Genomic DNA, 56,766 nt, shown 5'->3' on the forward strand with positions numbered 1-56,766 from the left:
GATGGCCGTGGCCGCGCTGTCGCCGACGATGCCGAGGTGGATCGGCCGGTGGGCACCCAGTGCGGCGGAGTCGAGATCGATTTGAACAACCGTCGTGTCTTTGCCGATCAGATGTCCCTGGCGCATGGTCCACATGTTGAGCGCGCATCCCCATCCGACAACAAGGTCGGCGCCGGCGATGAGTTCCGCTGATCGAGGGGACGAGAACCCGCCGGAGATGCCGAGGGAGAAGGGATCCGAGTGGAACAAGCCGTTGGCAACGGCAGATGTCGCAACCAACGCGCCGGTGTGGCGGGCAAGTTCCGCGATCTCAGGTCCGGCGTCACGAGCACCGCGTCCGGCCACGAAAACGGGGCGGTCGGCGGCGGCAAGTAGTTCGAGGAAATTCTCGAGTGCAGTCCCATCCGGTCGAATATGTTGGAGTGCAGGCGCATTGGGTGGCGTGTTTGCACTGGCCGCGATCTGGCTTTGCACATCGAGCGGAAGATTCAGTACGACGGTGCGGCGCTCGCGCCAAGCGGTAGTGAACGCTCGAACGGTATCCGCGACAGCAGAATCCGCGCTGTGTACCCGCTCGGCCACTGCGCCTACGCTCCGAGCGAGACCGTCCTGGTCGATCTTGAAGTTGGATTGCACTGCCGTGCCGGCGGTATCGGCGGTCAGCACGATGAGCGGGGTGCGACTCTTGGCGGCTTCGGTGATGCCGGTCAGAGCATTGGTCAAACCACATCCCTGATGGGTGGTGACCACGGCGACCGTTCCGGACATGCGCGCGTAGGCATCGGCCATGGTGGCAGCGCCGCCTTCGTGCCGGGCGGCGACAAACGGAACTCCGTGCCGCCGTAGCGCATTGGTGACGGTGAAGTTTCCGCTGCCGACTACCCCGAACGCATACCCGACGCCCAACTCTGCGAGGGTGCGTCCGACCAGGTCGGCAACGGTATTCACGAGCGTCACGAGCGCTCGACCAATGCAAAGACCCGGGCCGGACTGCCGGTTCCCCCGACGATCGGCAGGGGTGAGACCACGAGTACAGCGCCGAGTGTCGGCAGCTTGTCGACATTCAGCAACTGGGTGAGTCCGTATTTGTTGTTGCCCAACAGGTAGTAGTGCGCCGGAAACATCGGCTCGAAACCGCCTGCGGCGCCGGCATCGATTCCCACCGTCTCCACTCCGAAACCGCTGATCGGACTCGATTCGGCCAGCCACTTCGCTGCCGCTGCCGAGATACCCGGGGTGTGCGGGCCGTCGGCGTCGGCGTTGGCAAAGCGCTCCGGGTCGCCCACCCGCGAACCCCATCCGGTGCGCAGGATCAGCCACGCGCCCTCGGGAAGGGGCCCGTTCTCTGATTCCCAGGCTTCGATGTGCTCGGGTTCGAGCACGAAGTCCGCGTTCTTCTCGACCTCGGCGGTGACGTCGATGACGGCGATGGGGCCGATCAACCGGTTCGGCGGGATCTGATCGACGCTCAGGCCGTCGCGGCCGCTCACCCAGTGCGTCGGCGCATCGAGGTGGGTTCCGGTGTGCTCACCGGTGTGCAGATTGTTCCAGCTCCACATCGGTCCGGCGTCGTCGAAATTGCTGACGGGTTCGAGGCTGGCGGGGATGGTGTTGGCAAACGGCTCGGGCAGCGACAGGACCGGGGTGGTGGAACTCAAGGGGGCGGTGAGGTCGACGATCTCGATGGACTGTGAACCGATTTTTGTGAGCAGGTCGTTCAGTGTGGTCATGAGCCATCCTTCGATTCGAGCGCTGCGGGTGTATTCGCACACTATCGAGGGCATTCCAGGGGAGATACTGAAGGTAGGCGTTTTTCGGTTACGGAGGGCGATATGGACGGCGTGACTGCAGTTCCGATTCCGGCCAACGAGCCGGTTCATTCCTATGCGCCCGGCAGCCCCGAGCGGAAAAGGCTCCGATCGGCTTTGCGGACTGTATCCGACGAGCACCTCGAGATTCCGCATGTGATCGGTGGAGTGGAGGTGCGCGGCTCGGGTGCGTCGGTTGATGTTGTCGAACCGCACCGCCGCGCCCACGTCCTCGGCACTTTTCAGAACGGCACCGGTGAAGACGCTGCCCGGGCGATCGAGGCCGCGTCCGCAGCAGCGCCGGGTTGGCGCGAACTGTCGTTCGACGACCGAGCTGCCGTGCTTTTGAGAGCTGCCGACCTTCTGTCCGGGCCCTGGCGCGAGCGGATCGCGGCGGCAACGATGCTGGGTCAGTCGAAGTCGGTGCAGCAGGCCGAGATTGACGCTCCTTGCGAGTTGGTGGACTTCTGGCGATTCAACGTGCACTTCGCGCGTCAGATCCTGGAGGAACAGCCGCAGTCGTCGCCGGGCGTCTGGAATCGGATGGACTACCGGCCGCTCGAGGGGTTTGTCTACGCAGTCACGCCGTTCAATTTCACCGCGATTGCCGGCAATCTTCCGACCGCCCCGGCGCTGATGGGCAACACCGTTCTCTGGAAGCCGTCACCAACTCAGAGCGTGGCGGCGCATCTGACGCTGCAACTGCTCGAAGAAGCGGGTCTGCCTCCTGGCGTGATCAACTTGGTGACCGGCGACGGCCCGGACATTTCCGCAGTGGCACTGCAGGATCGACGTCTCGCGGGAATTCACTTCACAGGTTCGACCCGAACATTCAAGTCACTGTGGACGCAGGTAGGTGCGAACATCGACAAATATGCAGGTTATCCGCGTCTGGTCGGCGAGACCGGCGGCAAGGACTTTGTTGTTGCGCATTCCTCGGCAGACCCGGAGATCCTCACGACTGCGCTGATCCGAGGTGCCTACGAATACCAAGGTCAGAAGTGTTCGGCGGCTTCACGCGCCTACATCCCCCGAAGTCTGTGGACATCGATGCGGGACGGCTTTCTCGGGCAGGTCGACGCAATCAGCTACGGCGACGTCAACGATCTCGAGAACTTCGGCGGCGCCGTCATCGACCGTCGGGCGTTCGACAAGAGTGCGGCGGCAATCGAACGGGCGGGCGCCACCGCCGGTATCACGATCGCGGTCGGCGGCAAGTCCGACGACAGCGTCGGATACTTCGTGCGGCCGACGGTCCTGCTGGTGGACGATCCACGTGACCAGGCCATGACCGAGGAGTATTTCGGTCCGATCCTCTCGATTCACGTCTACGACGACGATTCCTTTGCCCAGATCCTGGAAGAGGTGGATGCTGCGACGCCATACGCGTTGACGGGATCGATTTTTGCCGCCGATCGAGCGGCAGTAGCTCAGGCAACCGCCGCACTGCGATTCACGGCCGGCAATTTCTACGTCAACGACAAGCCGAGCGGAGCGGTAGTGGGGCAACAACCTTTTGGTGGCGCCCGCGGATCCGGCACCAACGACAAGGCGGGTTCGCCCATCAACCTGTTGCGCTGGGTGTCGGCCCGTACGGTCAAGGAAACCTTTGTCGCTCCGACGGACTACCGATATCCGCACCAGGGGAACGAGACGTGAAACCGTCTGCTGTGCTTACCAATTCGCTACGCCCGGTCATCCTGGCGGCCGCTCGTTCTCCTCGATGCGAGCATGCGATTACCCGGGCGCCGCTCAGCCGTCAAGTGGTGAACCGGTTTGTCGCCGGCCGCGAGCGCAGTGACGCGATAGCGGTGGTGAGCCGATTACTCGACGACGGCCGGTACGTCTCCGTCGACTTCTTGGGAGAGAACGTCACGGACGCAGGGTCGGCGCGGGCAACCGTGCACGAATACCTGTCGCTGATCGAGGAATTGGGGAAGTTTTCCGGCACGCTTGCTCCGGTACCGCGGGTCGAGGTGTCGGTGAAACTGTCGTCGTTGGGCGCAGAGTTGAATACCGATGTAGCCGCCGAAAACGCTCGAACTATTTGCGCGGCAGCGCAGTCCGCCGGGGTGTGGGTGACCGTGGACGCAGAGGACCACACCACCACCGATGCGACGCTCGCGACCGTGCGATCGTTGCGCGCCGATTTCCCGTGGCTGGGCACTGTCCTGCAGGCCTACCTGCGGCGCACCGAATCGGATTGCCTCGCTTTCGATGATGCGCGGATCCGGCTGTGCAAGGGTGCGTACAACGAGCCCGAGGCGGTGGCCTATATCCGGCGCGAGGATGTGACGGCGTCGTACCTGCGGTGTCTCGATATCCTGTGCCGGGGAACGGGATACCCGATGGTGGCGTCGCATGATCCGGCGGTGATCGCGGCGGCGGCCCGGATGTTTTGTGGTGTCGAGCGATTCGAGTACCAGATGTTGTTCGGTATCCGGGAACCCGAGCAAGCACGGCTGGTTGCCGAGGGGCAGCATGTCCGGACATATGTTCCGTACGGCTCCGCGTGGTACCCGTATTTCATGCGCAGGCTCGCGGAACGTCCGGCGAATCTCGCGTTCTTCCTGCGCTCGGTCGTGGCCAGACAGTGATGCTGCGACGCAGTGGGATTTCTGCGTTGTGAGATGCTGTCAAAATGCTGCTTCGATCACTGAATCCCCTTGCCATCGCCCGCGGCGACGACGTCGACGACGCGATCACCATCGGGGATACGGTTCTCTCGCGCAGCCATATTCTCGGCGCTGCCACGTCGGTGGCAGAGCGGGTTGCGCAGGCCGAGCGTGTTGCGGTGCTGGCGACTCCCACGGCAAAGACCATCCTGGCGGTAGTCGGAGCGCTCATCGCAGGCGTCACTGTTGTGCCTGTGCCACCGGATTCGGGAACGGCCGAACGTGAACACATACTGAAGGACTCCGGCGCCCAGGCGTGGCTGGGGGAGACCGACGAATTGTGCGTCGGCCTGCCGGTGGTTCCGGTTCGCCTGCACGCCCGTTCGTGGCACAGCTACCCGGAACCGGCGCCGCAATCCACTGCATTTGTCCTCTACACCTCGGGAACGACCGGACCGCCGAAGGGTGTGCTGCTGAGTCGGCAGGCAATTGCCGCAGGTCTCGATGCCTTGGCGGAGGCCTGGCAGTGGACACACCGAGACACCGTTGTCCACGGATTGCCTCTCTTTCACGTCCACGGGCTGATCCTGGGCGTGCTCGGACCACTACGAGTGGGTAGCCGTCTGGTCCACACCGTCAAACCGACACCGCAGGCGTACGCGGACGCCGGCGGCTCCCTCTACTTCGGGGTGCCGACGGTGTGGTCGCGAATTGCCGACGACGAAGCGTCGGCGCGGGCGTTGGCTTCGGCCCGGCTGCTCGTCTCCGGTAGCGCACCGCTGCCCGTGCCGGTATTCGAGAAGCTGCGCGCCCTCACCGGCCACGCGCCTATCGAGCGGTACGGAATGAGCGAGACCATGCTGACCCTCAGCACCCGCGCGGACGGCGAGCGTCGGCCAGGCTGGGTGGGTTTACCGGTGCGCGGGGTCGAGACCCGGTTGCGCGACGAGGCCGGCAACGACGTGCCTCACGACGGCGAGAGCATCGGTGGACTTCAGGTTCGTGGACCCATGCTGTTCGACGGATACCTCAATCGCCCTGATGCCACTGCCGAATCGTGGACCGAGGACGGTTTCTTCAAGACCGGTGACGTCGCGGTCGTCGACGAGGGGGGATTCCACCGCATCGCGGGCCGTGAATCCATCGATCTGATCAAGACGGGTGGCTTCCGAGTGGGGGCCGGCGAGATCGAGACGGCCATCCTGGGGCATCCCGGTGTCGCTGAGGTCGCGGTTGTCGGCGTTCCCGATCCTGACCTCGGTCAGCGGATCGTGGCATGGGTTGTTCGGCGGCCCTCAACACCCGAGGTCACAGAACCGGACCTCGTGGATCTGGTGGGTGCGCAGTTGTCCGCGCACAAGCGTCCACGCGAAATTCGGTTTGTCGACACCCTACCGCGGAACGCGATGGGCAAGGTGCAAAAGCGCTTGTTACTGCCCGAATAATCTTGTTTGGTTGGTTTTTCTGTGTTTTTCGCTACACTACCCGCCGGTAAGACTTGCTCCAGTTGCGTGCGCAACTGGCATCGGAGGGACAGGTTTCATGGCGGGCGGACGGCATTCGAGCGCTGACAGCGGGCGATCATTCGGTTTTTACGCAGTCGGCGGGATGGTTGCGCTGGCGCTCGTTGCCACCGGAATTGTCGTCTTCAAGTCCGTGCAACCCGATACCTGCGACAGCGTCGAAGACTTCACCCTGGCAGCAGACCCGTCCATAGCGCCGTCGATATCCGAGGTGTTGGCCGGAACCACCCCGGAGCAGACGGACTGCATGCACGTCGTTGTCGAAGCAGCACTGCCAGGCGACGTGGTCGGACGATTGGGTAAGGGCGCCGATGCACCGGATCTGTGGATTCCGGACTCCACGTCGTGGATCAGCAAAGCAGCCCTCACCGCGGCCGGTCCGGTTGCCGCCGCCGGCGGTTCCATCGCGACGTCTCCAGTGGTGCTGGCATCCGGAGGTGAGGAGTTTGCCGACTGGCTGTCGGTGCTCCAAGTGCCCGATCTTGCCCTCGGCAATCCGCTGTCCACCGGAATCGCGTCCGCCCCGATCCAGGCTGCACTGGCCGAGAGCGGGAGCGGCGCGGATGCTGTTCGCACAGCTTTGGTGCCGCACGCCCAGGCCGAAAGTGTGCGCGCCGAGGACCAACCCGTCGGCGCGAAGATGCTGACCGAACTTGTCACTACCGGCAAGGTGGGGGTGTCGACCGAACAGCAGGTCACCCAGTTCGCAAACACCGCCATCAGCGCGACGGTACCGTCCACCGGAACTGTGCTGATGGACTATCCGTTGGTGGTAAGTGCCTCGGCGCCCGATCGTCATTACGCCGCGGCGCAGAAAGCAAAAGTCCTCGCGACGCTTTTCGAGAGCCCGGAGTCACAGGAAATACTGGCTCGCAACGGTTTTCGCGACCCGTCCGGCCAGGGACAGGTAGATGGGGGCGTCGGAGCTGTCCAGGCCTTGCCGGTGCCGGACCAAGCCGCACTCGACAAGACGCTCGGATCCTGGGCATTGTTGGCTAAACCGATCCGTACTCTCGTCGCGATCGACGTGTCGTCGTCGATGGACTTCCCGGCCGCCGGTGGGAAGACCCGCATGGACCTCACGACAGCTGCCGCGCTCACCGGCAACCAGGTGTTCCCGGACAGTGTCGCAGCCGGACTCTGGGCCTTTTCCCAGGGCATGAACGGAACCCAGGACTACCAGGAACTGGTTCCGATTCGCCGCTACGACACCATGGTTGGTGGATTAACGCAGCGAAGCCTCATGGCGGAGCAGACCAAGACCTTGACGAAACTCAAGCGCGGCGCAACGGGCCTCTACGACACCACACTCGCGGCGTTTCGGAAGGTTCAGGAATCGTACGACCCGCGCGCGGTCAACAGTGTGATCATCCTGACCGACGGTGCTAACGAGGATCCCGACAGCATCACGCGCGAGCAGTTGCTCGACGTGCTCGAACGGGAGCAGGACCCAGCGCGGCCGGTGATCATCGTGACCATCGGAATCACCGACGACGCCGATGCGGCTGCGCTGGCAGACATTTCACGGGTGACCGGAGGGTCCACCTACATCGCCCGTGATCCGTCGGAAATTTCCGGCGTATTTGTCAACGCATTGGCTCACCGCGGCGCTTAGCGCGTCAGGACGAGCGCATCACCGTCGGTGACGGCAATGGTGTGTTCGCTGTGCGCTGTGCGTGATCCGTCGGCCGAGCGGATAGTCCATCCGTCGTCGTCGAAGATGATCTTGTCGGTTGTGAGAGCGAACCAGGGTTCGATCGCGAGGGTCAGTCCGCGTCGAAGTTTCATGCCGCGACCTGCGCGTCCGATGTTGGGGATGTGCGGATCTTCGTGCATGGTGCGGCCGAGACCGTGGCCACCGAATTCGGTATTGACGGGGTAGCCGTAATCGGCTGCGACAGCGCCGATCGCAGCGGAGATGTCGCCGAGGCGATTGCCTGGCCGGGCGACTGCAATAGCTGCGGTGAGGGCACGTTCGGTGGCTTCGATGAGGCGTTGGTCCTCGGCGCGGGGAACGCCGACGATGAGACTGCGCGCCGAGTCTGCAACCCACCCGTCGATGGAGACCGCGATGTCCATGGTCAGCAGATCGCCGTCCTGTAGCACGTAGTCGTGTGGAAGTCCGTGCAGCACTGCGTCGTTGACGGAAAGGCAGATGACGTTGCGGAAGGGTCCACGTCCGAATGACGGTGAGTAGTCCCAGTAGCAGGACACGGCGCCGCGTTCTTCGATCAGGTGGCGGGCGCGGTGCTCGAGGTCGAGGAGATTGACTCCGGGCTTGGCGCGAGCAGCGAGATCGGCGAGTAGTTCGGCGATGAACGCGCCGGTGACGCGCATTGCTTCGATCTCGTTGGTTGTTTTCAGTTCCACCACAGGAATTTCCTTTCGGGCCGGTATTAAAATACCACCATACGGTACTCTGGTCGCATGGTGCGACTTCCGTTAACTCCGGCCCAGCTTGCTGTCGGTCAGCAGTTGGGCGCCTATCTGCGTCAGGCCCGCGGTGGTCGCACGCTTGTCGATGTGGCGGAGGCCGCCGCGATTTCGCCGGAAACACTGCGCAAGATCGAGACCGGGCGCATGCCGACGCCGGCGTTTGTCACGATTGCCGCACTCGCCGATGTGCTCTCGGTGCCACTCGATGAGCTTGCCCGGATCTGCCTCGCCCGCGTGACTGTTTAGGCGGCTTCGGGGCTGGCCCACGGTATCGGAAGTGGTGGAGCGACCGACGAATACCGGTGGCCGGTAGGCGTTGTGGTCGTGAAGGAGTGCCTGGTGCCGGGTGCGTGATCGTCGGTTTCGGCGTACCAGTCCAATCCCTGTTTGGCGTAATTGCATGCCGCGCACAGTCCTGCACCGTTGACTGCGCTGGTGGCGCCGCCTCTCTGGTGGTCGCGAATGTGGTCGCGATGACGAACGGGTGCGTCGCACCACGGTGTGCGGCAGCTTCGATCGCGGAGGTCGATCAACTGCGCCAGTCCCTTCGGGAAGATTCGGGACTTGGACTCCATAGCTGTCAGCTCTCCCGTGGAGGGGCAGGCATAGAGCCTTCGGATGTCTTTGCGGGACTGCGCAATCCACTCTCGGGCAATGCCGGCGGGGATAGGCCCGTAGCCGTTGACGTGTGCGGGGTCTGTGGCATCGCCGAAGAGTGTTTGGTCGGAAATCACAAGATTCACTGTGACGGGTGTGGGCGTTGCGCGCCCGATTCCGGTGACTCGCTCGACGAGGAGATCCGCCATGATCTGAGCGCGAGTGCGATCATCCCCGACAGCGAGGATGCAATCCGCATCCCGCATTAGTGTGGCGTGGACGGCAACCCCTTCCGAGACCGGGAGCAGAACACTGAGATAGCACATAGTGTCGGGCGCCGGCCGTGATGTCACCCGCCGGTCACCTACGGCTTTGCGGGCGCGCCGAACCATGCTTTCGGCATCTACCTCGGCGGTGCGTGCGCGGATTCTGGCGGTCAGTTGTTGGTCTCCGCAGCCAGCCAGGTTATCTGCGTCGCAGCAGAACTCGCGATCGAGTGCGGCGCGATCTTGGACTGTGAGGCAGGCGGTTTCGCGCATGAGAATGGTGGCCCGCTGCTCGTTGATGGCACCGTAGATCAGGAGCCTGAGTGTGTAGGGCATCTCGTCGTTCAATGCGCGGGCAAGGCTCAGGTGTTGAGTGCCTGACCAGACTGATTCGCGACGAGCGAGAGCAACTTGGGCGTTGATTCCGCGACCCTGATGTGCAACTGGAACGCCGCGCTCACCACGGTCTTTGCGAGTGGAAGCATCTAGATCAGCAGCTAGCAATGCTTGTGCGCCTGCACAACTGGCTTTCAGTTCCTCGAGTGCACGCAGCAAGTCAACTCGTGCTGCATTGTCGACGGAACGATCCATGTCGATGAGTACTGAACGAAACTGTTTAATTGTGTGGTCGGAAACTGCGGTCGTCATCATTGCCCCCCGGTAATGTCGAACGTGTATTCGATCTTACCGTCGAACATCCACCTGCGCAATAGCTTTGACCAGAAAGAAGGTCTTTGGCTCAAGGACATTGACGTGCGCCGCAGATTGGGACCGATACGGTGTCCTCATGCTCCGCCGATGGTTCGCAATCATGATCGTGGTACTCGCTGTCGCCGGCATCTGGCAGCTGACCACCCCTGACCGTTCTGTTGCCGTAATTGTCGACGCCGAGACTCTGGAGTGCGCGACCCCGTATCCCATCGGCCCACTCCAGGCGACACCAAGGGCGATTTCGGTCGGGCGGTGGAACTGCTGAACCGCTCGTCCTCGCACAGGACCGGGTTTCCCGGCTGCGGCGACAACTACAGCTTGGCCGTGCTGGAGGAATTCTGGTTGGTCGACGACCGAGGCCGCGCAGTACGGCCGGGGTATCCCTCCGACTCGTGTGGATCACCGAAACCCGGTGGCCTGGCCGCTGTCAAAGAATTGACGTCGGTCGGCAGTACCGAACATCGAATACTGTTGTCCGACGATCAGATCTACGAACTGTCGAATTGCCGGCCGACGTACCAACCTCCGACAACAGGTACCACGATGCCGACGTCGCTGTTGGCGGGCGGCGTTTTCTGTCGATTCTCCTCCACCGAATTTGTCGGTACATCGTCTACAACGGAGCGACAGGCATCGGACGACCTGTTGGAATCATTCCGGTAGGCCTGCGCGACCGCGAGTTTGCGTATCCGAGCGTGGCGATCACTGCAACAAGGAGCTCGAATGAATTCGTGGGATGTGGCTGCCGATGGAGTGATGCCGCTGCCGTCGGGGCGGCTGGTTCGGGGTAGGGGATTGCGCAATCTACTACCTGACGGGCCACTGCCCGATTTCGGGTTGTATGCACAAGCGCGTCAACCGTCTTCGTTTGAATGGGAAAGCCGATGGATACGCTGGCCCGACTTCTGGCTGCCAAGCGATCGCCCGGAGTTTCGGCGTGCCCTGGAGGAGCTCTTGCTGCGATCCGAAACCGAACGGGTGGAGATTGCGTGTGGCGGTGGGTTCGGTCGTACGGGAACAGCGTTGGCTTGTCTGACGGTGCTCGACGGTGTTGCCGCCGAGGGAGCGGTTGCCTACGTGCGCGAACACTATTCGCGACGAGCAGTGGAAACTCCGTGGCAGCGGCGGTTCGTTTCCAGATTCGCGTAACTCGGGAGTCCGCTAACTGTTTTCTGCGAGCGCCTTGGTCCTGCGCCACCGCGAGTTTGCGTATCCGAGCGCGGCGATCACCGCAAAAAGGACTGCCGTCGAGATCAACTGATCCCGGGCGTCTTCGTCGAACAGCATGAGGACAACAAACGCTCCGAGCATCGCCAGTGTGGCGTAACTCAGGTATGGGAACAGCCACATGCGGATGGTCAGTTTGCCTTCGGCTTCGAGTTGCTTCCGCAGTCGAAGGTGGGAGATCACGATGAAAATCCAGATGACGAGCAATGCGGCGCCGACTGCATTGAGCAGGATGCCGAGGAGGTCGTCTGGCAGAAGCCAGTTGAGCATGACGGAGACGAAGCCGAAGAACACGGACAGCAATACCGCATTGGTCGGAACTCCCGTGTTCGAGAGTTTGGCCATGAATGCGGGGCCGTCGCCGCGTCGTGACAGAGAGAAGGCCATGCGTGAGGTGCCGTAGATGTTGGCGTTGAAGGCCGACAGCAAGGCAACAACCACAACAAGTTCCATGAACCCGGCAACACCGGGGATGTTGGCCAGATTGAGGACGGAGACGAAGGGACTTGTCTCGAGATCGGGATCGTTCCACGGCAGAACCAACACCATGATCGAGATAGCGCCGATGTAGAAGACGCTGATACGCCAGACGACGCTGCGGACGGCGAGCGCGATGGAGCGTTCCGGATTCTCCGATTCCGCCGCGGCGATGGTGACGATTTCGATACCGCCGAAGGCGAAGGCAACAACAAGAAGGCCGGCAGCGACACCCGAGAACCCGTTGGGCATGAACCCGCCCTGGCCGAAGAGGTTCGAGGTTCCCACCGGGTCAGTATCGGGAAGCAGGCCGAACACCAGCAATACGCCGATGATCAGGAAGCCGATGATGACGGTGACTTTGATTGCCGCGAACCAGAATTCGAACTCGCCGAAGTTACTGACCTTGGCCAGGTTCACGATGGCAAAGAACACCACGAAGACGAGCGCGATCATCCATTGCGGTATCGACGGCAGCCATTCGTTAACGATGGCGGACGCCCCGGTGATCTCGGCGCCCAGAACCATGATGAGCATGAACCAGTAGAGCCAGCCCATCACAAAACCGGCCCACTCGCCGATCCCGAGGCGCGCGTAATGCGAGAACGAACCACTGGCGGGAATCGCAGCACCCATCTCGCCGAGCATTCGCATCACGAAGACGACTACGGCGCCCGCGATGATGTAGGACAGTAGGACCGCGGGACCGGCCGTCGCGATACCGACGCCCGTTCCGAGGAACAGGCCGGCTCCGATGGCGGAGCCCAGGCCCATCATCGTCAGATGGCGGACCTTGAGACCCTGGCCGAGAGCGGTGGTCGTTTCTTCGGGGGCGTCGGTATTACTCATCAGTCGTTGGCGTGAAGTGCGGCATTCAATTCGACGCCGGTGCCCTTCCACGGCACGACCTCGACGGCACCAGAAACGGAGTTGCGACGGAACAGCAGGTTGGACTTGCCGCTCAGAGCCAATGCCTTGACGACGGTTCCGTCGGGGCCGGTGACCTTGGTGCCTGCGGTGACGTACAGACCGGCTTCGAGGACGCAGTCGTCGCCGAGGGAGATGCCGAGTCCGGCGTTGGCGCCGAGGAGGCAACGCTTGCCGACGGAGATCGTTTCCTTGCCGCCACCGGACAGGGTGCCCATGATGGACGCGCCGCCACCCACATCGGAACCGTCGTCGACGACGACGCCTGCGGAGATGCGGCCTTCGACCATGGAGTTGCCGAGTGTGCCGGCGTTGAAGTTCACGAAGCCTTCATGCATGACAGTGGTGCCGGAGGCGAGGTGTGCGCCCAGGCGGACACGATCGGCGTCGGCGATACGGACGCCCGAGGGGACGACGTAGTCGACCATGCGGGGGAACTTGTCGACGCTGAAGACGGTGACAACGCCGCGGATGCGCAGACGCGAGCGGACCTGCTCGAAGCCTTCGACAGCGCAGGGCCCGAAGTTGGTCCACACAACGTTGGCGAGGAGGCCGAACTGGCCGTCGAGGTTGACGCCGTGCGGAGCGACGAGGCGGTGGGAAAGCAGGTGAAGGCGCAGGTAGACGTCGTACGCGTCGACGGGAGCCTTGGAGAGGTCAGCGATGGTGGTGCGGACGATGACCTGCGAAACCTCGCGTGCCTCGTCGGTTCCCGCCAGCAGTGCGAGATCGGAAGGAATGTCTGTTCCCTCGACGTTCTCGGTACCGGTCGTCTCGAATGTTCCCAGCTCCGGTGCGGGGAACCAGGTGTCGAGGACGGTACCGTCCGCGGTCACGTTGGCGATACCTACTGCTGATGCTCCGTGTGCGCTCACAGGACTAGAGATTACTGGGTGCGCTGGCTGCGGGCTTAGGCTGGTGGCCGTGAGCATCCTCGATCTTGCCTCCGACCCCATCGATCTGACGGCCGCTCTGGTCGACATTCCCAGCGTTTCCCACGACGAATCCGCTATCGCGGACGCCGTCGAGGTTGCGTTGCGCGAGCAGACCAGCGGCTTCGAGATCATTCGCAACGGCAACGCGGTTCTGGCTCGGACGTCGCGCGGATTGCCGAGTCGGGTGATGCTTGCCGGTCATCTCGACACAGTTCCGATTGCGGACAATGTTCCGTCTCGTCGTGAGGGTGACATTTTGCACGGGTGCGGCACCGTGGACATGAAATCCGGCGACGCCGTGTTCCTGCATCTCGCGGCGACGATCGAGAATTTGGCCCACGACCTGACGCTGGTGTTCTACGACTGCGAGGAAATCGCCGCCGCCTACAACGGCCTAGGACGGATCGAACGCGAGATCCCGCAATGGCTTGCGGCGGATGTCGCGATTCTGGGCGAGCCGACGGCCGGGTTCATTGAGGCCGGGTGTCAGGGAACGATGCGCGTGCGCTTGACCGCGTCAGGTACCAGGGCGCATTCGGCCCGGTCCTGGTTGGGGGACAACGCGATTCACAAGTTCGGTACTGCGTTGGAGCGGATGTCGGCCTATTCGCCGCGTTCGGTGGATATCGACGGTTGTGTCTACCGCGAGGGGCTCTCAGCCGTGCGGATCTCCGGCGGCGTCGCGGGGAACGTGGTGCCGGACGCAGCCGAGATGGACGTCAACTTTCGGTTCGCACCCGATCGCAGTGAGGCGCAGGCCGAGGCTCACGTGCGGGAAGTCTTCGACGGCTTGGATCTCGGATTCGAGATCACGGACTCGTCGCCCGGCGCTCTGCCTGGCCTGGCGAACCCGTCGGCGGCCGCGTTGATCGAGGCTGCGGGCGGACAGTTCCGGGCCAAGTACGGCTGGACCGATGTGTCCAGATTCTCGGCTCTCGGCATTCCCGCGGTGAATTACGGCCCCGGCGATCCGAACCTGGCGCACAAGCGTGACGAGCACGTCCCGGTGCAGCAGATCACCGACGTCGCGGCCGTGCTGAGGAAGTATTTGTCGGCCTGAGCGTTAGCCTTGCGTGCATGGCACCAGAGAAGAATTCAGCCTCCAAGAAGCACAGTTCGTCGATCAAGCACCGCGGTCCTGTTCAACTCCGACGCAAACGCAAGGATGAGAAAACCACCACGGACCAGCGTCTGCTCGACAAGCGCGGCCCCACCGACTGGGTCCATACCGATCCGTGGCGTGTGCTGCGCATCCAGAGCGAATTCATCGAAGGTTTCGGGGCGCTGGCCGAGGTCCCTCGTGCGGTTACCGTGTTCGGTTCGGCACGTACCGGCGTCGATCATCCCGAGTACCAGGCAGGCCGTGAGCTGGGAACAGCGTTGGCCGAAGCCGGGTACGCCGTCATCACTGGTGGTGGGCCGGGAGTCATGGAAGCCGCCAACCGCGGTTGCAGCGAGGCCGGTGGCTACTCGATCGGACTCGGCATCGAGTTGCCGTTCGAGCAGGGCCTCAACGAGTGGGTCGACCTCGGCATCAACTTCCGGTACTTCTTTGCCCGCAAGACGATGTTCGTGAAGTACTCGCAGGCTTTCATCTGCTTGCCTGGCGGCTTCGGAACGCTGGACGAATTGTTCGAAGCTCTTACTTTGGTGCAGACCCACAAGGTCACGCGCTTCCCGATTGTCCTGTTCGGCACGGAGTACTGGTCCGGATTGGTCGAGTGGATCCGGAACACACTCGAGCATGACGGAAAGATCTCCGAAGGTGATGTGAACCTGCTGCACGTCACCGACAGTGTGGAAGAAGCAGTCCGGATAGTCGCCGAAGCCAATCTAGGCGTCGACGAGGCCGCCGATCTGGGGAAAGAAGAAGAATGGTGACCGATTCCGACAAGAAGTACTCGATCTGCGTCTACTGTGCGTCGGGGCCGGTGGACGAGTCGTTCCTGGCTTTGGCCGCAGAGGTGGGCACCGCGATCGGTCGACGCGGGTGGCAGTTGGTTTCGGGCGGTGGCAACGTCTCGATGATGGGTGCTGTCGCGGAGTCGGCTCGGGCTGCGGGCGCGTGGACTATCGGCGTCATTCCGAAGGCGTTGGTGCACAAGGAAGTTGCGGACGTCGACGCGGACGAGTTGATCGTCACCGACACGATGCGTCAGCGCAAGCAGTTGATGGAAGACAACGCGGACGCGTTCATCACCTTGCCCGGCGGTATCGGGACGTTGGAGGAGTTGTTCGAAACGTGGACCGCCGGCTACCTCGGGATGCACAGCAAGCCTGTGGTCCTGCTTGATCCGGTGGGGCACTACACCGGACTGCTCGAATGGTTGGACAAATTGGACGGCACGGGGTTTGTGGGCCGGAAAGCTTTGGATACGTTGCTGGTCAGGACTGATGTCGAGGCTGCGCTCGACGCTTGTGTGAGCTCCTGACCAAGTGCGTGACGGGCCACCTTACCGTGGAGTAAGGTGGCCCCGGGGGTGGCCGTCGAGTCGCCGGATACGTGATTGGGGAGACATGAGTTCGGAAGCACGCGACAAAGTTGGCATGCTGGATCTGGCGGCGAAACTCCCGTCGATGATCACCGAGGTGCCGATACTCCTGAAGGGGGCGTCCGGCCTGCTGCGCAAGCCTTCGGCCGCGATGTCTATCGGACTCATTCTCCAGCAGAACGCCGCAGCGCATCCGACTCGTCCGTTCATCCGGTTCGAAGGCCATGCAACAAGTTACGACGACGCCAACGCGCAGGTAAACCGATATGCCGACGTGTTGCGCACGCGCGGCGTCCAACGCGGCGACGTCGTGGCGATCCTCGGCAAGAACACTCCGGAATCGCTGCTGATCGCCTTGGCTGCCGTCAAACTCGGTGCGGCAGCGGGAATGCTGAATTACAACCAGCGTGATGATGTTCTTGCACACAGTCTTACGCTGCTCGGCGCACGCGTGCTTGTTGTCGCCGATGCGAGCGAAGAAGCGCTCGAATCATTGCCGGAAGGGTTTACCGGACCGCCGCAACTTCTGGTCAGCGAGCTCGACGACCTGGCAAAAGCCGCCGACGCAACCAATCCGGCAGTGACGGCCCAGATTCTTGCGAAGGAAAAAGCGTTCTACATCTTCACCTCGGGTACTACCGGAATGCCCAAGGCCAGCTTGATGACTCACTTCCGCTGGCTCAAGTCCATGTCCGGTCTCGGGCTCATGGGTGTTCGGTTACGTCCGTCCGACACGCTGTACTGCTGCTTGCCGCTCTATCACAACAATGCTCTGACGGTGTCGTTGTCTTCGGTGCTGGCTTCGGGTGCGACGCTTGCCATCGGCCGGCAGTTCTCGGCGTCACGATTCTGGGACGATATCGCGCTCAACAAAGCCACGGCCTTCACCTACATCGGAGAATTGTGCCGGTACCTGCTCAATCAGCCCGAGAAGCCCACCGACCGTGACAATTCCGTTCAACTGATGGTCGGAAACGGGCTGCGGCCGGAAATCTGGAAGGAATTCACGGAGCGTTTCGGTATCGCGCGAGTTGCCGAGTTCTACGGTGCAAGCGAATGCAACATCGCCTTTGTGAACGCGCTCAACGTCGATCGGACGGCCGGAATCTGCCCGTTGCCGCATGCCGTCGTCGAATTCGACGAGGAAACCGGTAAGGCGTTGCGTGGTCCGGACGGGCGGTTGCGCAAAGTCCCGACGGGGTCCGTTGGACTACTGCTTTCCAAAATCACCGACCGAGCTCCGTTCGACGGGTACACCGATGAAGCCGCGACCAACAGCAAATTGGTGCGGGGTGGTTTCAAGGACGGTGACACCTGGTTCGACACCGGCGACCTCGTGCGCAAGCAGGGGTGGAGCCATGTGGCCTTTGTCGATCGACTCGGTGACACATTCCGGTGGAAGGGCGAGAACGTCGCAACCACCGAGGTCGAGGGTGCGCTCAGTTCACATCCGGTGATCGAAGAGGCCGTTGTCTACGGCGTCGAGATCCCGGGTACCGACGGGCGGGCCGGTATGGCAGCAGTGACCCTGCGCGACGGTCATTCCTTCGACGGCGGTGACATCGCCACCCATTTGTACGGAAAGCTCCCCAGCTACGCCGTGCCGCTGTTCGTTCGCATCGTCGACTCCCTCGAACACACCAGCACGTTCAAATCGCGCAAGGTGGAGTTGCGCAACGACGGATACGACGTCGGCGCAGACACCCTGCACGTCCTCGCCGGCCGTGAGAGCGGCTACAGCGATTCGTACGACGGTTACGTCGACGAGGTGGCCGCAGGCTCGGTACCCAAGGGCTAGACCGCGTTCCGTCATGCCAGTATGAAAGGCATGTCTTCATTGGCCGGTTCATCCGCGCAGTCAGATCCGGCGCCCACTCTGTGCGGTCGACCGGTCGCGGTCGACCGTGCATTGGTCATGGCGATCGTCAACCGAACACCCGACTCGTTCTACGACAAAGGTGCGACGTTCTCGGATTCTGCCGCGATGGCTGCGGTGGATCGGGCGGTCGACGAAGGCGCCGACCTGGTCGATATCGGGGGAGTGAAGGCCGGCCCCGGCGATCTGGTCGACACGAACGAGGAGATCAGGCGCGTCATTCCCTTTGTCGCGGCGATCCGGGACAAGTTCCCGGATTTGTTGATCAGCATCGACACGTGGCGCAGCGACGTCGCCCGTCTCGCGCGTAAGGAAGGTGCCGATCTGATCAACGACACCTGGGCCGGCGCCGATCCGGAATTGGTGATGGTCGCCGCCGAAACGGGGGCGGGCATCGTGTGTTCACACACCGGCGGTGCGGTGCCGCGGACGCGTCCGCACCGCGTCCGATACACCGATGTGGTTGCCGATGTGGTGAGCGAGGTTGTCACCGCCGCCGAACGGGCCCTTGCATTAGGCGTGCCACGCGATGCGATTCTGATCGATCCGACCCACGACTTCGGCAAGAACACCTTTCACGGGCTCGAGTTGTTGCGAAAAGTGGACATTCTTGTAAACACCGGGTGGCCAGTGCTGATGGCGCTGAGCAATAAGGACTTTATCGGGGAGACTCTGGGGGTAGAGCTTTCCGAGAGGCTGGAGGGAACATTGGCAGCGACAGCAATGGCCGCGGCGGGCGGTGCCCGAGTGTTCCGGGTGCACGAGGTGGCATCTACGCGCCGGGTGGTCGACATGGTGGCGGCAATTCAGGGCCGACGCGCCCCTGTTCGAACAGTTCGGGGGCTGGCATGAGCATTACCGGCACTGGGTCCACGCGCACGTGGTCCGAAGCCAACAGTTGGGATCACCCCAGTTGGACGGTCGAGGAACTCGAGCGAGCCAAAGCAGGCCGCACCGTCTCCGTGGTGCTTCCGGCGCTCAACGAGGAGGAGACCGTCGCATCGGTGGTCGACACCATTCATCCGTTGCTCGGCGGGTTGGTGGACGAACTTGTCGTCCTAGATTCCGGGTCTACCGACCGCACCGCGAAGCGGGCACGGGCCGCAGGCGCACGGGTGATCAGCCGCGAGTCTGCGGTGCCGTCGCTCCCTCCCGCAGCCGGCAAGGGCGAAGTCCTGTGGCGCTCCATCGCGGCCACCACGGGTGATCTGATCGCGTTCGTGGATTCCGATCTCATCAATCCGGACCCGGCGTTTGTTCCGAAGCTGTTGGGTCCATTGCTCACCGTCGACGGTATTCACCTGGTGAAGGGGTACTACCGGCGTCCGTTGCGCGTCAGCGGGACAGAAGACGCCAACGGTGGTGGGCGGGTCACCGAGTTGGTGGCGCGGCCGATGCTGGCTGCCCTGCGACCAGAACTCACGGCCGTTCTGCAACCACTGGGCGGTGAGTACGCCGGAACCCGGGAGCTGCTCTCCGCCGTGCCGTTCGCACCCGGCTACGGAGTCGAGATCGGGCTGTTGCTCGATACCTACGACACCCTGGGGCTCAGCGCGATCGGTCAGGTCAATCTCGGTGTCCGGAAACACCGTAATCGGCCGCTTGCCGATCTGGGCGTGATGAGTCGGCAGATCATCGGGACGATGCTGCGGCGCTGTGGCATCGAGGATTCCGGCGCCGGATTGACGCAGTTCCTGGTCGACGGTGATTCGTTTGCACCGGCTACCACCGAGGTGTCGTTGCTCGACCGTCCGCCGATGAATTCGATTATCCGCAGCGCGGGGGTCTGACCGCAGCGGAACGTGTATGGGAGTATCGGGTCATGTTGACGATCCTCCTGTACCTGATTGTCATGGCGCTTGTCGGCGGGATGATTTTCCTTGCCGCGAGTGCAGTATTCGGGCGCTCGGAAGAACTGCCGCCGCTTCCTCCCGGCACCACAGCGGCGGTGCTTCCCGCGGAAGGCGTGACAAGCGCCGACGTCGACGCATTACGATTTCAGCAGGTTCTGCGCGGGTACAAGGCCAGTGAAGTGGATTGGGCCCTGCACCGGCTCGGGATGGAAATCGACTCTCTCCGTGCGCAATTGGAAGCAAGATCGGATGCTGCCCCAGAAGTGGAGGACCAGGAGGCGGCGGCCGTGAGTGGCTCGGAGGCGGCGGCCGTGAGTGAGCGCCCGGACGATGTCTGACGGAATTGTTCGCTGCGACTGGGTGATCGAATCACCTGGAGACACGCTGTACCGCGATTACCACGACCAGGAATGGGGGCAACCCCTCCACGGTCGTGACGCTTTGTTCGAGCGACTCGCACTCGAAGCATTTCAATCAGGTTTGTCGTGGATCACGATTCTGAGAAAGCGTGATGCTTTCCGATCGGCCTTCGACGGATTTGTTCCCGGGAAAGTCGCCGAATACGGCCAAGCGGACGTTGACCGCTTGCTCGCGGATTCCTCGATAATTCGCAATCGGGCCAAAATCGAGGCAACAATTTCCAATGCGCGAGTTCTCGTGAATTCACCGGAATTGGATCTCGATGCGTTGCTCTGGTCGTTTGCACCGCCCCGCCGCACCGCACGACTCGCTTCAATTGCAGACGTTCCCGCTATCACCGAAGAATCAACCGCCATGGCCAAGGAACTCAAACGGCTTGGCTTCAAGTTTATCGGCCCTACCACGGCATATGCGCTCATGCAGGCCACCGGAATGGTTGACGATCACATTGCCGAATGTTGGGTTCCACCGGTAGTGCCGTAGTAGTGCGGACACGCGTAAATGTGACTCAGATTCCCGGTTCGGGGGCGGATAGGGAACAATGGAGGCTACGAGCCTCGCTGATCGTTGGCGGGGCGCACCGTTTTGTCGACGCGCAGTGAAGTGCAGCGCAGATCTGGAGGGAGCAGAGGATGGCGGCCATGAAGCCCCGGACCGGGGACGGTCCCCTCGAAGCAACCAAAGAGGGACGAGGAATCGTCATGCGGGTTCCACTCGAGGGTGGCGGACGCCTTGTCGTCGAGCTGACCCCGGATGAAGCTGCTGCGCTGGGTGTGGAACTTACAAACGTCACCAGCTAGTCGGGTCCAGGTAGGAAATGCACCCAGGCTCCGCAACCGATCTTCGGTGCGGGGCCTGAAGTGTGTGTTGGTCTGGGCGCGTGTACGAGTCGAGCCGGAAGGGCAGTTGTGTGCTTGCCGAAGTGATCGATCTGCTGGCGTGCCCGCAGTGCTATGTGGACCAGCAGTGCAGTCTTGAACTCGATCTGATCGACCGCGCCCTCGAATGTGCCCGAGGCCACCGATTCGACATCGCCAGGCAGGGCTACGTTTCCCTGATCAGTGGTGGGTCCACCAAATTCACCGGTGATAGCGCCGAGATGATTGCGGCCAGATCCAGGCTGCTCGGTAGTGGGCATTTTGATCCGTTGATGGAAGCGGTTACGGCGGCGTGTGCTCGCTCAGGGGGCGTCGACCCGGCGCGGATTGTTGAAATCGGTTCCGGCACAGGACAATATCTCGAGCATGTGGTCAGCGGACTCCCGGATTCTCGGGGAATCGCCCTCGACGTCTCGAAATTCGCGGCCCGGCGAGCAGCCAAGGTCCACGACAGAATCGGGTCGATCGTCGCGGACGTGTGGCAGCCCCTGCCGATTCGTGACGGCGTGCTCTCTCACGTGCTCTGTGTGTTCGCTCCGCGCAACGGTGAGCAGTCCCACCGCGTTCTGGCCGACGAGGGCGTTCTCGTGGTTCTCACGCCCACGGACAGGCATCTGCGTGAGCTGATCGAGTTGCTCGGCATGGTTCGCGTCGACGACAAGAAAGTGGAACGGCTCGGATCGTCCATGGCCGGACTGTTCGAGCGTGAACACTCCGAGGGCGTCGAGTTCACCATGCACCTCACGCACGACGAGGTTCTCGATCTGGTGGGCATGGGGCCTTCCGCGCGGCATCTTACGGCGCAGCAACTCGAAGCCTCGGTAGCGGAACTGCCCGAACTCACACCGATCACCGCGTCTGCGACGATCTCCAGTTACCGCAAGGTCAACCGCGGCGTCTGATCGCGTCGTCGTAGACGTCGATGGTTTGTCTGGCGATCTCGGCCCACGAGAAATGCTCGATCGCGCGGACCCGGCCGGCCCGCCCCATCGCGTCGGCACCCGTTTTGTCGGCAACAACCTCGTTGACCGTCGCGGCCAAGGATTCCTCGAAGGCAGCAGGCTCGTACGCGTTGTAGTGGACGAGTCGCCCGGTCACGCCGTCGTCGACCACCTCGGGGATTCCGCCCACATCCGAAGCGACAACAGCGGTTTCGCAGGCCATGGCTTCGAGGTTGACGATCCCCAACGGCTCGTACACCGACGGGCAAACGAAGACTGTTGCGGCCGAAAGTATTTCGCGGATCTGTTCGGTGGGCAGCATCTCGCGAACCCAGAATACGTTGCCGCGGTGCGCGGCGAGGGCCGCTACTGCCTGCTCCGTCTCGGCCGCTATTTCCGGTGTATCGGGAGCGCCAGCACACAGGACAAGCTGGATGGACGGGTCGAAATCGTGTGCCGCCGCGATCAGGTGGCCGACGCCCTTCTGACGTGTGATGCGGCCGACGAACGCCACGATCGGTTGGCTGACATCGACGCCGATCGCCGTCAACGCAGACGCTTCGCCGGTTCCGGCCGGACCGGGATGCCACACACTCGTGTCGATCCCGTTGCGAACCACATGGATACGGCTGGGATCGAGCGAGGGGTACGCGTCGAGGACGTCGGCGCGCATTCCGGCACTGACCGCGATGACAGCGTCGGCATGCTCCACGGCCGTGCGCTCGGACCACGACGAGACGCGGTAGCCGCCGCCCAACTGCTCGGCCTTCCACGGACGCCGGGGTTCGAGCGAATGCGCGGTCAGAATGTGGGGGACGTCGTATAGCGCCGACGCCAGATGTCCGGCCAGTCCGGTGTACCAGGTATGGGAATGGACAATATCGACACCGCTTGCGGCCGCAGCCATCCGAAGCTCGGTGGACAGCGTTGTCAACGCGGGGTTGGCGCCGTCCAACGCGGGATCGGGGGAGTGGACGATCGCGTCGTCGCGCGGCGCTCCCATGCAGTGAACGTCGACGTCGACGAGCCGTTTCAACTGAGCGACCAGCTCGGTGACGTGCACGCCTGCACCGCCGTAGATCTCCGGTGGGTATTCCTTGGTCATCATCGCGACTCGCACCGGCTAAACCTAACCGCCCGTGGTCGATCCGGCTACCGGCCGGCGCACTTCGAGAGTGTCGCGGCCCGCTTCGCTAGCGGGACCACCGGAGTGCGGATAGGTTAAGCGTGTGAGAAGCCAGCCGCATGTGCTTGGAATCGTGCTCGCCGGGGGCGAGGGCAAACGTCTCTATCCGCTGACGGCGGATAGAGCTAAACCAGCGGTGCCGTTCGGCGGCGCCTATCGACTGATCGACTTCGTGTTGAGCAACCTGGTGAACGCGGGCTATCTGCGTCTCTGTGTGCTCACGCAATACAAGTCGCATTCACTCGACCGACATATATCGCAGACGTGGCGGTTGTCCGGGTTTGCGGGTGAGTACATCACCCCGGTCCCGGCGCAGCAGCGACTCGGGCCGCGCTGGTACACCGGCAGCGCCGACGCAATCCTGCAGTCGCTCAACCTCGTTTACGACGAAGACCCCGAGTACATCGTGGTGTTCGGCGCCGACCACGTGTACCGCATGGACCCCGAGCAGATGGTGCAGCACCACATCGACTCCGGTGCGGGAGTGACCGTCGCCGGTATCCGGGTGCCGCGCAGTGAGGCGTTTGCCTTCGGTTGCATCGACAGCGACGAGTCGGGGCGCATCACGCAGTTCCTCGAGAAGCCGGCTCATCCGCCCGGCACCCCCGACGACCCCAATTCCACCTTTGCCTCCATGGGTAACTACGTGTTCACCACGAAGGTATTGGTCGACGCCATCCGCGCAGACTCCGAGAACTCCGATTCCGATCACGACATGGGCGGCGACATCATCCCCGCCCTCGTCGCAGCCGGCGAAGCCTCGGTATACGACTTCAAGGACAACGTCGTTCCAGGAGCAACCGACCGCGACCGCGGCTACTGGCGCGACGTCGGTACCCTCGACGCCTTCTACGACGCACACATGGACCTCGTCTCCGTCCACCCCATCTTCAACCTGTACAACCGCCGCTGGCCCATCCGCGGCGCCACCGAGAACCTGGCACCGGCCAAGTTCGTGAAGGGCGGCCTCGCTCAGGAGTCGATAGTCGGCGCCGGATCGATCCTGTCCGCCGCCACGGTGCGCAACTCGGTTCTCAGCTCGAACGTGATGATCGAGGACGGCGCCACCGTCGAAGGAAGCGTCCTGATGCCAGGAGTGCGCATCGGCAAGGGAGCAGTCGTGCGCCGAGCCATCCTCGACAAGAACGTTGTTGTCGGTGACGGCGAAATCATCGGCGTCGACCTCGAACGAGACCGCGAACGATTTGCGATCAGCTCCGGTGGAGTCGTCGCAATCGGTAAGGGTGTCTGGATCTAGCTAGAGGCTAGATCTTGCTGGCGCAGAGCAGTCCTTCACCGAGCGGAAGCAACACCCGAACCAGACGCTTGTCGTCCGCGATGGCCTTGGCGGCTTCGCGGACGGCCACCGTCGTGGCATCACGGGCCGACGGGTCGGCGACGCGACCACCCGCAAGAGCGTCGTGCAGCACGATCACACCGCCCGGACGCAGCAACCGGATACCTTCACGCACGTAGTGCGGCTGATCGACCGGGGTGCAATCGACGAAGACCAAGTCGTATCCACCGTCGGCGAGGCGCGGCAACACGTCGAGTGCATTGCCGTTGATCAACCGGGTGCGAGCGGGAGCGATTCCACTTTCGCGGAACGTCAATTTGGCTGCGCGCTGATGCTCGGGTTCGCTGTCGATAGTGGTCAGGACACCGTCGTCGCGCATACCGTGCAGCAACCACAGGCTGCTCACACCGGCTCCTGTACCGACCTCGACCGCCGTCCTCGCGCCGAGCATGCGGGCGAACATCGCCAGTGTCGCGCCGACTGCGGGCGTCACGGGTGCGGTGCCGAGGTCCAACGCTCGGTCCCGCGCCGCGGTAAAAATCTCGTCCTCGGAAACAACGTCCTCGACGTGGCGGAGTATCTGTTCGGCGTGGGTCACGCTCATGAGGTTATCGGGCCGGTCGCATTGACGCTGCAAGGCGCGCACCCTGACAGATTCTCAGGAATCCCTCAGCCTCTTCATATGGCATGCACACCGCGGTGCGGGAGGGTATCTACATCGCCGGAAGTGCACGGAACATCCGGCGGCGATGGATGAGCTGATCAAAGGTGATCCGGGAACAAAACGCCTCGGTGTTCGGTTGTTCGAATCATCACGTGAGCTGACCGCGCGGTGCGAAAAGACCAGGAGGATCCACTTATTTTCCAGATCAACGACGAGCCTCGCCCTCGAGAGTCGGAAGTAATGACGACGGAATCGGCTGTGGATTCCGAATTGATCGGTACTGCTGTTTTCGACGCAACGGGTGAGAAGTCGGCCATGCCGTCGTGGGACGAACTCGTCCGCCAACACGGTGACCGCGTGTACCGCCTTGCGTACCGCCTGTCAGGCGACGCGCAGGACGCAGAAGATCTGACCCAGGACACGTTCATTCGTGTGTTCCGTTCCCTCTCCGACTACCAGCCGGGCACGTTCGAAGGCTGGCTGCACCGCATCACGACCAACCTGTTCCTCGACATGGTTCGCCGACGCAACCGCATCCGCATGGAAGCGCTCCCGGAGGACTACGACCGCGTACCGTCAGCCGGTCCGGACCCCGAGCAGATTTACCACGACGCCCGTCTCGACGCCGATCTTCAGGCCGCGCTGGACTCCTTGGCACCGGATTTCCGGGCCGCTGTTGTGCTGTGTGACATCGAAGGTCTGTCGTACGAGGAAATCGGTGCCACACTGGGAGTCAAGCTCGGAACGGTTCGGAGCCGTATCCACCGTGGACGACAAGCGATTCGCGATCATCTGGCAGCAGCACAACGCGCCGGTGATTCCGAACGTGTCGGCGTCTGACGGGGGAACGTTGGTCAATCATCTGGAGGGACGAATGACGGAGGCGCGGGCACCCCGCCAGTTCGGTTCGACCGAACACCTGGCAAGTGAGGCAATTGCCGCCTACGTCGACGGAGAACTTCGCATGCAGGCCTATCTTCGGGCCTCACACCACATCTCCCTGTGTGCTGAATGCACGGCCGCGGTCGATGCACAGCAACAGGCACGTGGTGCGCTCCGGCGGAGCGGCGAGATGACGATGCCACTGTCGCTTGTCGGACTGCTCAGCGCAATTCCGACCTGCACCACCAATACTGCCGATACCTCACCGGGATCGGATGCCGGTTTCGGCGCGATCGGCAAACGCCTTTCACGCCGCTGGCGTAAATGACCTGTCCTTTCGGCCCAGTCAGCGACGCCGTGCATCCGCCGATCAGTGATACTGGAACGCGTGACTGACGGACAGAGGGGGCATTCCGGCGTGGATACCGATACTTCGGCGAACGGTTCGGTTACTTCGGCAAACGGTTCGGTGGATCGACCGGCAGACGCGCCTGTTCTGGAACCCCGCCCGGTGTATCGGCCGCAGATCGATCCGGCGTCGCAGCAGGCATTCGGTAGGCCGAGCGGCGTCGACGGTTCCTTCTCCCAGGTAGCTGCCCGGAGCGTGCAGACGCCCGGTGTTGTAGTCGGTTCGCCCGATCCGGTTCTCGCAGAGGCGTTCGGTCGCCCCGAGGGCGCCACGGAATCCATCGGTCGTGATCCCGAAGCCGACACGGAATCCGAACCCGAAGACGAAGTCCCGAACGACCCGTGGCGTGATCCGGCGTCGTCGGTGGCTCTTGGTTCACCCGCGCAGGAAACCCAACCCGAAAGTTTGCCTCCCGCACCGAAACTGGATGTCCGAGACGTACTGTTCGGGCGTAAGGTCGCGCCATCCGCGCTGGCTGCACTCGCCGGAATGGCACTTGTGATTGCCCTGGTGGGCGGACTGCTCGCGACGGTGATCACTGCCGACCGAAGTTCCCTCACCAGTTCGCACGTCACGTTGGTGCAATCCGGCGGTGGTGAACAGCCGCAATCCGACGTCGCGAAGGTCGCCGACGCGGTGCTGCCGTCCGTTGTCTCCATCCAAGTTGCCGTCGGCGATCAGGGAAGCACCGGTTCGGGCGTCGTGATCGACGACAAGGGATACATCGTCACCAACAACCACGTGATCTCCTCGGCCGCTCCGCCGGCCCAGAACGCTCGGATCCAGGTCATCTTTTCCGACGGCACCAAGACCGACGCTCAGATCGTCGGCCGCGACGTGAAGACGGACCTCGCGGTGCTGAAGGTGTCGGCGAGCAATCTGACGGTTGCACAACTCGGACGCTCCGAAGACGTCCAGGTAGGTGACGACGTCGTGGCCGTCGGTTCCCCGTTGGGTTTGAGCAAGACTGTGACACGCGGAATCGTCAGCGCCCTGAACCGTCCGTTGCGGTTGTCCGGAGAGGGCACCGATACCAACGCGGTGATCGACGCCGTCCAGACAGACGCGGCCATCAACCACGGCAATTCCGGTGGTGCTCTGGTGGATGCGGAAGCCCGCGTGATCGGCATCAACACCGCGATGCTCAGCGAATCGGGTGGTTCCGTCGGGCTCGGTTTTGCGATCCCGATCGACACGGTCACCGAGGTGGCGCAGGCCATCATCCGTGACGGTTCGGTGCGCCACCCGGATATCGGCGTCAATGTTCGCACCGTCGTCAACGACGCCACCAGTGGTGCTGCGGTCGCCAATGTCCGTGACGGAAGCCCGGCGCAACAGGCCGGAATCGTCGAGGGCGACGTCATCGTCAAGGTCGGGGACAGGCAAGTGACAGGCGCCGACGAATTTGTTGTGGCCGTCAACGCCGCGTCGATCGGTCAGCCGGTCAACGTCGCGTTGATCCGCGAGGGACGCCAGGTAGACATATCGGTCACGCCGGTTTCGGACTGAGAGAACCTACGAGGTTGCTGTGAGGTTGATCCGGACCTGCGCGCAACAACCGGACACACAGTAGGCTTGCCCTGTGTTTGGCAACATCGGTTGGGGCGAGTTCATGATCCTCCTCGTAGCGGCTCTGGTCATTTTGGGACCTGAGCGGCTTCCGGGCGCGGTCTCCTGGGTTACACGATCACTGAGGCAGGTACGTGAATATGCTTCCGGAGCCCAGAATCAGCTCAAGGAAGAACTGGGCACCGACTTCGAGGATCTGCGTAAACCACTCGCAGATCTGAACAAGCTGCGCGGGATGACCCCGCGCGCTGTGATCACCCAGCATCTTCTCGACGGAGACGACTCCCTCTTCACCGGAGACTTCGACAAGAAGTCCCAAAGCGGTGTCAAGCCCCAGGGCGGCAGCGGTGTGAAGCCCCAGAGTGGCGCTCAGGAACCGATGTCACTCACGAAGGACAAGCCTCTCGCAGCCGGAGAGCGTCCACCGGTCGACCTCGACGCAACCTGAGCGCAACCCGCTACATATTGCGCACAGTGTTGATGCCGAGCGACATTCCGGCGAGTCCGCGCTGACGGACGGCCAACTTGTCCGCGATCTCCGTCAATGCCTTCGCGGCAGCGCTCTCCGGTGCACTCAGCACGATCGGCGTGCCGGCGTCACCTGCTTCGCGAACCGACGGATCGAGCGGAATCTGGCCGAGCAGCGGAACCTTCGCGCCGACTGCCTTGGTCAGGCGATCGGATACCGTCTGGCCGCCGCCCGTTCCGAAGACATCCATGCGGGTGCCGTCCGGCAGTTCGAGCCACGACATGTTCTCGACGACGCCGGCAACACGCTGACGGGTCTGTAGTGCGATGGCACCGGCGCGCTCGGCAACCTCGGCGGCTGCTTGCTGCGGAGTGGTGACCACCAGAATCTCGGCGCTCGGGATGAGCTGGGCCACCGAGATGGCGATGTCACCCGTTCCGGGCGGAAGGTCAAGCAGAAGGATGTCCAGATCGCCCCAGAAGACATCGGCCAGGAACTGCTGAAGCGCGCGGTGCAGCATCGGGCCACGCCACACGACCGGGGTGTTGCCCTGAGTGAACTGGGCGATGGAAATCATCTTCACGTCGTGCGCGACGGGCGGCATGATCATCTTCTCGACCTGCGTTGGCTTGGCGTCGGTACCGAGCATACGAGGGATGGAATGACCGTAGATATCGGCGTCGAGAACACCGACGGATAGGCCGCGTGCTGCTAGTGCCGCCGCGAGATTAACTGTCACACTGGACTTTCCGACACCACCCTTGCCGGAGGCCACGGCGTACACACGGGTGAGGGAGCCGGGCTGGGCGAAGGGGATCACCGGTTCGGCGGAGTCGCCGCGCAGTGACTTGCGAAGTTCCGTGCGCTGCGCGTCGTCCATCACGTCGAGTTCGACGCGAATGGCACCAACACCGGCGACGTCGGCAACTGCCTTGGTGACGCGCTCGGTGATCTCGGTGCGCATCGGGCACCCTGCGGTGGTGAGGTAGATCCCGATGTCGACGCTGTTGTCTTGCGCGAGCGTGATGTTCCTGACCATCCCCAATTCGGTGATGGGTTTGCGGATCTCAGGGTCGAGAACTCGCGCGAGCGCGGAGCGAACGTCGGACTCGGTCAGTGCGGACATGACTCCATGGTAGGTGTCGGCAGATCAGTGAATGCGAGGCAGGTCCGATGCGGCGGGCACGATGCCGGTGGAGTAACCGGCAGTCCAGGCCAGGACGTTGGCGACATAGGCAGCCGAGTTGTTGTAGCGATGGATTGCTTTGGCAGCCTGGGTGAGGTCCTGCATGTTCAATCCGCCGTCGCACAGGTACTTTCCGGTGGTCAGTGCCGAGTCGAAGAGGTTCTGCGGATCGGAGATGCCGTCACCGTTGCCGTCGCCGGCGTACTGCGTCCACGTGGACGGGATGAACTGCATCGGGCCGACTGCGCGGTCGTAGACGGTGTCGCCGTCGAGTGCGCCGCCGTCGGTGTCCATGATCACGGCCTGACCGGGGAGGCTGCCGTTGAGGGGCAGTCCGATGACGGGTTCGAAGAGGTTGCCGTTTACGTCGGCGTCCTTGCCGTCGTGGGCGTGGCCGGATTCGACGCGGCCGATTCCTGCCATCAGGGTCCACTGCATGTTGCAGGTGGGGTTCTCGACAGCGAGGATGCGCTCGGCGTTCTGATAGGCGGCGACGCTCACGCTGGGGATGCCGAGGGCGCCTTCGGCCATCGAAGCGGGCAGTGGGGGTGTGGCCTGGACCGGTGCGAGCGGGGCGGGCTCGGCAACTACTGGCGCTGCGGCCAGGTCGGCGACGGGAAGGATCTGAGCTTGCGGCTCCTGCGTGGCCGGGGTCTCGAGTGACCCCACGGCGGTTTCGGCACTGGCGGCATTGACGAAAGGCATATCGGATGCCGCTCCGGCGGAGTTCGCTGCTGTAACCAAACCGATAGGAATGAGGCCGGAAAGCGCGATGACCGAGTTGCGACGGATGTGCGAATCTGTCTTCTTGTTGTGCCGACCCACTGTTACTGCCTCCTGGACCCCGAAATCGGGGTTTTCCGTTCAATGACGGAATCGAGGCTACCTGATTTGTTGCACTTCCGTTACTCAACCGTGATCTAAGTGGGCAGATCTGTGCCGTCGACGCAGTTCAATCGTGATTTTTCCGGCGCGAGCGTTATCGCGACGTGACCGTTATGCGACGGGCATGAACGGCAAACCCGGCAGCAGTGGTGCGGGCGCGGGCGCGGGTGCCGGTGCGGCAGCGGGTGAGGGCGCCACGGCAGCGGGCGCGGCGTCGGATGTAGTCGCCGGGACGGACGACGGAGATGTTGTCGTGGCGTCGGTGGTGGGGGCCGGCGTGGCGGGCGTCTCGGCGGTCGGAACGGCGCACGGCAGGTGGATTCCCGGCTGCAACTGAGCGAGCGCTACGGGATCAGGGAGGATCACGCACATGTCGTCTGGCCACGTCCAGCCTGTCGGCGTCAGAATCGGCCACACGAGGCCGCGTGACGTGAGTACCGGCAGTGGGATGATCGGTCCGGTCGGAGCCTGTGGGGTGGTGGCAGGACCGGGCGCGGCGGGTGAGGCCAGCCCGGGTGCTGACGGGTTCGGTGTGGTGGGGAGCACTCCGGGTGGGATCAGCGCTGGGAGATCCGGCGAGAGTGCCGGCATGTCGGGCAGGCCGGGGAGTAGTGGCGCGGGAGTAGCTGCGGCCGTTGCCTGATCGCCGTCCTTCTTTTCGGCCGTCGGATCGACTGCCGCCGCAGCAGCGAGAATGGCCGCAGTCGACGTGGCGTCGGAGCTACCGGTGTTGATGCTCCCGGTATTGATTCCGCCGGTGTACGGCAGCGATCCGGACGGGAGGACTCCACTCTTGTACGCCGTCGACCACATGATCACGTTTGCGGCGTACGCCGCGGAATTGTTGTACCGGAGAACGGCTTTGGTCTCCTGATCGAGGTTGCGGAGATCGAGTCCGCCGCTGCAGAGATATTTGGCCGCCGAGAGTGCCGCGTCGAACACGTTGTTGGGATCGGTAACACCGTCGCCGTTGCCGTCACTGGCGTAGTGCGCCCACGTCGACGGAATGAACTGCATGGGGCCGACGGCGCGGTCGTGGGTCGGGTCGCCGTCGATCAGGCCCTTGTCGGTGTCGGTGATGATCTGGTTGCCGGCCAGGCGGCCGTCCAGCACCGGGCCGAAGATCGGCGTCACAGTGGTGCCGACGGAGGTGGTGCGTCCACCGTTGGCATGGCCCGATTCGATTCGGCCGATGCCGGCCAGAAGATGCCACGGGACGCCGCAGCCTGGTGCCTCCGTCATCATCACCAGTTCCGCGGAGCGGTAGGCGTTGAGGACGATCTCGGGGATGCCAAGTGAGGTCAGGACAACTGTTGCGGCTGCGGGGTCCAGTGCGGTGGTTGTTGCGGTAGTGCTCGGTGGTGCCGATCGTTGCGTTCGCACCGTGCGAGGTGTCGGAAGGAAATCGGGGCTGTCCGCTGCGTTCACGGCGTTACCTGCGAGTGCAATGGGTATCGGTGATCCCGTTGCAGGGGCACTACCTGCGGTAAGGGCTGCCGGTCCGGTGGCCGCGAGTAGGCCCCCCAGTAGCGTGGACGCTGCGATCAATCCTCGTACGCGCACGATTCCCCTTTGCTGGTAGCCCGGGTTCGGAGTACCCACCGATATATATAAGAGTCTGTGACTTACGTTACATATCGGTCTCGGTCTATGCAGCAAAACTCAGTAAACCCTCAGCTAAGAATCCCGGCTGTCGAGACTCTTTTTCGAGGAACCTGATTCGCGATGCTTCTTCTTCTGGGGCGGTTCGTGTTCGGCGGTGAGGAGCAATTTGATCTCGTCGAGTTCGCGTCGCAGATAGTCACGAGTCGCGACTTCGCCGAGGGAGATACGCAGAGCAGCGAGTTCCCGGGCGAGGAACTCTGTGTCGGCTTTGGTCTGTTCGGCGCGAATCCGGTCCTCTTCGAGCGAGACCTTGTCTCGGTTCTCCTGCCGATTCTGGGCCAGGAGGATCAACGGTGCCGCATACGCGGCCTGCGTCGAGAACGCCAGGTTGAGCAGGATGAACGGATAGGGATCCCACTGCAAGCTGACCGCAAAGACATTCAGTGCGATCCAAACGATGACGATGATCGTCTGAATCGCCAGGTAGCGACCCGTGCCGAGGAAGCGCGCAATACGCTCGCTCACGCGGCCCACCGCTTCGACGTCGAAGTCGATGTGGAACCGCCGACTCCCGCGGGGAGTCTCTAGGCGCTGACGGGCGCTGGAAGACCGATCGCTCATCGGACCAACCCCTCGTCGTCGGAATCGTCTTCGCGCCAGTCCTCGGGCAGAAGGTGATCGAGAACGTCGTCGACGGTGACCGCGCCGATCAGGTGGTTCTCGTCGTCCACCACCGGTCCGCACACCAGGTTGTACGTCGCGAAGTATCGCGTCACGACAGCAAGCGAATCGTCGGCCCCGAGACTGGGTAGGTCGCTGTCCAGAATTCCGCCGACCAGGCTTGCCGGCGGTTCACGCAACAACTTCTGCAGATGAACACACCCGAGGTAGCGTCCGGTCGGCGTGGCCGTCGGCGGGCGCACGACAAATACCATGCTGGACAACGCGGGCGTGACGTCGTAATTGCGGGCCCGGGCGAGAGCTTCCGCCACCGTGGTCGACGCCGTCAGCACCACCGGTTCCGGCGTCATCAAACCACCAGCCGTATCGGGGGAGTGTTCGAGGAGTCGGCGCACCGGTTCCGAGTCCTGCGGGTCCATCAACTGCAGCAACGATTCCGCTTCGGTTTCGGGCAACTCGCCCAGGAGGTCGGCGGCATCGTCCGGGTCCATCGCCTCGAGGAGGTCGGCCGCCCGTTCCACTTCGAGGTGCATGAGGAGATCGGTCTGATCGTCGGCAGGCAGTTCCTGCACGACGTCGGCGAGACGCTCGTCGTCGAGAGCTACGGCTAGCTCGTGTCGGCGCTTTTCCGGAAGTTCACGCATCGCGTTGGCGACGTCGGCCGGACGCATGCCCTCGTACTGCAGCAGCAGGTGGGCGACGCCCTGCCCCGGCAGTGACAGGTCACTCTGGGTGAGTCCGGCAACGTGCTGCCAATCGACGATGTGGATCGCGGCCCGGCGACCCAGGCGTCCGCGATGGCCACGGACCGCTACCTTCGACACCACCCAATCGCGGGTGCGCCTCGATTCGATACCCAGATCGACGACAACGGCGTCGACGCCGTGGAGTTCGGTCAACTCCGGGTCGTCCACTCGCACATGTGAATCGAGTACCTGTGCAAGAGCGAGAACTTCGCCGGGGCGCTGGGTGAATCGCCGGATACTGACATTGCCGGTCGTCAGTGTGACGGCACTCGGTTCGATCGCGGTGACACGCAACATCGGCACGAAAATGCGTTTGCGCGTGAACATTTCGATCACCAAACCGAGCACCCGCGGTTGCTGGCGACCGATGCGGACCGTGATCACGACATCGCGCACTCGCCCGATCGACTCACCGTCGGGGCCGAGGACAACCAGGCCGGCCAGCCTGGCTGCAAATACCTTGCCTGCTGCTGCCATGATTGCAAGGCTAATTCCTCACGCGTCATTATCTGCAACAGAGACGCCGAAAACGTACGAGTCGATACCTCTGAAGGGCACTCAAAAGAGATGACATCACGTAACCGATCCCGCCGATCAGTTCTCGCCGTTCCCGGCAGCAGTCGCAAGATGATCGACAAGGCAAAGGGACTGCCGGCCGACGAGATCTTCCTCGACCTCGAAGACGCGGTCGCACCGTTGGCGAAGCAGGCCGCACGCGAAGCCGTCGGTGACGCGCTGGCCGAGGACGGATGGGGCAAGCAGGTCAAGGTCGTTCGGGTGAACGACTGGACCACGGAATGGACGTACGCCGACGTTGTCGAGGTTGTCGGCCGGGCGGGTGCTCACCTCGACGCGATTCTGCTGCCCAAAGTTCCCGATGCGAGCCACGTGCAGGCACTTGATCTGTTGTTGACTCAGGTGGAAAAGGCCAACGGCCTCGAAGTGGGACGAATCGGCATCGAACCCCAGATCGAGAACGCGATCGGCCTGACCAACATCGATGCGATTGCCACGGCCAGCCCGCGGGTCGAGGCGTTGGTCTTCGGGCCGGCAGATTTCATGGCGAGTTTGAACATGCGCACCCTGGTGGTCGGAGAGCAGCCGGACGGCTACGACCGTGGTGACGCCTATCACCACATCCTGATGACCATTCTGATGGCTGCGCGGGCGCACGGGGTTCAGGCCATCGACGGTCCGTACCTCCAGATCCGTGACGTCGAGGCGTTCACGCGCAGCGCTGCGCGCACCGCTGCATTGGGTTTCGACGGCAAATGGGTACTGCACCCGACCCAGATCGAGGCCGCCAACGAGGTGTTCAGCCCCAGGCAATCAGATTACGATCGCGCTGAATTGATCTTGGACGCCTACGCATTCCACACCTCCGCGGCCGGCGGTGGGCGGGGAGCCGTGATGCTCGGTGACGAGATGATCGACGAGGCAAGTCGCAAGATGGCGCTGGTGATTTCCGCGAAAGGCCGGGCAGCGGGTATGGCCCGGACAACGGAATTCACTCCACCAGAACACGCCTGATCAGCTGCGGTCGAACAAATCGGGTAGGTAAAGGGCACAATAGGTTTGTATGTCTCGCGTTGTTCAGTCACGGATGACGCGCCCGAAACAAGGAGCACGATCACCCATGTCCAATCCGCTCGCACAATCGCCGAATGGGTCGCGCCGTGGAGCGTTGCCGACACCACCTTCGGGCTGGCCGATCGGGTCGTACCCCACCTATGCGGAGGCGCAGCGCGCCGTCGATTACCTGTCCGATCAGGAATTCTCGGTCCAGGATGTCACCATCGTCGGTGTGAATCTGATGCAGGTCGAACGGGTTCTCGGCCGGCTCACGTGGCCCAAGGTGATTGGCGGCGGTCTGGTGTCCGGCGCGTGGCTGGGCGTGTTCTTCGGCCTTCTCCTGGGTCTTTTCACGACCAGCTTCATCGGGCCACTGATCACGGGCATCGTCGGCGGCATCATCTTCGGCGTGATCACCACAACCATCCCGTACGCAGCGACGCGCGGCCAGCGAGATTTTGCCTCGACCATGCAGTTGGTGGCTGGTCGGTACGACGTGCTGTGTGAGCCGAAGACAGCCGAGGCTGCCCGCGATCTCCTCGCGAAGCTCGCGATCTGATCGGTTCAGTGCACGGTGAGCGCGAGGGAACCGTGACGCGTGTACTGACCGATCGCGCCCTCGGTCGGGCGACCCTTGCGCGTCAGTTCCTGCTGGAGCGGGCTGACGTCACTGCCCTCGAAGCCGTCGAACACCTGGCCGGTCTGCAGGCGCAGGCCCCGACGCCGCCGTACCTTGCTCTGTGGGCCCGTGTCAAAAACTTTGCGGCAGAAGAGTTGTCGACACTGATCGAGCGTCGGCAGGTGGTGCGTCTGGTTGCGATGCGCGGAACGGTATTTGTGATGTCGGCTGCTGATGCCGCATCCTTCCGTGGCACGGTTCAGTCGATTATGGACCGTGATCTGCACACCAACACCGCGCACCGGGCGGCGCTGAGCGGAATGGATCTGGCCGCTCTTGCGCAGGCCGGCCGCGAACTTGTTTCCGAGGGGCCACTTACGCAGATGCAGATGAGGCCGCTTCTGGCCGAACGCTTTCCAGGGCGCTCTCCGGAAGGACTCGCGCACGGGATCAGGGGACTCTTGCCGATGGTCCAGGTACCGCCTCGCGGGTTGTGGGGTAGATCGGGACCGCCCGCGTTGACCACGCTGGAGAGTTGGCTGGGCACAGAGCTGGATTCGACTCCTGTTCCAGACGCCCTGGTGTTGCGCTATCTCGCTGCCTTCGGTCCGGCGAGTGTGAAGGACGCCCAGGCGTGGTCGGGATTAACCAGGCTGGCAGAGGTTTTCGAGCGACTGCGTCCGAACCTGATGACGTTCGTGAACGAGAAGGGGACGGAACTGTTCGACCTGCCAGGCGCTCCACGCCCGGACGGCGGCACACCACCGGTCCGGATCTTGGCTCCGTTCGACAACATTCTGCTCTCACATGCGGATCGCTCGCGAATCATGGATGAGCAGTGCCGAACTCGGGTGTTCACGGTGAACGGAATAATCAAACCCGCCGTGCTGGTACGAGGGAAGGTTGTGGGATTCACCGCAGAATCCGCGAAAGGTGATACCGCGCGATTGACGGTGTCACTGTTTTCGCAGCAGTCGAAAACCGCCATGTCATCCATCGAGAGGGAAGCGCGTTCATTGCTGCGATTTCTGCATCCGCCGATCTCCAAGCACGAGATATCCGTCGAAATTCTCACCTAGCGAACACAGGCGTTCTGAAGCGCCCCGGCCTCTGCGCTGCGATCAGCGCCGTGATGGTGCTTAGATGGACGCGTGTCTGACAGTGTTGTGTCCTCCGTCCGCGCGCACCTCGTTGCCAATATCGAGGGGCCGGAGCCGGCTGCGGCCTCGGTGACGTTCCTGGGTGTCGAGCCGCTGGACGTGCTCAGATTCGAATCTCCCGACTCAGTGGTGCACTACGCAACACTGGGGTGCTCGCGGCACCCCATGGGCGATCCGGGTGATCTGGTCGCCGATCCCACACGCGGACCTCGGGCGGAACTGGTGCTCTCGCTGCGCGGCGGCACCGGTATTGCGTCGGGAATCGCGCGCACCTTGGCTGTTCTGGCGGCGGCCCCGTCGGTCGAGGGCATCGTGTTGCTCGACGATGCGCTGCTCGACCTCGGGGAGCCCCTGTGGAAGGGCGCAGCTTTTACTGCAGTCCTTCTCAGTGACAGCGGGATTGAAGATCTGACGCTCCCCGAGCCGATGGATCCGGTTCGGTTCCTCGCCGTGGTCCCCATAACCGGAACCGAAGCAGCCTGGGTCCGTTTGCGCGGTGCAGGTGCACTACGTGAAGCCTGGGCTGAGGCGGGCATCGACGTTCGAGATCCGCACCGAGCGGCGGCGTCGCTCTAACTGCCGCGTCGCTCCGATCTTATTGTGCGGCTTCGTTATCGAGAAGGTCGGCCAGATTCTCCAGGCTGGCCTGCTGGGATCGGCCGAATGCCTTGGTGACAAGCGGGTCTGCCATTCTGCCGAACACTCCGCCAAGGCCACTTTCGCTGTCGAGTCGATAGGTGACGCGCGTGCCCTTCTCGACTTCCTCGCACGTTGTGGTCAGCGTGAAAGCGACGGGGCTTTTGACAGACTTTGCCGAACTTCGCTTGGGCGCATCGTATTCCGTGAACTCGGCGGTCCAGTCGATGCGCTTGCCGAGTATTCGGCTGGCTCCCTGCCAGCGGGTCCCCACTCCTATCGGGCCGTCCGTGATCTGCCGGGATTCGACAATCGAGTTGTCCCAGTTCGGCCAATTCTCAGCGGTGCTGAGGTACTGAAAGACTTCCGGAACCGGGCGCGAAACGATTACTGACTGCTCAACTGTAGGCATCGTAGCTCCTCCGAATTTGCTTGTGGCAAGGTATTTTTCGGGTGCGGTGATTTCGATGCGAGGGACCCGCGGGTACACGTGATACGTGTTGGTACCCACAACTCATTGTCCGCTTGCACTGTGGCTAAGTACAGAGTCAGAGCCAGTTGTTTCGGCGGAACAGAAAGAACAACCCGACGCATACCGACGCGATGAACACCATCACCATCGGATATCCGTATTGCGAACCCAGTTCCGGCATGTTCTCGAAATTCATGCCGTAGATGCCGGCAATTCCGGTCGGTACGGCCGCGATAGCCACCCATGCCGAAATCTTGCGCATGTCGGTGTTCTGCTGCACCGCGATCTTTGCCAGAGCAGCGTCCACGAGCGAACTCAGTACTTCGTCGTACTCGGAGATGCGTTCGGAGACGATGGTGTGATGGTCTCGGACGTCGCGGAAATAGCGTCTGATCTCCTTGGGGACCAACCCGCCTGCGGGTTGTGTCAGTTGCAGGAGTGGCATGCCGAGCGGGGTGACCGACCGTCGAAGTTCGACGATTTCCCGTTTCAGCAGGTAGATGTGCTCAACCGCCACACTATTACGTGGGTTGAACACCAACTCTTCCATGTTGTCGACGTCCTGCTCCACCAGTTGTGTCACCGACAGGTACGTGTCGACGACGTGGTCGGTGATGGCATGGAGAACGGACCACGGTCCCATGGCGAGACGCTCGGGTAGCTGTTCGAGGGCTTTGCGGACACTCGCCAGTTCGGAATGGTCACCGTGCCGAACAGTGACGACAAAGTCCGGACCGACGAACACCATGATCTCGCCGGTCTCCACGATTTCGTTAGCCGTCTCCACGGAATCGTGCGGAACGTAGACAACGGTTCGAAGGACGAGAAACATGACGTCGTCGTAGCGTTCGAGTTTGGGTCGCTCGTGTGCGTGGACGGCATCCTCGACCATCAACTCGTGTAGGCCGAAAGTCTTTGCCACGTCCTGCATTTGGGATTCGTCGGGAGCATGGATCCCAACCCAGACGAATCCCTTTCCGCGTCGGCGCACTTCATCGAGAGCGGCGTTGTGAGTGAACTTTCCCGGGAGCCTGGTGCCGTCCACGTACACAGCACAATCCACAATGGCACGAGCTGCGGGGACGGGAATCCTCGGCAACGGTGGCGGAGCTGATTTGCCGTTCGACCAGTTCGGTAGTGACGGCACTGTGTCTACTCCCTCCGCAGATAGGCGAAGCGCACTATTGCTGCCGCGCAATCGTACGTCAGGATCTCAGGCAATCGACCGGAGCGAGATGGTCTTGCGGATTGCTGACAGACTGGAGCGGTGCGAATAGACCTTCACACCCACTCAAACGCATCAGATGGCACGGACACCCCCGCCGAACTGGTGCGCGCTGCTGCCCACTCCGGACTCGACGTTGTCGCGCTCACCGATCACGACACCACCGCCGGCTGGGCGGAGGCGGAGCGCGCACTGCCTGCCGGGCTCGGACTCGTCCGTGGCATGGAAATGTCGTGTGAAGGCGAAGGTGAGGACGGGTGGCCGGTCGCGGTGCACCTCCTGGCGTACCTGTTCGACCCGGACCACCCCGAGTTCGCCAAGGAACGCGAGCGGCTACGCGGCGAACGGGTCGAAAGAATCCGCACGATGGCGACTCTGATGGCCCGCGACGGGCTGCCGATCGACCCGGACGAAATCCTCGCGTCGGCTGGTCCTTCTGTGGGGCGTCCGCACATCGCAGCGGCTCTGCTGCGGGCCGGCGTGGTCTCGAGCATCGGTGAAGCCTTCAAGGACTTGTTGGCAACCCGCGGGCGCTACGACGTCCCGAAATACGACACGCCGATCGACTACGCCGTTGAACTGGTCGCAGCGGCCGGGGGAGTGACGGTGATCGCTCACGGTCGTGCGCGCACCCGTGGTCGTGTTCTCGCTCTAGGCCACATTCGCGATCTGGCGGCCTCCGGACTCGGCGGACTCGAAGTCGATCACCCGGATCATGCGCCCGCAGATCGGACTCTCCTTCGCGGACTGGCCGGCGAACTCGGCCTCGCGGTGACCGGATCATCGGACTACCACGGAGACAACAAGACGATCGACCTCGGCGACGAGCTCACCGACCCCGCCGACTTCGAGGAATTGATGTCGGCGGCAACAGGCGTCGAGGTGCTGAAACACTGATGTTGGACACGACGCTCTACCTCACGGTTTTCATCACTCTCTTTGTCATCATGGACCCGCCCGGAGTCATTCCGGTGTTCCTGTCCCTGGTCGGCCGCAAGGACCGTGCCGACCGTAATCGCGCGGCGTGGCAGGCCCCGGCAGTGTCACTCGCCGTTATTTCCGTCTTCGCGGTCGGCGGGCAGGCAATCCTCAACTATCTGCACATCGGAATACCCGCGTTGCAGGGCGCCGGCGGATTGCTCCTTCTGCTGATCGCTCTCGAACTACTCACCGGCAAGACGTCCAACCGTCCGCAGGGCGCCGACGACGTCAACGTGGCCCTGGTTCCGCTGGGTACGCCCATGATGGCCGGCCCCGGCGCGATCGCCGCGGTCATCGTCTTTGTCGCCCAGGCAGACGGTGACGCGGCGTCGTACTTTGCGATCGCCTTGGCGATCATCTCGATTCATCTCGTTCTGTTCATAGTGCTGCGATTCTCGACCGCATTGATCCGTGTGCTCGGTGTTGGCGGAATCTCGCTGCTGGCCCGCATCGCAGGTTTGCTGCTTGCCGCCATCGCCGTTCAACTCATCGCGGAGTCCGTCCGCGGATTCATCACGGGAGCGTAGATCGTGACTTACGACAACAACGGTTACGACAACAACAGCTACGACGCATACCGGGACGACAATGCCTACGACAACTCGTACGACTACGACGACCGCTATGACGATTACTACGATGCTCCGGACACCAAGCAGTGGGCGTTGATTCGTGGTCTGCGTGCGCTCAGTGGGACCGTCGCGGCTGGAATCGTTGTTCTCACAGTCGTGGTGATCGCGTCGGCGTATCTGGGAGGCAATCGGGGCTTTCCCGGACCGGGCACCACATCGATCACCGCGCACATCGTGGCGTCGGTAGTGGCGCTGGTCGCACAGATCTTCTGTGACCGTCGCCGCGGCGTTGCCGCAATAGCCGCGTCCGTGGTTGTGCTCGTAACTGCCGGGGTGCTGCTGGTGACGCAGTGGTGGGGTTAGGGACCGAAGGATTTGATTGTGATCGCGCGCAGGTGGCAAACTGGAGGGACTTCGTAGGCGGCGCCACAGCCCGGCCATGAAGAAATTGCATGGATCTGCCAGGGCTCACCCGCCCAACACCATGACGCTTCGGATGTATTGCGGCCAACTTTCTTGCGCACCCGAATGCTCTTCTTCTCTGCAGTTGTTCACGGAAGAAAAGACTCTGACCGTTGCTAACGTTCTGTTTCGGCCGTCAGATCACTACTTCCCAGTAACCCAGCCCCGAGTGCGGCTGGTCATATCAGGAGTGTCATTGTGTCCCTTGTGACTGAAGCCATCAACGTACCCAAGGTCGAGCTGACCGACGAAGAAATCTTTGCCGCTCACGTCGGTGGCAAACTGTCGGTCGAGACCACCGCGCCGCTCGATACGCAGCGCGCTCTGTCGATCGCGTACACGCCGGGTGTGGCTCAGGTGAGCCGCGCCATCGCAGCTGACGAGACCCTTGCCGATCGCTACACGTGGACCAATCGACTGGTTGTCGTCGTCAGTGACGGCACGGCGGTTCTCGGTCTGGGCGATATCGGACCCCGCGCATCGTTGCCCGTCATGGAGGGCAAGTCCGCTCTCTTCAAGAGCTTTGCCGGACTGAACTCCATCCCGCTGGTGCTCGACACCACCGATCCCGACGCGATCGTCGAGACCCTGATCCGTCTGCGTCCGAGCTTCGGCGCGGTCAACCTCGAGGACATCTCGGCGCCGCGTTGCTTCGAGATCGAAAAGCGTGTAATCGAGGCACTTGACTGCCCCGTCATGCACGACGATCAGCACGGCACCGCGATTGTGGTTCTTGCTGCGCTCAAGGGCGCCGTGAAGGTGCAGAGCCGCGACATCACCACGCTCAAGGTTGTCATCTCCGGTGCGGGTGCAGCGGGTGTCGCGTGTGCGAACATTCTGCTCGCCGCCGGTATCAGCGATGTCGTCGTGCTCGACTCGAAGGGCATCATCTCGAGCGAGCGCAGCGACCTCAACGAGATCAAGGTAGAGCTGGCGTCGCGCACCAACCCGCGCAGTGTCCACGGCGGTGCCGTCGAGGCTTTGGCCGGAGCGGACGTCTTCCTCGGTGTCTCGGCGGGCAAGATCCCCGAGGAGCTCATCGCGTCGATGGCTCCCGAGTCGATCGTGTTTGCGCTCTCGAACCCGGATCCGGAGATTCACCCGGAGACCGCGTCGAAGTACGCGGCGATCGTGGCTACCGGCCGCAGTGACTTCCCGAACCAGATCAACAATGTGCTTGCCTTCCCCGGTGTGTTCAAGGGCGCGCTCGACGCCGGCGCCCGTCGCATCACCGAAGGTATGAAGCTCGCTGCCGCCGAGGCGATCCTGTCGGTGGTCGGCGACGAGTTGGCCGTGGACAAGATTGTTCCGAGCCCACTCGACCCTCGCGTGGCGACCGCAGTTGCGGAAGCCGTCGCGGCCGCAGCGCACGCTGAGGGCGTGACCAGCTAAGAGGGACTCCTCGAAAGCCCCGATCGAAACCCGCACACAAGGTTTCGGTCGGGGTTTTTGCGTGGGCAGCTACACGCGTGCGAGGTTCGGGGTGCGTCGCAGTCTGCCGGTTCCCGGGACGGAAGCCCACACGACCAGTGCAAGTACGCCGTCCACGACAAGCGCAACCACCGCGACCAAGATTGCGCCGACAACAACGCGGTCGTACTTGTACAGCGCGATTCCGTCGAAGATGTACCGTCCGATGCCGCCCAGATTGACGTAGGCGGCAACAGTCGCGGTCGCGATGACTTGCAGTGTGGCGTTTCGGAGCCCACCCAGAATGAGCGGAAGCGCATTGGGGACCTCGACGCGTAGCAGTACTTGCGTCTCGGTCATCCCCATTGCGCGCGCCGCGTCGACGACGTCACGGTCGACACTGGCGATGCCGGCATACGTTCCGGCTAGCAATGGCGGAATGCCGAGGATGACCAGTGCGAGGATCGGGGGCATCACTCCCAGTCCCATGAGCAGGACGAGGAACGTCAGCAAGCCGAGCGTGGGTAGTGAGCGCAGTGCGTTGACAAGACTGACCACCACGATCTGACCGCGTCGTAGATGCCCGATGATCAGGCCGATCGGGACCGCGATCACTGCGGCGAGGGCGACGGCCAGCAGGCTGTACCAGAGGTGCTGCAGGATTCGGGTGCCGATTCCGGTGTCGCCGCTCCAGTTGTCGGGATTGGTCAGGTACTCCCAGGCGCCGGTGAAGATACTCATACCGGCTCACCTTCGGCCGTGACGATCGCGGGGACCTTCGATGCGGACGGAGTTCTGGTCCACGGGGTCAGGAACCTGCCGAGCAGATACAGGATCAAATCGAGGGCCAGTGCCAGGACCACGATGGCGATGATGCCGGCCACGATCTGGTCGGGGTAGTTGCGGTCGTAGCCCTGTTTGAACAGCACTCCCAGACCGCCGATGCCGATCAGCGAACCCACCGACACCAGCGAAATGTTGGTCACCGCAATCACTCTGACATTTGCGATCAGAACCGGAAGTGCAAGGGGCAGTTCGACCGTCAACGCCCGGCGCAGTGCGGTGAAGCCGATGGCCGTCGAGGCATCGATGACGTTGGCGGGCACCGAATCCAACGCTTCCGGCACCGCGCGGACGAGCAGTGCGGTGGAATACACACTGAGCGCGATGATGACGTTGAGCGGATCGAGTGTCTTGAGTCCGAAGATCTGCGGGATGGTGACAAACAGTGCCAATGACGGAATGGTGAACGCAATGCTGGCCAAGGTCAACGTGATTCGGCGCAGCCATCGGATATTCCGAATTGCCGTGCCGACGGGAAGGGCAATGACCAAGCCCACCGCCAACGGCACCAGCGCGAGATACAGATGTGTTCGTGTGTAATCCAGAACCGTCGAGAAATTGTCGATGAGCCAGCGCACGCCGCTACACCCCGAACCCTTCGGTGAAGGCGAGTCGATTGCGTTCCTGGTCCTCTCGCCGACGCTGCTCGGCCAATTTAGCCACAACCTCGGAGCCCAGAATGCCGCCGATCACCGCACCTTCGGCATCCACTGCAACACCGATTCCCGACGGTGACGAGATGGCCGCGTCGAGTGCCTGCCGAAGATCGCCGCCCGGGCCGAAGAGAGAGCCGCCGGCGGACGTCGACTGTGCCAGAGTGTGTCCGGCGCGTATGCCCTCGACACCGGTGACATCGATCCAGCCTAGGGGTGAACCGGACTCGCTGACAACGAGCACCCATTCACCCAATTCGAGTCTCAGGGATGTCAGTTCCAACTCGGTGGCCGTCCGGATGGAGTGCAGCGGCACCTCGTCCGCGCTGCGGAAGGACAGTCCTCGATATCCGCGATCACGTCCGACAAAACCGGCCACGAAATCCGTAGCCGGCGCGGCCAATACGTCGCGCGGCGCCGCCACCTGCTGCAGTCGACCGCCCGGGCCGAAGACCGCGATGTGGTCGCCCAGTTTGACGGCTTCGTCGATATCGTGCGTGACAAAGACGATGGTCTTCTTCAGTTCGCTTTGCAGGCGCAGCATTTCGGTTTGCAGGTCCTCACGAACCACCGGATCGACGGCGCTGAAGGGTTCGTCCATCAACAGAATCGGCGGATCGGCAGCCAACGCGCGGGCGACACCCACTCGCTGCTGCTGCCCGCCGGACAACTGCGCCGGGTAGCGCGTCGCCAGTGACGGATCGAGACCCACGCGTTCGAGAACACCCAGTGCGGCTTTACGTGCGGCGCGGCGAGATTCACCCCGCAGCACCGGAACCGTTGCGACGTTGTCGACGACGGTCCGGTGCGGCAACAGCCCGGCATTCTGGATGACGTAGCCGATACCGAGTCGCAAGGTCACCGCGTCGGTCTGCGAGATGTCGCGGCCGTCGACGCGGATTGTGCCCGACGTGGGCGTGATCATCCGGTTGATCATCCGCATCGACGTTGTTTTGCCACACCCGGACGGACCGACGAACACCGTGAACGACTCGGCCTCGATGGTGAGATCGAGTCGATCAACTGCGGTGGTGCCGTCCGGGAACTGCTTGGTGACTCCCTCGAAGGTGATCACGTGGGTTACGAGACCGGCTTGTCGAGGCCCTGCGCCGAGATCCACGCCTTGGCTGCTGCGGCCGGTTCCGTCTTGGCGTCGCCGGACACCGCCACGTTGAGATCGAGCAGTTCCTCGGTGGTCAGCTTTGCCGAGACCGCGTCGAGGACGGCTGCGAGCTTGTCGGACGATGCCGATGCGCGCAGCACCGGCACGACGTTCTGGGCGGGGAAATTGTTCTTCGGGTCTTCGAGGACAACAAAGTTGTTGGCCGGAATCGACGCCGACGTCGTGAAAATGTTTGCGGCGGTGATGTCACCGGATGCGAGTGCCTTGACCGTTGCCGGGCCACCGCCGTCCGCGATCGGGACAAAATTGGAGGCCGAGATGTCGAGTCCGTAGTTTGCCTTCAACCCGGGCAGGCCGACGGGGCGCTCCTGGAATTCGGCCGGCGCGCCGAACTTGACCTCGGCGGAATGCGGCGCCAGGTCGGCGATGGTCTTCAGGTTCCACTTGTCTGCCGTTTCCTTGGTGACGACTACGGCATCTTTGTCCTCCGCCGACGCGGGTGTGGTGATGGCCAATTCGCTACCCAATGCCGCCGGCAGAGCAGCCAGGACGTCCGCGGAACTGGTCGCGGTGGCAGCGGGATCGAGATACTGCAGAAGATTGCCCGTGTAGTCGGGGATGAGGGTGATCGAGCCGTCCTTCAACGCCGGAATGTAAGCCTCGCGGCTACCGATGTTGAACGAAGTGGACACGTCGAAACCGTTGACGCGAAGTGCTTCCGCATAGATGTTGGCAATGATCTCGGACTCGGTGAAGTTTGCCGAACCCACGACGACGGTGTTGGGGTCCGAACTGCTGTCGCTGTTGTCACTGCTGCCACACGCAGTGAGCGCAGCGAGTGAGAGGACAGTTGCCGCTGCTACGAGCAGACGGCTGGAACGAAATCGTGAGGTGCGCATGTGCGTCCTTCCGTGTTTCGGGCGTCGACAACCATTCCCGTCACCCGAGTGTCACTCGAGTAGGACTGGTTACCGCGCATCGCCAGGCAAGTGTAACGATAGGTACCGACAAGGCACGGTATTCGATCAGTGGGAACGGAATGTGAGGGTTCGGTGCTATCTGCACGCGCGAGGTATTCGACAGTTGTTGCAGCAGTGCTGGTCCTGCCCGTTCTGACCGGATGCAGCACCGGCGATTCGGTGATAGGGAACGACGCCGGTGCCCCGACCGAGCAGGTAGTCGTGGCGTCGGGGGAGTCGGTGGAGGGTTCGGTCCTGGCCGAAGTGTACGCAACCGTGTTGGCGTCGTCGGGGGTGCCAAGTCGAGTCGAGGAACTCACCGGCGGACGGTCGGACGCACTTGCTGCGCTCGATGCCGCGCGTGTGACGTTGGTACCCGAGTTCACCGGTTCGCTACTAACTTACTACGAACCGCAGAATCCGGCCCGCGCCGCCGACGACGTCTTCGAAGCGTTGAGTCGTTCTCTGCCCGAGGGTCTTTCGGTTGCAGACTATGCAACCGCAGAAGACCGGGCCGTCGTGGCGTTGGGACGCGATTCCGCATCGGGGACTCAGTCGCGCACCCTCGGGGCATTTGCACCCTCGTGCGCTTTGACCGTTGCCGTTGTATCACCACGGTTTATCGAAGATGGTGCACTGGAACAATTAGCGGAAGGCGCTGACTGTACTTTTGCGCGCGTCGAGCAATCGGCAGCCGACATATCGGACACTGCTGCGACCGAACCCACCGCCTTCGGAACTACGACGCTCTCGCCCCTGGCTCAGTCAACCGCTGTCACAGTGCTGGCCGATCCGGATCACATCCTGGCTGCGCAGAACGTCGTTCCACTGTTTCGGACCGGTGCATTGAGTGATCCCGCAGTCAAAGCGCTCAGTGTTGTTGCGGGTGAACTGTCCACGACAGACCTTGCCGCGATGATCGACCAGGTCCGACGCGGGCAGGCGACGCCGTCAGCGGTGGCGCGATCCTGGTGGGACACCCGTCAATGACTGGCCGCATCGGCTGAATTGTCCGCTGCCCTGGCTCCGTGTGATTCCAGGAATTGCCCCAGATCGGCTACCGCGTCGGCGGCTTCGGTGACCAGCGACGCCTGGGCGTGCGCGACATGCCACAACCGTGCGTATTCGACCAGTGACACGTCGACGCCGGCCGCGGTGAGTTTGTCTGCGAACTCCACGACCTGAGGGTAGAGGACTTCACCCGATCCGATGTGAATCCTTGTGGGCGGCAGTGTTTCGAGGTTTCCATGCATGGGTGCGTAGCCGGGATCTGTGCGGTTGCCGTGTCCGAGGTAGGCGTCGGCGGCGTCGAACGACCAGCCGGTGTTGACGACCAGATCGGCTTTCTTCCCGGCGCTGCGATCCCCGGGATCCACCCAGGGCGAGATCAGTGCCAACGCCCCGGGCTGTACGCCGTGACGCTCGATGAGGCGAAGTGCCGTTGCGACCGCCAAACCGCCGCCGGCGCTGTCACCGGCAATGGCAACCTGCTCGGGCCGGTAGTCGAATTCGGTGATCAGTTGCATGTACGCCGCTGCGGCGTCGTCGAGCGCTGCGGGATAAGGATTCTCGGGAGCGAGCCGGTAATCCAACGTGAAGACAGCGCGGGAAGATTCGCGTGCCAGATGTGCTGCCAGGCTGCGGTGTGTGCTCAGCGAGCCCAGCGTGTAGGCGCCGCCGTGCAAGTAGAGCACTGCCGACGGGCGTTCGGTTGCTCCGACCGTGATCCGCTCGGCGGGTCGGCAGGCGAGTTCCAGCGGACGCACAACGGCGCCCGCTGGAATCTGCTGCAGGGGAGCTCCGGCCTCGAGCAGTAAACGCTGAACCCGATACGGCAGTCGCGAGTTGAAGGCCAGACGGAAGTACGGCTTCAACAAGAAAGCGACAACGGGTAGCGGAAGGGTGAACGTGCTCACCGGCAGGGCTCCTGACTGTGTGAAAGTGGAAAGCTCAGTGGGACTTGGGCATCACGCGGCCGGCGATGGTGGCCACGACGCGTTGGTATCCCGAACCGACCAGGCGGACCCAGGCGTCGAGTGCGATGGCGTCCATGCCGATGAGGACGCGTGGCTTACCCTTGCGAACCCCGTTCACGATGGTCTTGGCTGCATCCTCAGGAGTGGTGCGCGCCAACTTACGATCGAAGAACTCGGAGAATGACGCGAGGTCCTCGCCCGGTCCGGCAGTGGCGTTGCGCGCGATGGCCGTCTTGATTCCGCCGGGGTGCACACAGGTCACCTTCACCGGGCTCTTGGCGATCAGCATCTCCTGGCGCAGTGACTCGGTGAAGCCGCGAACTGCGAACTTTGCCGAGTTGTATGCACTCTGACCGGGCATCGACAGCAAGCCGAACAGGCTCGAGATGTTGATGATGTGGCCGTCGCCGGATGCGATGACATGCGGCAGGAATGCTTTGGTGCCGTTGACAACTCCCCAGAAATCGACATCCATGACGCGTTCGAAGTCCTTGAATTCGGACTTCTCGAATGTGCCGTGGTACGCGATACCCGCATTGTTGTAGATCTGGTTGATCTTGCCGAAGTGGGCGGCAACCGCGTCGGCGTACTCGAGAACCGCTTCGCGCTGGGTGACGTCGAGGTGGTCCGACTTCACCTGGGCACCAAGAGCTTCCACGAGGCGGGTGGTCTCGGTGAGGCCGACGGTGTCGACGTCGGAGATCGCCAACTTCGCACCCTGCCCGGCCAGGTTCAGTGCGAGTGCGCGGCCGATACCCGATCCCGCTCCGGTGATGACAACAACCTTGCCAACAAAATCACTCATTGTGCTACTGCTTTCTCGTCGTCGAGGTCGATCTGTGATGTGGTTCCGGTGCCGACGGCGCCGAGATCGGACGTGGCGACGCTACGGTACGCCGCGAGGTCGAAATGCTTGGTGGCATTGCGGAACTGGAAGGTGAAACCGGGCCACAGGGTGGTGTTGTTTCCGTGCTTGTCCATGTACCAGCTGGCGCAACCGCCGTTGTTCCAGACGCTCTTGGACATCGCTGCCTGCAGGTCCTTGTTGTACTTTTCCTGCTTGTCGCTGCGAACCTCGATGGTGCCGATGTCGTACTTGTCGATGGTGGCGATCGCGTCGACGAGGTAGTTGAGCTGCGATTCGATCATGAACACCATGGACGAGTGGCCGAGACCGGTGTTGGGGCCGACGAGGAAGAACATGTTGGGGAAGTTGGCAACGGCTGCGCCCTTGTATCCCTGCATGCCGGTGTCTTCGAAGACCTCGGCGAGCGAGCGTCCGTCCTTGCCGAAGATTCCCGCAAAGGTGGGGGAGTCGGTGACGTGGAAACCGGTGGCCACGACGATGGCGTCGATCTCACGCGTGGTTCCCGTCTTCGACACGATGCCGGTGGCGGTAACTTCCTCGATGCCTTCTGTCACCAGGTCGACGTTGTCCTGGGCAAGGGTGGGGAAGTAGTTGTTGGAGATCAGCATGCGCTTGCAGCCGATCTGGAAGTTGGGGGTGACCTTCTTGCGAAGGGCCTTGTCCTTGATCTGGGCCTTGAGATGACGCTCGGCGGCAAACTGCAGGGGCTTCATGAAGATCGGCGCCTTTGCCAGGCCGACAACCTGGGTCTCGCGCATCCAGTAGATGCCGGTGCGGCACAGCTTCTGGAAACCGGGGAGGTACTTGAACGCGAGGTGCTCGATCTTGGTGTACTCGCGATCTGCGCGGGGCAGAATCCACGGCGCGGTGCGCTGGTACACGTCGAGCTGTGACACCTTCTTGCCGATGGCCGGGACGATCTGGATGGCCGACGCTCCGGTGCCGATAACGGCGACGCGCTTGCCGGTCAGGTCGGCGTCATGGTTCCAGCGTGAGGAGTGGAAGATCTCGCCCTTGAAGCCGTCGATGCCCTTGATGTCGGGGAGGGCGGGCTCGCACAGAGCGCCTACAGCCGACACGACGATCTTGGCGACAAACTCGCCCTTGGTGGTGGAGACCTTCCAGTGTGCGCGATCGTTGTCCCAGTGCGCGGAGAGAACGTCGCAGCCGAAGATGTGCTTGTCCAGTACCTTGTGACGGTTTGCGACGGACTGGATGTACTTGTAGATCTCGGGCTGAGTGGAGAAGGAACGCGTCCACTCGGGGTTGAGTGCAAACGAGTACGAGTACAAATGCGACGGCACGTCGCACGCAGCGCCCGGGTAGCTGTTGTCACGCCAGGTTCCGCCGACGTCGTTGCCTCGCTCGACAACTACGTAGTCGGTGATCCCGGCCTGCGCCAGTTTGATGGCAGCGCCGAGACCGGCAAAACCGCTGCCGATGATCAGCGTGTTCACGTAGCGCGTATCCGCGGCAGATGCTGAAGTATCTGTAACTGGGAGACTCATGTATGGAACGATATGCCGTTGTTGACGAACGGTCAATAGCTTATTGACGTTTATTCAGTAGTCTGTCGATTATGGACGGAGCCAAGCGCACGCGACTGAGTCCGGACGAACGCCGAGCGCAACTGATCGACCTCGGCGCTCGCATGCTCGCCGAACGGCCACTCGAACAGATATCGGTCGAAGACATTGCCGATCAAGCAGGTGTCTCCCGAGGCTTGCTGTTCCACTACTTCGCGTCCAAAAGCGAGTTCCACCTGGCGATAGTCCGGCACACCAGCCAACAGATGCTCGCCCGAACCGAGCCCATCGAAACCGATGATCCGATCGCGACATTACGGTCGGTTCTGGCATCGTACGTCGATTACGTCACTGAAAATCGCACTACGTATGTCTCGTTGTTGCGGGGAACCGCCAGCGGAGATCCGCACATGCGAGAAGTGTTCGAACAGACCCGCGACGTCATGGCGGCGCGAACGCTCGATCAGCTACCCACCATCGGGTTGCCGAGGACCCCGCAGGTCGAGCTGGCAGTACGAGGCTGGATCGCGTTTGTCGAGGAAGCAACCATCAGCTGGCTCCGATCCCCGGCAATCAGCCGCGAAGAACTCATCGAGCTCACGGTGAACGCTCTGCCTGCTCTTGCGTCCGCTGCCGCAGGGCTGACCGTCACGCCGGAACTGCTGCGATAGCACCGGCGAACAGAGAAAAGGCCGGGCCTCACACTCCGTACGGAATGTGAGGCCCGGCCCCTACTTCAAGAAATCAGTTGGTCGGCAGGAATGCCTCGTCGAGGATCTCCTGCTGCTCGACGGCGTGAACCTTGCTCGAACCCGAGGAAGGTGCAGACATCGAACGACGCGAGATGCGACGGATACCGCTCAACGTGCCGGGCAGGAGTTCCGGCAGAGCCAGGCCGAGGAACGGCCATGCGCCCTGGTTGGCCGGCTCTTCCTGAACCCAGCGGTACTCGGTTGCATTCGGGTACCGGTCCAAGGTTTCCTGCAGGCGACGCTTCGGCACCGGGTACAGCTGCTCGACGCGCACGATGGCGACGTCGTTGCGGTTGTCCTTGTGCTTCTTCGCCAGGAGCTCCCAGTACAGCTTGCCGCTGACCAGCAGAACGCGCTTGACCTGATCGCGTGACTCTTCGCCGCTCTCGATGTTCGGCTCTTCGAAGACAGACCGGAACTTGCCGGTGGTGAAGTCTTCGACGTTGCTGACCGCAGCCTTGTTACGCAGCATCGACTTGGGCGTGAAGACCACCAGCGGGCGGCGGATGCCGTCGAGGTGATGGCGACGCAGCAAGTGGAAGTAGCTTGCCGGGGTGGACGGAACGGCAACCGTCATCGAACCCTCGGCGCACAGCTGGAGGAAACGCTCGATGCGGCCGGACGTGTGGTCCGGGCCCTGGCCTTCGTGGCCGTGCGGCAGAAGCAGCACGACGTCGGAGAGCTGACCCCACTTGGCTTCGCCCGAGCTGATGAACTCGTCGATGATGGTCTGCGCGCCGTTGACGAAGTCACCGAACTGCGCTTCCCACAGCACAAGAGCGTCCGGGTTGCCCACGGAGTAGCCGTATTCGAAGCCCAGACCCGCGTACTCGGTGAGTGCGGAGTCGTAGACCATGAACTTGCCACCGTTGCCGGCGTTGGCAGCGATCTCGGCGATCGGGCTGTACTCGTTGCCGGTCTTCCGGTCGATCAGCACAGAGTGACGCTGCGTGAACGTTCCACGCTTGGAGTCCTGACCCGCAAGGCGAATCAGTGCACCCTGCTCGGCCAGTGAACCGAACGCGAGCAACTCGGCGAACGCCCAGTCGACGTGACCCTCGCGGGCCATTTCGCGTCGCTTCTCCGCGACAGGCTTGACACGCGGGTGGGTGGTGAAGCCCTCCGGAACGTTGACAAACGCGTCGCCGATGCGCTCGAGAACGTCGGGAGCAACAGCCGTCGTGAGGCGAGCCGGGGGAGTCTGGTCGAGTTCGACGGACTCCGACGGTTCGGGCTGGAACTTCTCGAGCTCACGGACCTCGTTGAAGACCCGTTCGAGCTGGCCCTGATAGTCGCGAAGTGCGTCTTCGGCTTCCTTGAGCGAGATGTCACCGCGACCGATGAGGGACTCGGTGTAGCTCTTACGAACGCTGCGCTTGGTGTCGATGACGTCGTACATCGCCGGCTGGGTCATCGACGGGTCGTCGCCCTCGTTGTGACCGCGGCGGCGGTAGCAGATGAGGTCGATGACAACGTCCTTGCCGAACTTCTCACGGAAGTCGACAGCCAGCTGAGCAACCCAGACACATGCCTCGGGGTCGTCGCCGTTGACGTGGAATACCGGTGCGGCGATCATCTTCGCGACGTCCGTGCAGTACTCGGACGAGCGTGAGTGCTCCGGTGCGGTGGTGAAACCGACCTGGTTGTTCACGACGATGTGCACCGTGCCGCCGGTGCGGTATCCGCGCAGCAGCGAGAGGTTCAACGTTTCCGCGACAACACCCTGACCGGCAAATGCCGCGTCACCGTGAAGCATGAGCGGGAGAACGGTGAAGCCCTCTTCGCCCTTGTCGAGGATGTCCTGCTTGGCGCGAACCAGGCCTTCGAGAACCGGGTCGACGGCCTCGAGGTGCGACGGGTTGGCCGTCAGGGACACGGCGATGTCGTTGTCACCGAACATCTGGATGTAGGTGCCCGAAGCGCCGAGGTGGTACTTCACGTCGCCGGAGCCGTGAGCGGCGGCCGGGTTCATGTTGCCCTCGAACTCGGTGAAGATCTTCGAGTACGGCTTGCCGACGATGTTGGCCAGCACGTTGAGGCGACCGCGGTGCGGCATGCCGATGACAACCTCGTCGAGCTGATGCTCGGCAGCCTGGTCGATGACGGCGTCCATCATCGGAATGACGGTCTCGGCACCCTCGAGCGAGAAGCGCTTCTGACCGACGTACTTGGTCTGCAGGAAGGTCTCGAAAGCCTCGGCAGCGTTGAGCTTGCTCAGGATGTACTTCTGCTGAGCAACCGTCGGCTTGGCGTGATGTCCTTCGACGCGATCCTGGATCCACTGACGCTGATCCGTCTCGAGGATGTGCGTGTACTCGACACCGACGTGGCGGCAGTACGCGTCGCGAAGCACGCTGAGCACGTCGCGCAGCTTCATCTTCTCTTTGCCGTGGAAGCCGCCGACCTTGAACTCGCGGTCCAGATCCCACAGCGTCAAGCCGTGGCTGATGACGTCGAGGTCGGGGTGGCTGTGGAACTTGTCCTTGACGAACTGCAAGGGGTCCGTATCGGCCATGAGGTGGCCGCGGTCACGGTAGGCCGCGATCAGTTCGAGAACGCGGGTGTTCTTGTCGACCGCGCCTTCCGGCACGTCCTTGCGCCAGCGAACCGGCTCGTACGGGTTGCCGAGTGCGTGGAAGATCTCGTCGTAGAACTCGTCGCTGATCAGCAGGTTGTGGATCGTGCGAAGGAAATCGCCCGATTCGGCACCCTGGATGATGCGGTGGTCGTACGTCGACGTGAGCGTCATCAGCTTGCCGACGCCCATCTCGGCCAGCTTCTCGTCGCTTGCGCCCTGGAACTCGGCGGGGTACTCCATCGCGCCGGCACCGATGATGGCACCCTGGCCCTTCATCAGGCGGGGGACGGAGTGAACCGTGCCGATGCCGCCCGGGTTGGTCAGCGAGATGGTCACGCCGGTGAAGTCTTCGCCGGTGAGCTTGCCTTCACGGGCGCGGCGGACGATGTCCTCGTACGCGGCGTGGAACTGGACGAAGTTCATCGCCTCGGTGTTCCGGATAGCGGCGACGACCAGTGAGCGGTTGCCGTCCTTACCGGGAAGATCGATCGCCAGTCCGAGATTGGTGTGCTCGGGGGTGACCGCGTGCGGCTTGCCGTTGATCTCGGCGAAGTGGCGGTTCATGTTGGGGAACGCGTTGACGGCCTGGATGATCGCGTAGCCCAGCAGGTGGGTGAACGAGATCTTGCCGCCGCGAGTGCGCGCGAGGTGGTTGTTGATGACGATGCGGTTGTCGAACATCAGCTTCGCGGGGATCGCGCGAACGCTGGTAGCGGTCGGGATCTCGAGCGAGGCCGACATGTTCTTGACTACTGCGGCTGCCGCGCCGCGAAGAACCTTCGTCTCTTCCGCGCCGCCGGCCGGAGCCGGCTTCGCGGGAGCGGCCTTGGCGGCCGGGGCGGGCTTGGCCGCAGGCGCTGCGGCGGGCTTGGCAGCGGGCGCTGCGGCGGGCTTGGCCGCGGGCGCAGCGGCCTTCGGCGGAGCCGGGGGTGCGGGCGGAGCGGCTTTGGGAGCAGCAGGCGGAGTGCGTACAGCGGCGGGGGCGGCTGCGTTGCCGTTCGTGGCAGTTCCGTTTCCACCCCCCGTGTTCGCCGACTCCGGCGAGTAATCGGTCAAGAATTCGTGCCAACTCGGATCCACGGACGACGGATCGTCCTGGAAGCGTTGGTACATCTCGTCAACCAGCCACTGGTTCTGTCCGAATTGGGATGTAGAACTGCTGCTCACGGCAGGTGTTCGCCTCGTTTCTATTTCGGTACCCGATCAGAGCGCCTATATACATGAGATTAGCCCGAGCGTGTGACCAGCAATTGTGCGGCACACAATTTGTGATCTGTCTCACGGCGGCGCGTAATCTTTCGACTTCGCGACGCCACTCGGCGGTACAAATCTGTCACTACTGCCGTGCGACGGGGTTACCTTCGACGACAGTTCTCGCTGACAGATTATTCCCTTCGCGCGCCCGAGATGCATCCCAGAGTCTCGAGTAGTGACCATTGGCATACCGCAGGAGCGCGTGCGGGCCGTATTCAACGATACGTCCCCGGTCAACTACGACAATCAGGTCGGCACGTGCGGCCGTCGCGAGGCGGTGTGCAACAACGATCGAGGTCCTTTTCCGGGTGACCGACCGACTTGCTTCGAGGACCATTTTCTCGGTCGCGGGATCAAGCGTCGCGGTCGCTTCGTCGAGCAGCAGGAGGTCCGGGTCGACCAACTCGGCGCGCGCGAGTGCGATGAGCTGTCGCTGTCCGGCCGACAGTCCTTGCCCGCGTTCCCCGACCGGATGATTCATGCCGCCGCGCATGTCGGCGATCGCGCGCAGTGCACCGACGGCGCGTGCGGCCTGCTCGATATCGACATTCGACGCGTCAGGTCTACCGAAGGCGATGTTCTCCGCGACGCTGCCGGTGAACAGATGCGCTTCCTGCGGTACGACGCCCAACCTGTGGCGGTACTGCGATAGGTGAAAATCACGGATGTCGGTGCCGTCGACCTGCACTGATCCGCTGGTCGGATCGTAGAATCTGGCCAGTAGTTTGACCACCGTCGACTTCCCGGCGCCCGTCCGTCCGACCAGCGCCACGGTTGTTCCGGCAGGGATGTGTAGGTCGATATCGGTGAGGGCGTCGACCTCGGCGCCGGAATATCGAAAGCCGACATCTCGCAGATGAACGTCGCCGTCCAGGTGTCCGTCGAGGGAGATCAGGTCCGCGGAGTCGGCTGTTTCGATGGAACTGGGCGCCCGTAGAAGATCCCCGATTCGCTTGAGCCCGACGTTTGCCTGTTGGTAACCGTCGAACACCTGTGAGAGTTGCTGAATCGGTCCGAACAACAAGCCGAGGTACAGAACAAAGGCGATCAGAACACCCGCGGACGTCGAGCCGTCGGACACCTGACGGGCTCCGACGAAGACCACACCCGCAAGCGCGAGATCGGAGAGAAACGCGATGAACGGGAAGTACAGCGAAATTGCCCGCTGTGAACGCATCCGTGACCGGCGGTAGCTTTCGGCGCGCTCGGCAAATCGGCGTGCCGCGCCCTCTTCCCGGCGGTAGGCCTGCGCTGCCCGCAACCCGGTGATGTTCTCCTGGAAATCCGCGTTGACCATGGAGATCCGCTCGCGGGACTGGCTGTACGCCACTGCGGAGAACTTTCGGAAGATCAGGGTCGAGATGATGAGCGGCGGAATGACGGCGAGCGCCACCAACGCCAGGGTCACATCGGTGACGAGGAGGGCGATCGCGATGCCGCCTATCGTCAGGACACTCACGATTGCGGTCGACATTCCGGTCTGGATGAATGACGACAGTGCGTCGACGTCCGTGGTCATCCGGGTCATGATCCGCCCGGACAGTTCGCGCTCGTAGTAGTCGAG

57 protein-coding genes (2 of these 57 only partly in view) are annotated in these 56,766 nt (G+C 62.8%); 33 read left to right on the plus strand and 24 right to left on the minus strand.

Going from position 1 to position 56,766, the window contains the following annotated elements:
* A protein-coding gene (locus C7T36_RS29260; protein ID WP_045069467.1) for a thiamine pyrophosphate-binding protein crosses the window boundary here: on the minus strand, positions 1-957 show its 5' portion. It extends 696 nt beyond the left edge of the window; 957 of the gene's 1,653 nt are visible here — the first part of the coding sequence; the start codon lies at positions 955-957; its stop codon lies off the left edge, out of view.
* On the minus strand, positions 954-1,730 hold the full coding sequence (locus C7T36_RS29265; protein WP_045069895.1) for a cyclase family protein: 777 nt from the start codon (positions 1,728-1,730) through the stop codon (positions 954-956). Before C7T36_RS29265 ends, C7T36_RS29260 begins: the two co-directional genes overlap by 4 nt.
* 102 nt (positions 1,731-1,832) lie before the next feature.
* On the opposite strand from C7T36_RS29265, the gene pruA reads away from it, so the two are divergent.
* From pruA to C7T36_RS29285, 4 genes are all read left to right on the plus strand, one after another.
* On the plus strand, positions 1,833-3,467 hold the full coding sequence (gene pruA, locus C7T36_RS29270; protein ID WP_045069470.1) for an L-glutamate gamma-semialdehyde dehydrogenase: 1,635 nt from the start codon (positions 1,833-1,835) through the stop codon (positions 3,465-3,467).
* On the plus strand, positions 3,464-4,405 hold the full coding sequence (locus tag C7T36_RS29275) for a proline dehydrogenase family protein (RefSeq protein WP_045069472.1): 942 nt from the start codon (positions 3,464-3,466) through the stop codon (positions 4,403-4,405). The genes pruA and C7T36_RS29275 overlap by 4 nt, the downstream gene beginning before the upstream one ends.
* A 44-nt stretch (positions 4,406-4,449) precedes the next feature.
* On the plus strand, positions 4,450-5,868 hold the full coding sequence (locus C7T36_RS29280; RefSeq protein WP_045069476.1) for an acyl-CoA synthetase: 1,419 nt from the start codon (positions 4,450-4,452) through the stop codon (positions 5,866-5,868).
* A 97-nt stretch (positions 5,869-5,965) separates the two neighbouring features.
* On the plus strand, positions 5,966-7,561 hold the full coding sequence (locus C7T36_RS29285) for a substrate-binding domain-containing protein (protein WP_045069479.1): 1,596 nt from the start codon (positions 5,966-5,968) through the stop codon (positions 7,559-7,561).
* Here the strand turns inward: C7T36_RS29285 and map are convergent.
* Positions 7,558-8,319 carry a type I methionyl aminopeptidase gene (gene map, locus C7T36_RS29290; protein WP_033234450.1) on the minus strand — a complete coding sequence of 254 codons (762 nt, stop codon included), beginning with the start codon at positions 8,317-8,319 and terminating at the stop codon, positions 7,558-7,560. The genes C7T36_RS29285 and map overlap by 4 nt on opposite strands.
* A 54-nt stretch (positions 8,320-8,373) precedes the next feature.
* On the opposite strand from map, the gene C7T36_RS29295 reads away from it, so the two are divergent.
* Positions 8,374-8,628: a helix-turn-helix domain-containing protein gene (locus tag C7T36_RS29295; RefSeq protein ID WP_045069480.1), complete on the plus strand. Its 255-nt coding sequence runs from the start codon at positions 8,374-8,376 to the stop codon at positions 8,626-8,628.
* Here C7T36_RS29295 and C7T36_RS29300 read toward each other — a convergent pair.
* Positions 8,625-9,836 carry an HNH endonuclease signature motif containing protein gene (locus tag C7T36_RS29300; RefSeq protein WP_181317516.1) on the minus strand — a complete coding sequence of 404 codons (1,212 nt, stop codon included), beginning with the start codon at positions 9,834-9,836 and terminating at the stop codon, positions 8,625-8,627. The genes C7T36_RS29295 and C7T36_RS29300 overlap by 4 nt on opposite strands.
* 196 nt (positions 9,837-10,032) lie before the next feature.
* Between C7T36_RS29300 and C7T36_RS30695 the strand changes: the two genes are divergently transcribed.
* Genes C7T36_RS30695 through C7T36_RS29310 form a run of 3 tightly spaced genes read left to right on the plus strand, consistent with a single transcriptional unit; the run spans position 10,033 to position 11,105 of the window.
* Complete coding sequence (locus C7T36_RS30695; RefSeq protein WP_052683600.1) at positions 10,033-10,221, plus strand: hypothetical protein; 189 nt, start codon at positions 10,033-10,035, stop codon at positions 10,219-10,221.
* Positions 10,209-10,619, plus strand: coding sequence for a hypothetical protein (locus C7T36_RS30700; RefSeq protein WP_052683601.1), 411 nt, complete (start codon positions 10,209-10,211; stop codon positions 10,617-10,619). The genes C7T36_RS30695 and C7T36_RS30700 overlap by 13 nt, the downstream gene beginning before the upstream one ends.
* A gap of 60 nt (positions 10,620-10,679) precedes the next feature.
* Positions 10,680-11,105: a protein-tyrosine phosphatase family protein gene (locus tag C7T36_RS29310; RefSeq protein ID WP_045069483.1), complete on the plus strand. Its 426-nt coding sequence runs from the start codon at positions 10,680-10,682 to the stop codon at positions 11,103-11,105.
* 12 nt (positions 11,106-11,117) lie between these two features.
* Here C7T36_RS29310 and C7T36_RS29315 read toward each other — a convergent pair whose 3' ends face one another.
* Complete coding sequence (locus tag C7T36_RS29315) at positions 11,118-12,509, minus strand: amino acid permease (protein ID WP_045069486.1); 1,392 nt, start codon at positions 12,507-12,509, stop codon at positions 11,118-11,120.
* Positions 12,509-13,462 carry a 2,3,4,5-tetrahydropyridine-2,6-dicarboxylate N-succinyltransferase gene (gene dapD, locus C7T36_RS29320; protein ID WP_033234446.1) on the minus strand — a complete coding sequence of 318 codons (954 nt, stop codon included), beginning with the start codon at positions 13,460-13,462 and terminating at the stop codon, positions 12,509-12,511. The genes C7T36_RS29315 and dapD overlap by 1 nt, the downstream gene beginning before the upstream one ends.
* Before the next feature lie 49 nt (positions 13,463-13,511).
* Here dapD and dapE point away from each other — a divergent pair, with 49 nt between their 5' ends.
* The 10 genes from dapE to C7T36_RS29370 all read left to right on the plus strand — a co-directional run bounded on the left by dapE (position 13,512) and on the right by C7T36_RS29370 (position 21,943).
* Positions 13,512-14,582 (plus strand): succinyl-diaminopimelate desuccinylase, encoded by a 1,071-nt coding sequence (dapE, locus tag C7T36_RS29325; protein WP_230590146.1) that lies wholly within the window; start codon positions 13,512-13,514, stop codon positions 14,580-14,582.
* Between the two features lie 17 nt (positions 14,583-14,599).
* Positions 14,600-15,403, plus strand: a complete 804-nt coding sequence (locus C7T36_RS29330; protein ID WP_045069488.1) for a TIGR00730 family Rossman fold protein — start codon at positions 14,600-14,602, stop codon at positions 15,401-15,403.
* Entirely contained in the window at positions 15,397-15,954 is a 558-nt protein-coding gene (locus tag C7T36_RS29335; protein ID WP_045069490.1) for a TIGR00730 family Rossman fold protein, read from the plus strand. Before C7T36_RS29330 ends, C7T36_RS29335 begins: the two co-directional genes overlap by 7 nt.
* A gap of 85 nt (positions 15,955-16,039) precedes the next feature.
* Positions 16,040-17,812: a long-chain-acyl-CoA synthetase gene (locus C7T36_RS29340; RefSeq protein WP_045069491.1), complete on the plus strand. Its 1,773-nt coding sequence runs from the start codon at positions 16,040-16,042 to the stop codon at positions 17,810-17,812.
* Positions 17,813-17,842: 30 nt separating this feature from the next.
* Positions 17,843-18,742 (plus strand): dihydropteroate synthase, encoded by a 900-nt coding sequence (folP, locus tag C7T36_RS29345; RefSeq protein WP_045069492.1) that lies wholly within the window; start codon positions 17,843-17,845, stop codon positions 18,740-18,742.
* On the plus strand, positions 18,739-19,680 hold the full coding sequence (locus C7T36_RS29350; protein ID WP_033234441.1) for a glucosyl-3-phosphoglycerate synthase: 942 nt from the start codon (positions 18,739-18,741) through the stop codon (positions 19,678-19,680). Before folP ends, C7T36_RS29350 begins: the two co-directional genes overlap by 4 nt.
* A gap of 32 nt (positions 19,681-19,712) precedes the next feature.
* On the plus strand, positions 19,713-20,081 hold the full coding sequence (locus C7T36_RS29355) for a DivIVA domain-containing protein (RefSeq protein ID WP_045069493.1): 369 nt from the start codon (positions 19,713-19,715) through the stop codon (positions 20,079-20,081).
* Positions 20,074-20,646 carry a DNA-3-methyladenine glycosylase I gene (locus C7T36_RS29360; RefSeq protein WP_033234439.1) on the plus strand — a complete coding sequence of 191 codons (573 nt, stop codon included), beginning with the start codon at positions 20,074-20,076 and terminating at the stop codon, positions 20,644-20,646. The genes C7T36_RS29355 and C7T36_RS29360 overlap by 8 nt, the downstream gene beginning before the upstream one ends.
* Before the next feature lie 149 nt (positions 20,647-20,795).
* A complete protein-coding gene (locus tag C7T36_RS29365; protein ID WP_003945169.1) occupies positions 20,796-20,963 on the plus strand; it encodes a DUF3117 domain-containing protein in 168 nt (55 codons plus the stop codon).
* 110 nt (positions 20,964-21,073) lie between these two features.
* Complete coding sequence (locus C7T36_RS29370; protein WP_045069494.1) at positions 21,074-21,943, plus strand: putative RNA methyltransferase; 870 nt, start codon at positions 21,074-21,076, stop codon at positions 21,941-21,943.
* Here the strand turns inward: C7T36_RS29370 and glgA are convergent.
* On the minus strand, positions 21,927-23,102 hold the full coding sequence (gene glgA, locus C7T36_RS29375; RefSeq protein ID WP_033234437.1) for a glycogen synthase: 1,176 nt from the start codon (positions 23,100-23,102) through the stop codon (positions 21,927-21,929). The genes C7T36_RS29370 and glgA overlap by 17 nt on opposite strands.
* A gap of 109 nt (positions 23,103-23,211) precedes the next feature.
* Between glgA and glgC the strand changes: the two genes are divergently transcribed.
* Positions 23,212-24,426, plus strand: coding sequence for a glucose-1-phosphate adenylyltransferase (glgC, locus tag C7T36_RS29380; protein ID WP_033234436.1), 1,215 nt, complete (start codon positions 23,212-23,214; stop codon positions 24,424-24,426).
* Positions 24,427-24,433: 7 nt separating this feature from the next.
* Here the strand turns inward: glgC and C7T36_RS29385 are convergent, their stop codons facing one another.
* Positions 24,434-25,069 (minus strand): O-methyltransferase, encoded by a 636-nt coding sequence (locus C7T36_RS29385; RefSeq protein WP_045069498.1) that lies wholly within the window; start codon positions 25,067-25,069, stop codon positions 24,434-24,436.
* Between the two features lie 300 nt (positions 25,070-25,369).
* On the opposite strand from C7T36_RS29385, the gene sigE reads away from it, so the two are divergent.
* The 4 genes from sigE (at position 25,370) to tatB (ending at position 28,437) form a co-directional block, all read left to right on the plus strand.
* On the plus strand, positions 25,370-25,969 hold the full coding sequence (sigE, locus tag C7T36_RS29390) for an RNA polymerase sigma factor SigE (RefSeq protein ID WP_033234434.1): 600 nt from the start codon (positions 25,370-25,372) through the stop codon (positions 25,967-25,969).
* 34 nt (positions 25,970-26,003) lie between these two features.
* Positions 26,004-26,339, plus strand: coding sequence for a hypothetical protein (locus C7T36_RS29395; protein WP_033234600.1), 336 nt, complete (start codon positions 26,004-26,006; stop codon positions 26,337-26,339).
* Positions 26,340-26,429: 90 nt separating this feature from the next.
* Positions 26,430-27,929: a S1C family serine protease gene (locus C7T36_RS29400; RefSeq protein WP_106939845.1), complete on the plus strand. Its 1,500-nt coding sequence runs from the start codon at positions 26,430-26,432 to the stop codon at positions 27,927-27,929.
* A 73-nt stretch (positions 27,930-28,002) separates the two neighbouring features.
* On the plus strand, positions 28,003-28,437 hold the full coding sequence (gene tatB / locus C7T36_RS29405) for a Sec-independent protein translocase protein TatB (protein ID WP_033234432.1): 435 nt from the start codon (positions 28,003-28,005) through the stop codon (positions 28,435-28,437).
* 10 nt (positions 28,438-28,447) lie between these two features.
* Here tatB and C7T36_RS29410 read toward each other — a convergent pair whose 3' ends face one another.
* From C7T36_RS29410 to C7T36_RS29430, 5 genes are all read right to left on the minus strand, one after another.
* A complete protein-coding gene (locus C7T36_RS29410) occupies positions 28,448-29,584 on the minus strand; it encodes an Mrp/NBP35 family ATP-binding protein (RefSeq protein WP_033234431.1) in 1,137 nt (378 codons plus the stop codon).
* A gap of 24 nt (positions 29,585-29,608) precedes the next feature.
* A complete protein-coding gene (locus C7T36_RS29415; RefSeq protein WP_045069503.1) occupies positions 29,609-30,469 on the minus strand; it encodes a lytic transglycosylase domain-containing protein in 861 nt (286 codons plus the stop codon).
* Between the two features lie 171 nt (positions 30,470-30,640).
* Positions 30,641-32,092 carry a lytic transglycosylase domain-containing protein gene (locus C7T36_RS29420; protein WP_045069897.1) on the minus strand — a complete coding sequence of 484 codons (1,452 nt, stop codon included), beginning with the start codon at positions 32,090-32,092 and terminating at the stop codon, positions 30,641-30,643.
* A 114-nt stretch (positions 32,093-32,206) separates the two neighbouring features.
* Positions 32,207-32,755: a DUF1003 domain-containing protein gene (locus tag C7T36_RS29425; protein ID WP_045069506.1), complete on the minus strand. Its 549-nt coding sequence runs from the start codon at positions 32,753-32,755 to the stop codon at positions 32,207-32,209.
* On the minus strand, positions 32,752-34,038 hold the full coding sequence (locus tag C7T36_RS29430) for a magnesium transporter MgtE N-terminal domain-containing protein (protein ID WP_033234428.1): 1,287 nt from the start codon (positions 34,036-34,038) through the stop codon (positions 32,752-32,754). Before C7T36_RS29430 ends, C7T36_RS29425 begins: the two co-directional genes overlap by 4 nt.
* A gap of 90 nt (positions 34,039-34,128) precedes the next feature.
* Between C7T36_RS29430 and C7T36_RS29435 the strand changes: the two genes are divergently transcribed.
* The 4 genes from C7T36_RS29435 to C7T36_RS29450 all read left to right on the plus strand — a co-directional run bounded on the left by C7T36_RS29435 (position 34,129) and on the right by C7T36_RS29450 (position 37,488).
* The gene (locus C7T36_RS29435; protein WP_033234427.1) at positions 34,129-35,091 is read left to right on the plus strand and encodes a CoA ester lyase; all 963 of its coding nucleotides are present in this window, start codon (positions 34,129-34,131) and stop codon (positions 35,089-35,091) included.
* A gap of 106 nt (positions 35,092-35,197) precedes the next feature.
* Positions 35,198-35,692 (plus strand): general stress protein, encoded by a 495-nt coding sequence (locus tag C7T36_RS29440; protein ID WP_033234426.1) that lies wholly within the window; start codon positions 35,198-35,200, stop codon positions 35,690-35,692.
* A gap of 32 nt (positions 35,693-35,724) precedes the next feature.
* On the plus strand, positions 35,725-36,831 hold the full coding sequence (locus C7T36_RS29445; protein ID WP_239654784.1) for a winged helix DNA-binding domain-containing protein: 1,107 nt from the start codon (positions 35,725-35,727) through the stop codon (positions 36,829-36,831).
* A 72-nt stretch (positions 36,832-36,903) separates the two neighbouring features.
* Positions 36,904-37,488 (plus strand): suppressor of fused domain protein, encoded by a 585-nt coding sequence (locus C7T36_RS29450; RefSeq protein ID WP_033234425.1) that lies wholly within the window; start codon positions 36,904-36,906, stop codon positions 37,486-37,488.
* A gap of 19 nt (positions 37,489-37,507) precedes the next feature.
* Here C7T36_RS29450 and C7T36_RS29455 read toward each other — a convergent pair whose 3' ends face one another.
* Positions 37,508-37,960, minus strand: coding sequence for an SRPBCC family protein (locus C7T36_RS29455; RefSeq protein WP_033234597.1), 453 nt, complete (start codon positions 37,958-37,960; stop codon positions 37,508-37,510).
* A 136-nt stretch (positions 37,961-38,096) separates the two neighbouring features.
* Positions 38,097-39,167 carry a magnesium and cobalt transport protein CorA gene (locus tag C7T36_RS29460; protein WP_045069510.1) on the minus strand — a complete coding sequence of 357 codons (1,071 nt, stop codon included), beginning with the start codon at positions 39,165-39,167 and terminating at the stop codon, positions 38,097-38,099.
* A gap of 120 nt (positions 39,168-39,287) precedes the next feature.
* Between C7T36_RS29460 and C7T36_RS29465 the strand changes: the two genes are divergently transcribed.
* From C7T36_RS29465 to C7T36_RS29480, 4 genes are all read left to right on the plus strand, one after another.
* The gene (locus C7T36_RS29465; RefSeq protein ID WP_033234423.1) at positions 39,288-40,142 is read left to right on the plus strand and encodes a PHP domain-containing protein; all 855 of its coding nucleotides are present in this window, start codon (positions 39,288-39,290) and stop codon (positions 40,140-40,142) included.
* Entirely contained in the window at positions 40,142-40,753 is a 612-nt protein-coding gene (locus tag C7T36_RS29470) for a MarC family protein (RefSeq protein WP_045069511.1), read from the plus strand. Before C7T36_RS29465 ends, C7T36_RS29470 begins: the two co-directional genes overlap by 1 nt.
* 3 nt (positions 40,754-40,756) lie before the next feature.
* Positions 40,757-41,161, plus strand: coding sequence for a hypothetical protein (locus C7T36_RS29475; RefSeq protein WP_033234421.1), 405 nt, complete (start codon positions 40,757-40,759; stop codon positions 41,159-41,161).
* 297 nt (positions 41,162-41,458) lie between these two features.
* On the plus strand, positions 41,459-42,652 hold the full coding sequence (locus C7T36_RS29480) for an NADP-dependent malic enzyme (protein ID WP_045069512.1): 1,194 nt from the start codon (positions 41,459-41,461) through the stop codon (positions 42,650-42,652).
* A gap of 69 nt (positions 42,653-42,721) precedes the next feature.
* Here C7T36_RS29480 and C7T36_RS29485 read toward each other — a convergent pair whose 3' ends face one another.
* The 4 genes from C7T36_RS29485 to C7T36_RS29500 are packed head-to-tail and all read right to left on the minus strand — an operon-like array spanning position 42,722 to position 46,188.
* A complete protein-coding gene (locus C7T36_RS29485; RefSeq protein ID WP_033236695.1) occupies positions 42,722-43,411 on the minus strand; it encodes an ABC transporter permease in 690 nt (229 codons plus the stop codon).
* Positions 43,408-44,091 (minus strand): ABC transporter permease, encoded by a 684-nt coding sequence (locus C7T36_RS29490; RefSeq protein ID WP_045069513.1) that lies wholly within the window; start codon positions 44,089-44,091, stop codon positions 43,408-43,410. Before C7T36_RS29490 ends, C7T36_RS29485 begins: the two co-directional genes overlap by 4 nt.
* Positions 44,092-44,095: 4 nt before the next feature.
* Positions 44,096-45,241: an ABC transporter ATP-binding protein gene (locus C7T36_RS29495; RefSeq protein ID WP_045069515.1), complete on the minus strand. Its 1,146-nt coding sequence runs from the start codon at positions 45,239-45,241 to the stop codon at positions 44,096-44,098.
* 5 nt (positions 45,242-45,246) lie between these two features.
* On the minus strand, positions 45,247-46,188 hold the full coding sequence (locus tag C7T36_RS29500) for an ABC transporter substrate-binding protein (RefSeq protein WP_033236698.1): 942 nt from the start codon (positions 46,186-46,188) through the stop codon (positions 45,247-45,249).
* Between the two features lie 153 nt (positions 46,189-46,341).
* Here C7T36_RS29500 and C7T36_RS29505 point away from each other — a divergent pair, with 153 nt between their 5' ends.
* Complete coding sequence (locus C7T36_RS29505) at positions 46,342-47,238, plus strand: glycine betaine ABC transporter substrate-binding protein (RefSeq protein ID WP_045069902.1); 897 nt, start codon at positions 46,342-46,344, stop codon at positions 47,236-47,238.
* Here the strand turns inward: C7T36_RS29505 and C7T36_RS29510 are convergent.
* Genes C7T36_RS29510 through C7T36_RS29520 form a run of 3 tightly spaced genes read right to left on the minus strand, consistent with a single transcriptional unit; the run spans position 47,232 to position 50,600 of the window.
* The gene (locus C7T36_RS29510) at positions 47,232-48,164 is read right to left on the minus strand and encodes an alpha/beta hydrolase (RefSeq protein WP_045069518.1); all 933 of its coding nucleotides are present in this window, start codon (positions 48,162-48,164) and stop codon (positions 47,232-47,234) included. The genes C7T36_RS29505 and C7T36_RS29510 overlap by 7 nt on opposite strands.
* A 34-nt stretch (positions 48,165-48,198) precedes the next feature.
* Positions 48,199-49,029 carry an SDR family oxidoreductase gene (locus C7T36_RS29515; RefSeq protein ID WP_045069520.1) on the minus strand — a complete coding sequence of 277 codons (831 nt, stop codon included), beginning with the start codon at positions 49,027-49,029 and terminating at the stop codon, positions 48,199-48,201.
* On the minus strand, positions 49,026-50,600 hold the full coding sequence (locus C7T36_RS29520; protein WP_045069522.1) for an NAD(P)/FAD-dependent oxidoreductase: 1,575 nt from the start codon (positions 50,598-50,600) through the stop codon (positions 49,026-49,028). The genes C7T36_RS29515 and C7T36_RS29520 overlap by 4 nt, the downstream gene beginning before the upstream one ends.
* Before the next feature lie 71 nt (positions 50,601-50,671).
* Here C7T36_RS29520 and C7T36_RS29525 point away from each other — a divergent pair, with 71 nt between their 5' ends.
* On the plus strand, positions 50,672-51,289 hold the full coding sequence (locus tag C7T36_RS29525; RefSeq protein ID WP_033236702.1) for a TetR/AcrR family transcriptional regulator: 618 nt from the start codon (positions 50,672-50,674) through the stop codon (positions 51,287-51,289).
* 73 nt (positions 51,290-51,362) lie between these two features.
* On the opposite strand, the gene C7T36_RS29530 is transcribed toward C7T36_RS29525, so the two are convergent.
* Entirely contained in the window at positions 51,363-55,115 is a 3,753-nt protein-coding gene (locus C7T36_RS29530) for a multifunctional oxoglutarate decarboxylase/oxoglutarate dehydrogenase thiamine pyrophosphate-binding subunit/dihydrolipoyllysine-residue succinyltransferase subunit (protein WP_033236703.1), read from the minus strand.
* Between the two features lie 169 nt (positions 55,116-55,284).
* On the minus strand, positions 55,285-56,766 hold the final stretch of the coding sequence (locus C7T36_RS29535) for an ABC transporter ATP-binding protein (protein ID WP_045069524.1). The gene runs 2,268 nt beyond the window's last position; only the last 1,482 of its 3,750 coding nucleotides appear in the window; the start codon falls outside the window, past its right edge — the gene reads right to left on this strand; it ends in the stop codon at positions 55,285-55,287.

The sequence above is a fragment of the Rhodococcus sp. AD45-ID genome (genome assembly GCF_003023755.1).
GTDB classification, from domain to species: domain Bacteria; phylum Actinomycetota; class Actinomycetes; order Mycobacteriales; family Mycobacteriaceae; genus Rhodococcus_F; species Rhodococcus_F globerula.

What these genes read in the sequence shown, in the direction of transcription:
- C7T36_RS29310 (WP_045069483.1), top strand. Translation starts at nt 10,680, where the DNA reads ATGAATTCGTGGGATGTGGCTGCCGATGGAGTGATGCCGCTGCCGTCG.
- C7T36_RS29515 (WP_045069520.1), bottom strand. Translation starts at nt 49,029, where the DNA reads ATGAGTGATTTTGTTGGCAAGGTTGTTGTCATCACCGGAGCGGGATCG.
- C7T36_RS29525 (WP_033236702.1), top strand. Translation starts at nt 50,672, where the DNA reads ATGGACGGAGCCAAGCGCACGCGACTGAGTCCGGACGAACGCCGAGCG.
- C7T36_RS29425 (WP_045069506.1), bottom strand. Translation starts at nt 32,755, where the DNA reads ATGAGCGATCGGTCTTCCAGCGCCCGTCAGCGCCTAGAGACTCCCCGC.
- C7T36_RS29385 (WP_045069498.1), bottom strand. Translation starts at nt 25,069, where the DNA reads ATGAGCGTGACCCACGCCGAACAGATACTCCGCCACGTCGAGGACGTT.
- C7T36_RS29440 (WP_033234426.1), top strand. Translation starts at nt 35,198, where the DNA reads ATGTCCAATCCGCTCGCACAATCGCCGAATGGGTCGCGCCGTGGAGCG.
- C7T36_RS29485 (WP_033236695.1), bottom strand. Translation starts at nt 43,411, where the DNA reads ATGAGTATCTTCACCGGCGCCTGGGAGTACCTGACCAATCCCGACAAC.
- C7T36_RS29315 (WP_045069486.1), bottom strand. Translation starts at nt 12,509, where the DNA reads ATGAGTAATACCGACGCCCCCGAAGAAACGACCACCGCTCTCGGCCAG.
- C7T36_RS29355 (WP_045069493.1), top strand. Translation starts at nt 19,713, where the DNA reads ATGTTGACGATCCTCCTGTACCTGATTGTCATGGCGCTTGTCGGCGGG.
- sigE (WP_033234434.1), top strand. Translation starts at nt 25,370, where the DNA reads ATGACGACGGAATCGGCTGTGGATTCCGAATTGATCGGTACTGCTGTT.
- C7T36_RS29300 (WP_181317516.1), bottom strand. Translation starts at nt 9,836, where the DNA reads ATGGATCGTTCCGTCGACAATGCAGCACGAGTTGACTTGCTGCGTGCA.
- folP (WP_045069492.1), top strand. Translation starts at nt 17,843, where the DNA reads ATGTCTTCATTGGCCGGTTCATCCGCGCAGTCAGATCCGGCGCCCACT.
- C7T36_RS29395 (WP_033234600.1), top strand. Translation starts at nt 26,004, where the DNA reads ATGACGGAGGCGCGGGCACCCCGCCAGTTCGGTTCGACCGAACACCTG.
- C7T36_RS29520 (WP_045069522.1), bottom strand. Translation starts at nt 50,600, where the DNA reads ATGAGTCTCCCAGTTACAGATACTTCAGCATCTGCCGCGGATACGCGC.
- pruA (WP_045069470.1), top strand. Translation starts at nt 1,833, where the DNA reads ATGGACGGCGTGACTGCAGTTCCGATTCCGGCCAACGAGCCGGTTCAT.
- C7T36_RS29280 (WP_045069476.1), top strand. Translation starts at nt 4,450, where the DNA reads ATGCTGCTTCGATCACTGAATCCCCTTGCCATCGCCCGCGGCGACGAC.
- C7T36_RS29365 (WP_003945169.1), top strand. Translation starts at nt 20,796, where the DNA reads ATGGCGGCCATGAAGCCCCGGACCGGGGACGGTCCCCTCGAAGCAACC.
- C7T36_RS29295 (WP_045069480.1), top strand. Translation starts at nt 8,374, where the DNA reads ATGGTGCGACTTCCGTTAACTCCGGCCCAGCTTGCTGTCGGTCAGCAG.
- C7T36_RS29435 (WP_033234427.1), top strand. Translation starts at nt 34,129, where the DNA reads ATGACATCACGTAACCGATCCCGCCGATCAGTTCTCGCCGTTCCCGGC.
- C7T36_RS29470 (WP_045069511.1), top strand. Translation starts at nt 40,142, where the DNA reads ATGTTGGACACGACGCTCTACCTCACGGTTTTCATCACTCTCTTTGTC.
- C7T36_RS30695 (WP_052683600.1), top strand. Translation starts at nt 10,033, where the DNA reads ATGCTCCGCCGATGGTTCGCAATCATGATCGTGGTACTCGCTGTCGCC.
- C7T36_RS29455 (WP_033234597.1), bottom strand. Translation starts at nt 37,960, where the DNA reads ATGCCTACAGTTGAGCAGTCAGTAATCGTTTCGCGCCCGGTTCCGGAA.
- C7T36_RS29350 (WP_033234441.1), top strand. Translation starts at nt 18,739, where the DNA reads ATGAGCATTACCGGCACTGGGTCCACGCGCACGTGGTCCGAAGCCAAC.
- C7T36_RS29430 (WP_033234428.1), bottom strand. Translation starts at nt 34,038, where the DNA reads ATGGCAGCAGCAGGCAAGGTATTTGCAGCCAGGCTGGCCGGCCTGGTT.
- C7T36_RS29500 (WP_033236698.1), bottom strand. Translation starts at nt 46,188, where the DNA reads ATGCGCACCTCACGATTTCGTTCCAGCCGTCTGCTCGTAGCAGCGGCA.
- C7T36_RS29340 (WP_045069491.1), top strand. Translation starts at nt 16,040, where the DNA reads ATGAGTTCGGAAGCACGCGACAAAGTTGGCATGCTGGATCTGGCGGCG.
- C7T36_RS29360 (WP_033234439.1), top strand. Translation starts at nt 20,074, where the DNA reads ATGTCTGACGGAATTGTTCGCTGCGACTGGGTGATCGAATCACCTGGA.
- C7T36_RS29265 (WP_045069895.1), bottom strand. Translation starts at nt 1,730, where the DNA reads ATGACCACACTGAACGACCTGCTCACAAAAATCGGTTCACAGTCCATC.
- C7T36_RS29410 (WP_033234431.1), bottom strand. Translation starts at nt 29,584, where the DNA reads ATGTCCGCACTGACCGAGTCCGACGTTCGCTCCGCGCTCGCGCGAGTT.
- C7T36_RS29335 (WP_045069490.1), top strand. Translation starts at nt 15,397, where the DNA reads ATGGTGACCGATTCCGACAAGAAGTACTCGATCTGCGTCTACTGTGCG.
- C7T36_RS29285 (WP_045069479.1), top strand. Translation starts at nt 5,966, where the DNA reads ATGGCGGGCGGACGGCATTCGAGCGCTGACAGCGGGCGATCATTCGGT.
- C7T36_RS29330 (WP_045069488.1), top strand. Translation starts at nt 14,600, where the DNA reads ATGGCACCAGAGAAGAATTCAGCCTCCAAGAAGCACAGTTCGTCGATC.